54 protein-coding genes (2 of these 54 only partly in view) are annotated in these 56068 nt (G+C 63.7%); 26 read left to right on the top strand and 28 right to left on the bottom strand.

What is annotated here, in order from left to right; genetic code table 11:
- From ACP15I_RS00290 to ACP15I_RS00310, 5 genes are all read left to right on the top strand, one after another.
- Positions 1–137, top strand: partial view of a putative quinol monooxygenase gene (locus ACP15I_RS00290; RefSeq protein ID WP_424973397.1) — the end only. Its footprint begins 163 nt before the window's first position; 137 of the gene's 300 nt are visible here — the last part of the coding sequence; the start codon falls outside the window, past its left edge; its stop codon occupies positions 135–137.
- Between the two features lie 21 nt (positions 138–158).
- Positions 159–1172, top strand: a complete 1014-nt coding sequence (locus tag ACP15I_RS00295; protein ID WP_424973398.1) for a zinc-binding alcohol dehydrogenase family protein — start codon at positions 159–161, stop codon at positions 1170–1172.
- A 1-nt stretch (position 1173) separates the two neighbouring features.
- Positions 1174–1302: a VOC family protein gene (locus ACP15I_RS00300; RefSeq protein WP_424973399.1), complete on the top strand. Its 129-nt coding sequence runs from the start codon at positions 1174–1176 to the stop codon at positions 1300–1302.
- 268 nt (positions 1303–1570) lie between these two features.
- Complete coding sequence (locus ACP15I_RS00305; RefSeq protein ID WP_424973400.1) at positions 1571–3949, top strand: 1-deoxy-D-xylulose-5-phosphate synthase N-terminal domain-containing protein; 2379 nt, start codon at positions 1571–1573, stop codon at positions 3947–3949.
- A gap of 180 nt (positions 3950–4129) precedes the next feature.
- On the top strand, positions 4130–4363 hold the full coding sequence (locus ACP15I_RS00310) for a RidA family protein (RefSeq protein ID WP_424974098.1): 234 nt from the start codon (positions 4130–4132) through the stop codon (positions 4361–4363).
- Positions 4364–4847: 484 nt separating this feature from the next.
- On the opposite strand, the gene ACP15I_RS00315 is transcribed toward ACP15I_RS00310, so the two are convergent.
- The 7 genes from ACP15I_RS00315 to ACP15I_RS00345 all read right to left on the bottom strand — a co-directional run bounded on the left by ACP15I_RS00315 (position 4848) and on the right by ACP15I_RS00345 (position 11868).
- A complete protein-coding gene (locus ACP15I_RS00315) occupies positions 4848–5147 on the bottom strand; it encodes a hypothetical protein (RefSeq protein WP_424973401.1) in 300 nt (99 codons plus the stop codon).
- A 61-nt stretch (positions 5148–5208) separates the two neighbouring features.
- Entirely contained in the window at positions 5209–6135 is a 927-nt protein-coding gene (argF, locus tag ACP15I_RS00320) for an ornithine carbamoyltransferase (RefSeq protein WP_424973402.1), read from the bottom strand.
- A complete protein-coding gene (locus tag ACP15I_RS00325; RefSeq protein ID WP_424973403.1) occupies positions 6132–6665 on the bottom strand; it encodes a GNAT family N-acetyltransferase in 534 nt (177 codons plus the stop codon). The genes argF and ACP15I_RS00325 overlap by 4 nt, the downstream gene beginning before the upstream one ends.
- Positions 6655–7836: an aspartate aminotransferase family protein gene (locus ACP15I_RS00330; protein ID WP_424973404.1), complete on the bottom strand. Its 1182-nt coding sequence runs from the start codon at positions 7834–7836 to the stop codon at positions 6655–6657. Before ACP15I_RS00330 ends, ACP15I_RS00325 begins: the two co-directional genes overlap by 11 nt.
- 664 nt (positions 7837–8500) lie before the next feature.
- Positions 8501–9706, bottom strand: coding sequence for a hypothetical protein (locus ACP15I_RS00335; protein WP_424973405.1), 1206 nt, complete (start codon positions 9704–9706; stop codon positions 8501–8503).
- 64 nt (positions 9707–9770) lie between these two features.
- Complete coding sequence (locus ACP15I_RS00340) at positions 9771–10802, bottom strand: Hint domain-containing protein (protein WP_424973406.1); 1032 nt, start codon at positions 10800–10802, stop codon at positions 9771–9773.
- 319 nt (positions 10803–11121) lie between these two features.
- Entirely contained in the window at positions 11122–11868 is a 747-nt protein-coding gene (locus tag ACP15I_RS00345) for a MipA/OmpV family protein (RefSeq protein ID WP_424973407.1), read from the bottom strand.
- 396 nt (positions 11869–12264) lie between these two features.
- Here ACP15I_RS00345 and ACP15I_RS00350 point away from each other — a divergent pair, with 396 nt between their 5' ends.
- The 5 genes from ACP15I_RS00350 to ACP15I_RS00370 all read left to right on the top strand — a co-directional run bounded on the left by ACP15I_RS00350 (position 12265) and on the right by ACP15I_RS00370 (position 18040).
- Complete coding sequence (locus tag ACP15I_RS00350) at positions 12265–13620, top strand: hypothetical protein (protein ID WP_424973408.1); 1356 nt, start codon at positions 12265–12267, stop codon at positions 13618–13620.
- Positions 13621–13813: 193 nt separating this feature from the next.
- Positions 13814–15613, top strand: a complete 1800-nt coding sequence (gene lepA / locus ACP15I_RS00355; RefSeq protein WP_424973409.1) for a translation elongation factor 4 — start codon at positions 13814–13816, stop codon at positions 15611–15613.
- 133 nt (positions 15614–15746) lie between these two features.
- Entirely contained in the window at positions 15747–17102 is a 1356-nt protein-coding gene (locus ACP15I_RS00360) for an ATP-binding protein (RefSeq protein ID WP_424973410.1), read from the top strand.
- Positions 17103–17436: 334 nt separating this feature from the next.
- On the top strand, positions 17437–17754 hold the full coding sequence (locus ACP15I_RS00365) for a TraR/DksA family transcriptional regulator (protein WP_424973411.1): 318 nt from the start codon (positions 17437–17439) through the stop codon (positions 17752–17754).
- Between the two features lie 100 nt (positions 17755–17854).
- Positions 17855–18040: a CTP synthetase gene (locus tag ACP15I_RS00370; RefSeq protein WP_424964890.1), complete on the top strand. Its 186-nt coding sequence runs from the start codon at positions 17855–17857 to the stop codon at positions 18038–18040.
- A 125-nt stretch (positions 18041–18165) separates the two neighbouring features.
- Here ACP15I_RS00370 and ACP15I_RS00375 read toward each other — a convergent pair whose 3' ends face one another.
- Positions 18166–18582: a VOC family protein gene (locus ACP15I_RS00375; RefSeq protein WP_424964889.1), complete on the bottom strand. Its 417-nt coding sequence runs from the start codon at positions 18580–18582 to the stop codon at positions 18166–18168.
- A 105-nt stretch (positions 18583–18687) separates the two neighbouring features.
- Here ACP15I_RS00375 and ACP15I_RS00380 point away from each other — a divergent pair, with 105 nt between their 5' ends.
- From ACP15I_RS00380 to ACP15I_RS00390, 3 genes are read left to right on the top strand one after another with little or no spacing between them, the layout of a single operon-like run.
- Positions 18688–18927, top strand: coding sequence for a CTP synthetase (locus ACP15I_RS00380; protein ID WP_424973412.1), 240 nt, complete (start codon positions 18688–18690; stop codon positions 18925–18927).
- 2 nt (positions 18928–18929) lie between these two features.
- The gene (locus ACP15I_RS00385) at positions 18930–19112 is read left to right on the top strand and encodes a hypothetical protein (protein WP_424964887.1); all 183 of its coding nucleotides are present in this window, start codon (positions 18930–18932) and stop codon (positions 19110–19112) included.
- A gap of 35 nt (positions 19113–19147) precedes the next feature.
- Positions 19148–19444, top strand: coding sequence for a hypothetical protein (locus ACP15I_RS00390; RefSeq protein WP_424973413.1), 297 nt, complete (start codon positions 19148–19150; stop codon positions 19442–19444).
- A 367-nt stretch (positions 19445–19811) separates the two neighbouring features.
- Here ACP15I_RS00390 and ACP15I_RS00395 read toward each other — a convergent pair whose 3' ends face one another.
- Positions 19812–20576 carry an alpha/beta fold hydrolase gene (locus ACP15I_RS00395; RefSeq protein WP_424973414.1) on the bottom strand — a complete coding sequence of 255 codons (765 nt, stop codon included), beginning with the start codon at positions 20574–20576 and terminating at the stop codon, positions 19812–19814.
- A gap of 96 nt (positions 20577–20672) precedes the next feature.
- On the opposite strand from ACP15I_RS00395, the gene ACP15I_RS00400 reads away from it, so the two are divergent.
- On the top strand, positions 20673–21062 hold the full coding sequence (locus tag ACP15I_RS00400) for a hypothetical protein (protein ID WP_424973415.1): 390 nt from the start codon (positions 20673–20675) through the stop codon (positions 21060–21062).
- 22 nt (positions 21063–21084) lie between these two features.
- On the opposite strand, the gene glyA is transcribed toward ACP15I_RS00400, so the two are convergent.
- The gene (gene glyA / locus ACP15I_RS00405) at positions 21085–22380 is read right to left on the bottom strand and encodes a serine hydroxymethyltransferase (RefSeq protein WP_424973416.1); all 1296 of its coding nucleotides are present in this window, start codon (positions 22378–22380) and stop codon (positions 21085–21087) included.
- 195 nt (positions 22381–22575) lie between these two features.
- Here glyA and ACP15I_RS00410 point away from each other — a divergent pair, with 195 nt between their 5' ends.
- Positions 22576–23343: an NAD kinase gene (locus ACP15I_RS00410; protein WP_424973417.1), complete on the top strand. Its 768-nt coding sequence runs from the start codon at positions 22576–22578 to the stop codon at positions 23341–23343.
- Between the two features lie 50 nt (positions 23344–23393).
- Here the strand turns inward: ACP15I_RS00410 and ACP15I_RS00415 are convergent, their stop codons facing one another.
- The 4 genes from ACP15I_RS00415 to ACP15I_RS00430 form a co-directional block, all read right to left on the bottom strand.
- On the bottom strand, positions 23394–24788 hold the full coding sequence (locus tag ACP15I_RS00415) for a sigma-54-dependent transcriptional regulator (protein WP_424973418.1): 1395 nt from the start codon (positions 24786–24788) through the stop codon (positions 23394–23396).
- Positions 24785–26215 (bottom strand): response regulator, encoded by a 1431-nt coding sequence (locus ACP15I_RS00420; protein WP_424964880.1) that lies wholly within the window; start codon positions 26213–26215, stop codon positions 24785–24787. Before ACP15I_RS00420 ends, ACP15I_RS00415 begins: the two co-directional genes overlap by 4 nt.
- Before the next feature lie 240 nt (positions 26216–26455).
- Positions 26456–28348 (bottom strand): propionate-CoA ligase PrpE, encoded by a 1893-nt coding sequence (gene prpE, locus ACP15I_RS00425; RefSeq protein ID WP_424973419.1) that lies wholly within the window; start codon positions 28346–28348, stop codon positions 26456–26458.
- Between the two features lie 147 nt (positions 28349–28495).
- The gene (locus tag ACP15I_RS00430; protein WP_424973420.1) at positions 28496–30781 is read right to left on the bottom strand and encodes an NADP-dependent malic enzyme; all 2286 of its coding nucleotides are present in this window, start codon (positions 30779–30781) and stop codon (positions 28496–28498) included.
- Between the two features lie 186 nt (positions 30782–30967).
- Between ACP15I_RS00430 and ACP15I_RS00435 the strand changes: the two genes are divergently transcribed.
- Genes ACP15I_RS00435 through upp form a run of 5 tightly spaced genes read left to right on the top strand, consistent with a single transcriptional unit; the run spans position 30968 to position 35481 of the window.
- Positions 30968–31360 carry a cytidine deaminase gene (locus ACP15I_RS00435; RefSeq protein ID WP_424973421.1) on the top strand — a complete coding sequence of 131 codons (393 nt, stop codon included), beginning with the start codon at positions 30968–30970 and terminating at the stop codon, positions 31358–31360.
- On the top strand, positions 31357–32664 hold the full coding sequence (locus ACP15I_RS00440; RefSeq protein ID WP_424973422.1) for a thymidine phosphorylase: 1308 nt from the start codon (positions 31357–31359) through the stop codon (positions 32662–32664). The genes ACP15I_RS00435 and ACP15I_RS00440 overlap by 4 nt, the downstream gene beginning before the upstream one ends.
- On the top strand, positions 32661–33860 hold the full coding sequence (locus tag ACP15I_RS00445) for a phosphopentomutase (RefSeq protein ID WP_424973423.1): 1200 nt from the start codon (positions 32661–32663) through the stop codon (positions 33858–33860). Before ACP15I_RS00440 ends, ACP15I_RS00445 begins: the two co-directional genes overlap by 4 nt.
- Positions 33857–34852, top strand: coding sequence for an adenosine deaminase (locus ACP15I_RS00450; RefSeq protein ID WP_424973424.1), 996 nt, complete (start codon positions 33857–33859; stop codon positions 34850–34852). Before ACP15I_RS00445 ends, ACP15I_RS00450 begins: the two co-directional genes overlap by 4 nt.
- The gene (upp, locus tag ACP15I_RS00455) at positions 34849–35481 is read left to right on the top strand and encodes a uracil phosphoribosyltransferase (RefSeq protein ID WP_424964873.1); all 633 of its coding nucleotides are present in this window, start codon (positions 34849–34851) and stop codon (positions 35479–35481) included. The genes ACP15I_RS00450 and upp overlap by 4 nt, the downstream gene beginning before the upstream one ends.
- Positions 35482–35484: 3 nt before the next feature.
- On the opposite strand, the gene ACP15I_RS00460 is transcribed toward upp, so the two are convergent.
- Positions 35485–36501, bottom strand: coding sequence for a hypothetical protein (locus ACP15I_RS00460; RefSeq protein ID WP_424964872.1), 1017 nt, complete (start codon positions 36499–36501; stop codon positions 35485–35487).
- 106 nt (positions 36502–36607) lie between these two features.
- On the bottom strand, positions 36608–38233 hold the full coding sequence (locus ACP15I_RS00465) for an AMP-binding protein (protein WP_424973425.1): 1626 nt from the start codon (positions 38231–38233) through the stop codon (positions 36608–36610).
- An 80-nt stretch (positions 38234–38313) separates the two neighbouring features.
- Here ACP15I_RS00465 and ACP15I_RS00470 point away from each other — a divergent pair, with 80 nt between their 5' ends.
- Entirely contained in the window at positions 38314–39291 is a 978-nt protein-coding gene (locus ACP15I_RS00470) for a DMT family transporter (protein ID WP_424973426.1), read from the top strand.
- On the opposite strand, the gene ACP15I_RS00475 is transcribed toward ACP15I_RS00470, so the two are convergent.
- The 8 genes from ACP15I_RS00475 to ACP15I_RS00510 all read right to left on the bottom strand — a co-directional run bounded on the left by ACP15I_RS00475 (position 39200) and on the right by ACP15I_RS00510 (position 48577).
- Positions 39200–40177, bottom strand: coding sequence for an FUSC family protein (locus ACP15I_RS00475; protein ID WP_424973427.1), 978 nt, complete (start codon positions 40175–40177; stop codon positions 39200–39202). The two genes, ACP15I_RS00470 and ACP15I_RS00475, sit on opposite strands and share 92 nt — an antisense overlap.
- A 31-nt stretch (positions 40178–40208) precedes the next feature.
- On the bottom strand, positions 40209–42419 hold the full coding sequence (locus tag ACP15I_RS00480; protein WP_424973428.1) for a 3-hydroxyacyl-CoA dehydrogenase NAD-binding domain-containing protein: 2211 nt from the start codon (positions 42417–42419) through the stop codon (positions 40209–40211).
- Positions 42416–42934, bottom strand: a complete 519-nt coding sequence (locus tag ACP15I_RS00485; protein ID WP_424964867.1) for an NADAR family protein — start codon at positions 42932–42934, stop codon at positions 42416–42418. The genes ACP15I_RS00480 and ACP15I_RS00485 overlap by 4 nt, the downstream gene beginning before the upstream one ends.
- A 15-nt stretch (positions 42935–42949) precedes the next feature.
- Positions 42950–44161, bottom strand: a complete 1212-nt coding sequence (locus ACP15I_RS00490; protein ID WP_424973429.1) for an acetyl-CoA C-acetyltransferase — start codon at positions 44159–44161, stop codon at positions 42950–42952.
- Between the two features lie 11 nt (positions 44162–44172).
- Positions 44173–44808 carry a glutathione S-transferase family protein gene (locus tag ACP15I_RS00495; RefSeq protein ID WP_424973430.1) on the bottom strand — a complete coding sequence of 212 codons (636 nt, stop codon included), beginning with the start codon at positions 44806–44808 and terminating at the stop codon, positions 44173–44175.
- Between the two features lie 205 nt (positions 44809–45013).
- Complete coding sequence (locus ACP15I_RS00500) at positions 45014–46159, bottom strand: acyl-CoA dehydrogenase family protein (RefSeq protein WP_424964864.1); 1146 nt, start codon at positions 46157–46159, stop codon at positions 45014–45016.
- A gap of 209 nt (positions 46160–46368) precedes the next feature.
- The gene (locus ACP15I_RS00505; protein WP_424973431.1) at positions 46369–48147 is read right to left on the bottom strand and encodes an acyl-CoA dehydrogenase C-terminal domain-containing protein; all 1779 of its coding nucleotides are present in this window, start codon (positions 48145–48147) and stop codon (positions 46369–46371) included.
- Between the two features lie 28 nt (positions 48148–48175).
- Positions 48176–48577, bottom strand: a complete 402-nt coding sequence (locus ACP15I_RS00510; protein ID WP_424964862.1) for a MerR family transcriptional regulator — start codon at positions 48575–48577, stop codon at positions 48176–48178.
- A gap of 571 nt (positions 48578–49148) precedes the next feature.
- Here ACP15I_RS00510 and ACP15I_RS00515 point away from each other — a divergent pair.
- Positions 49149–50177, top strand: a complete 1029-nt coding sequence (locus tag ACP15I_RS00515; RefSeq protein ID WP_424973432.1) for an SGNH/GDSL hydrolase family protein — start codon at positions 49149–49151, stop codon at positions 50175–50177.
- Between the two features lie 15 nt (positions 50178–50192).
- Here the strand turns inward: ACP15I_RS00515 and ACP15I_RS00520 are convergent, their stop codons facing one another.
- Positions 50193–50561, bottom strand: coding sequence for a MerR family transcriptional regulator (locus tag ACP15I_RS00520; RefSeq protein WP_424964860.1), 369 nt, complete (start codon positions 50559–50561; stop codon positions 50193–50195).
- 103 nt (positions 50562–50664) lie between these two features.
- On the opposite strand from ACP15I_RS00520, the gene ACP15I_RS00525 reads away from it, so the two are divergent.
- The 3 genes from ACP15I_RS00525 to ACP15I_RS00535 are packed head-to-tail and all read left to right on the top strand — an operon-like array spanning position 50665 to position 52962.
- Positions 50665–51102 carry a PaaI family thioesterase gene (locus ACP15I_RS00525; RefSeq protein WP_424973433.1) on the top strand — a complete coding sequence of 146 codons (438 nt, stop codon included), beginning with the start codon at positions 50665–50667 and terminating at the stop codon, positions 51100–51102.
- Entirely contained in the window at positions 51099–51635 is a 537-nt protein-coding gene (locus tag ACP15I_RS00530; RefSeq protein WP_424973434.1) for a PaaI family thioesterase, read from the top strand. Before ACP15I_RS00525 ends, ACP15I_RS00530 begins: the two co-directional genes overlap by 4 nt.
- Complete coding sequence (locus ACP15I_RS00535) at positions 51628–52962, top strand: MATE family efflux transporter (protein WP_424973435.1); 1335 nt, start codon at positions 51628–51630, stop codon at positions 52960–52962. The genes ACP15I_RS00530 and ACP15I_RS00535 overlap by 8 nt, the downstream gene beginning before the upstream one ends.
- Here ACP15I_RS00535 and arsC read toward each other — a convergent pair.
- The 3 genes from arsC to ACP15I_RS00550 are packed head-to-tail and all read right to left on the bottom strand — an operon-like array spanning position 52959 to position 54696.
- On the bottom strand, positions 52959–53306 hold the full coding sequence (arsC, locus tag ACP15I_RS00540; RefSeq protein ID WP_424973436.1) for an arsenate reductase (glutaredoxin): 348 nt from the start codon (positions 53304–53306) through the stop codon (positions 52959–52961). The two genes, ACP15I_RS00535 and arsC, sit on opposite strands and share 4 nt — an antisense overlap.
- Complete coding sequence (locus tag ACP15I_RS00545) at positions 53303–54361, bottom strand: quinone-dependent dihydroorotate dehydrogenase (protein WP_424973437.1); 1059 nt, start codon at positions 54359–54361, stop codon at positions 53303–53305. The genes arsC and ACP15I_RS00545 overlap by 4 nt, the downstream gene beginning before the upstream one ends.
- The gene (locus ACP15I_RS00550; RefSeq protein WP_424973438.1) at positions 54358–54696 is read right to left on the bottom strand and encodes a DUF952 domain-containing protein; all 339 of its coding nucleotides are present in this window, start codon (positions 54694–54696) and stop codon (positions 54358–54360) included. Before ACP15I_RS00550 ends, ACP15I_RS00545 begins: the two co-directional genes overlap by 4 nt.
- Before the next feature lie 122 nt (positions 54697–54818).
- On the opposite strand from ACP15I_RS00550, the gene ACP15I_RS00555 reads away from it, so the two are divergent.
- A protein-coding gene (locus tag ACP15I_RS00555) for a bifunctional metallophosphatase/5'-nucleotidase (protein ID WP_424973439.1) crosses the window boundary here: on the top strand, positions 54819–56068 show its 5' portion. 337 nt of this gene lie beyond the right edge of the window; 1250 of the gene's 1587 nt are visible here — the first part of the coding sequence; the start codon lies at positions 54819–54821; its stop codon lies beyond the right edge, outside the window.

The raw sequence follows: 56068 nt of genomic DNA on the forward strand, positions 1-56068 counted from the left end.
TTCTGTTCTACGAAAACTGGGAGAGCCGCGCGTTGTGGCAGACGCATATGGGGGCACCGCATCTGGCTGCCTACATGGAAGCGACCGATGGCGCCGTCGAAGAGTTTACGTTGAACGAGATGAGCGTTGTCGGCTGATCAATGTCACAGGAGCACATCATGAAAGCCGTTGGATATACCGAGACGGGCCCGATCACGCGGGCCGATGCGTTGATTGACTTTGAGGCCGATATGCCCATTGCGACGGGCCGTGATCTGTTGGTGCGGGTCGACGCGATTTCGGTCAACCCGGTGGATACCAAAATCCGGCAGAGGCGTGCTCCCACCGGTGGGACACCTGATATCCTGGGGTGGGATGCCGCCGGAGAAGTTGTATCTATCGGTGAGGCTGTCACCAATTTCTCGGTTGGTGACAAGGTCTACTATGCGGGAGCGGTCAATCGGCCCGGCACCAATTCCGAGTTTCATCTTGTGGACGAACGGATCGTTGGCAAAGCGCCCAGCTCAATCCCAACGTCCGCAGCGGCGGCGATGCCTCTGACAGCACTCACCGCCTATGAAATGCTGTTTGACCGGTTGCGGATCGACAGCCCCGTCCCGGGTGGCCAGAACACGCTCTTGGTGATTGGCGGTGCGGGTGGCGTTGGGTCCATGACCATCGGGCTCGCCCGTGCCTTGTCCGACGTGACAATCATCGCGACAGCCTCCCGGCCTGAAACGAAAGCCTGGGTGAAAGACCTCGGGGCGCATCATGTCGTCAGCCATGCAGACCCGCTTGGCCCGCAGATCGAGGCGCTTGGCGTTGGCAGCATCGATTTCGTCTACTCGACGACCCATTCGAATGTGTACTCCGCAGAGGTCGCCGGGATCATGACGCCTCAGGGCCGCTACGGGCTGATCGATGACCCGGAGACATTCGACATCATGCCCTTCAAGCCCAAGGCCATCTCGGTCCATTGGGAGTTTATGTTTACGCGTCCGATGTTCGAAACTGCCGATATCGGCCGGCAGGGCGAGATCCTGAACGAGGTCGCTGCACTGACAGAGGCGGGCAGGCTCAAATCCACCGTCGCGGAGAGCTTTGGCACCATCAACGCCGCCAATCTGATCAAGGCCCATGCCCTGTTGGAGAGCGGCACGTCGAAGGGCAAGATCGTGCTGGAAGGCTTCTGAAATGCCGATCCGGCGTCTGGACCATGTGAATGTCATAACGGCCAACCTGGAAAAGATGGTAGCCTGGTATGGCGCCGTCCTTGGTCTGCGTTTGGGACCCCGACCTGATCTTTCAATTGGCGGAGCCTGACTCAACGCCGGGCAGGCCCTTGTGGTTCACCTGATAGAGGGGACTGGACAGGCACGGGCTGGGTCGGAACCCGCGTTGAAGCTGGACATTCTGCGATCTCGGCGGCGGACATCTCGACCTTCGAGGGGACCCTGTTGGACCAGGGGGCGCGGTTCAAAAGGATCGAGGTTGAGGGCGCTCGCCGCGTCCAGTTCCATATCTCCGACCCGGACGGGAACCACGTGCATGTTGACTTTGATCTGAACGCGTAAACCTGGGAGGCGGATAAGTGGTTGAGAATGTACAACACCTGAAGGTGATCGAGCAGCGGCTTTTGTGGCTCAGCCATTGGATGATCCACAACGCCAACCATCTTCGCCCCAAGGTGGATGGGATCAAAACCGGCGGGCACCAGGCCTCGTCAGCGTCGATGGTGTCCATCATGACGGCGCTCTACTTCTCGGCGCTCCGACCCGAGGACAGGGTGGCGGTCAAACCCCATGCCTCGCCGATCTACCACGCGATGCACTACCTGATGGGCACCCAAACCCGTGAGAAGATGGAGAACTTCCGGGGCTATGGCGGCGTGCAGAGTTACCCGAGCCGAACCAAGGACATCGATGACGTGGATTTCTCCACCGGGTCGGTGGGTCTTGGCGTCGGGATCACGGCCCTGGCCTCGTTGGTGCAGGATTTCATCGCGGCCAAGGACTGGGGACGTGACTTGCCCTTGGGCAGGATGGTCGCGCTCGTCGGCGATGCGGAGCTTGACGAGGGGAATGTCTACGAGGTCCTCCAGGAAGGTTGGAAGAACGACCTGCGCAACACGTGGTGGATCATCGACTACAACCGGCAGTCCCTCGACGGGATTGTACGCGAAGGCCTGTTTGAACGGGTTGAGAAGATCTTCGATGCCTTTGGATGGGATGTCGTTCGGGTCAAGCACGGTGCGCTTCAACGGGCCGCATTTGAAGAGCCGGGCGGCGAGACCCTGCGCGATTGGATCGACGCCTGCCCGAACCAGGACTACGCGGCGCTGACCTATATGGGCGGCGCGGTTTGGCGGCAACGGCTCATGGATGACCTTGGCGATCAGGGCGATGTATCTGCCCTGATTGACCGCAGAAGCGACGCCCAACTTGCCGTTCTGATGGAAAACCTTGGCGGCAACTGCGTGGAGACAATGGCCGAGACCTTCGCTGCCATTGATCATGACCGGCCCACCTGTTTTCTGGCCTACACCATCAAAGGCTGGGGCACACCCATTGCCGGGCACAAGGACAACCACGGCGGTCTGATGACCAAACCCCAAATGGCCGAGTGGCAAAGCCAGATGGGTGTTCCCGAGGGTCAGGAATGGGAGCCGTTCGCCACCGTCGAAAATGTGGACGCCTTGCAGGCCTTCCTCGCACAGGTTCCGTTCTTCAACACCGGCCCACGCCGGTTTTCGGATGAACGATTGCCGGTGCCGACGGTTGCAATCGACACGGCAAAAGACATCTCCACCCAAGCCGCTTTCGGCAAGATCCTGGATGAATTGTCCAAGGGAGACAGCGATCTCGCCGCACGGATCATGACGACCTCGCCCGATGTGACCGGCACCACAGGCCTTGGGGCCTGGGTGAACCGCCGCAGGCTGTTTGCCCGAGAGGCCAAGGCGGACGCGTTTATCGAGCATCGCATCCCGTCGACCGCCAAGTGGCGTTTCGATGGGGCGGGCCAGCATCTGGAACTGGGCATCGCAGAGATGAACCTGTTTCTGCTGCTTGGGGCGGCGGGCCTCTCACATTCCCTGTTCGGCAAGCGCCTGATCCCCATCGGGACCGTCTACGACCCCTTCGTCTGCCGAGGTCTGGATGCGCTGAACTACGCAACATATCAGGACGCGCGCTTCATGATCATCGGCACGCCTTCAGGGGTCACCTTGGCCCCAGAAGGCGGAGCGCATCAATCCATCGGCACCCCTCTCATTGGTATGTCCCAAGACGGGCTGGCGGCGTTTGAGCCCGCATTTGCGGACGAACTTTCACACATCATGCATTGGGCTTTCGACTACATGCAGCGTGACGGCGACGGGGACCCGGATGAGCGGACATGGCTGCGGGACGAAACCGGCGGGTCCGTCTATCTCAGATTGACGACCGCGCCCTTAGAGCAACCCGGGCCACGACCTGATCCGGATTGGCAGCAAGGGGCCGTCGATGGGGGCTATTGGCTGCGAAAGCCCGGTCCCAATTGTGACGTCGTCATCGCTTGCCAGGGCGCTGTGGCTCCAGAGGCTATCAAGGCGGCGGGCCATCTCGCCGGGTCACGCCGAGACGTGGGCGTGCTCGCCGTGACCTCGGCAGACCGTCTCAATGCCGGGTGGACAGCCGCTCAGCGCGCCCGCGCCCGGGGCAACACGGACGCCGTCTCCTGCGTCGAGCGGCTCATGAACGATCTGCCGCCCCATTGCACATTGATCACGGTGATCGACGGCCACCCGGCAACGCTCGCTTGGCTCGGAAGTGTTGCCGGGCACCGGACTGTGCCGCTCGGGGTCGAGCATTTTGGCCAAGCCGGGACCATCGGCGATCTCTACCGGCATTACGGCATCGACGCTCAGGGCATCCTTGAAAAGGTGTTGGTGCTCACGGCTGGGAGGCCGCTTGGCCAACAGATGTCATGAAACGCAGACCGCGCGAGAGGGAGGCATAAACATGAAGCTCAGAGAGGTCTCATCCGGCACCCCGGAAGAAAGACTGACGGAACTCGGACTTGCCTTGCCACCGGTGCCAGAGGCTGTCGCCGATTACGCGACCCACACGCAGATCGGGCCCATCATCTACACGTCAGGGATGCTCCCTGGATTGCCGGGGACCTGAAGTTCACGGGCAAGATGGGCGCTGATCTAACGGTCGAGCAAGGTCATGAAGCGTTCCAACTGTCGGCTTTGAACGGCCTGTCGCTGCTCCGCTCGATTAAGGGGGATCTTGGCAGGATCAAGCGTATCCATCGCCTCGAAGGCACCGGTGGGGCTACGCCTGATTTCGTCGATATGCCGCTGGCGCTTAACGGGGCCTCGCACCTGATCAACACATGAAGCGTCCGCGGATTTACCAGAAAGCCGAGCATCTCAGGGCGGGCCAGCTCCTTCTGGGGCGTACCGAGATGGTCAGCACTGTTCGATCCCCTGGCGTTGAACTTGAAGAGGCTGGGACCCTTGTCGACGCCATTGAGATTTCTCAACGTCGGGTCGCCGTCAAGGGCAGTCCATTTCTACCCTCGAACCCGCAATGCAGCCAATCAGGCCTGACGTCTACGTCGAGCCCAAATGATGCGCCGAGCGAAGGCACCAAACACGGGCTTTCTCGCCGTGTGCCCAAGAAATCCCAGCCCCCGGCAGCGCGCGCGGCACAGGGCGTGTCACGAGAGTCAGTGCCGCTGTCCGGACTTCCGCGTGACTTGCGACACGCAGCAAGACAAGCCAGGGCGCAGAGTAAGCTCGGATCGGACGCGCCCGCATTGCCGTTTGCCTTGTGGCTTTGGCGCCCCCTCGGGACCGTCAGCGTCGAGGGGGCGGGTTGTCAGATGTCCGGGCACTCACGCCGGGCGATGGTCTGGATCCGCTGTCTTTCCTGAATGCGCGGATTGCCGAGGCCGACATTGCCAGCCGAAACGCGCGGCCCCAAGCCGGGGCTGGCCGCGGCCTTGATCGCGGTCAGGGCCGAGAGGGACAGGCTTTGAACACAGGCCTCCGGGACATCCGCGTCGCGCATGGCCGGTGCCAGCTGCGCCCGCAGCTGTTCTGTCCCGGCATTGGCACCGCCGGGGCTCGTGGTCTCGCATCCGGCCAGAACCAGAACGGTCGAAAGGGTCGTGAACAAAGCTGTCGGTCTCAAGGGGCGTCTCCCGGGTTGGAGGTGTCTCAGCCGCTATCCTGCGCGCTCAGACCCCCAGACACCAGCGCAAGACGGCCTTCTGCGCGTGAAGCCGGTTCTCGGCCTCGTCGAAGATCACCGAGTTCGGGCCGTCCATGACCTCCGAGGTGACCTCCTCGCCGCGATGGGCGGGCAGGCAATGCATGAAGAGCGCATCCGGCTTGGCCTTGTCCATCAGCGCCCGGTCCACCTGATAGGGGCGAAGCTGGTTGTGGCGACGCTCCTTGGTGGTTTGGCTGTCATGCATCGAGATCCAGGTATCGGCGACCACCAGATCCGCGCCTTGCACGGCGACATCCGGGTCCCGCTCGATGGCGACCTGCACGCCCTTGGCGCGGGCACCGGCGACGAACTCATCCTCGGGATCGAGGGTCGAGGGACCGGTGAAGGTCAGATCGAAGCCAAACTGCCCGGCGGCATGGAGGAAAGAGGCGCAGACATTGTTGCCATCGCCGCACCACACCACCTTCTTGCCCGCGATGGGGCCGCGATGCTCTTCATAGGTCATGATATCAGCCATGATCTGGCAGGGATGGGTGCGGTTGGTCAGCCCGTTGATCACGGGCACCGTGGCATGATCCGCCATCTCCAGCAGGGTGGTTTCCTCAAACGTCCGGATCATGATCAGATCCACATAGCGGCTCAGGACGCGCGCCGTGTCCGCGATGGTCTCACCATGTCCGAGCTGCATATCCGTGCCCGAGAGCACCATGGTCTGCCCACCCATCTGGCGCACGCCGACATCGAAGGACACGCGGGTCCGGGTCGAGGGTTTCTCGAAGATCAGGGCGACCATATGCCCGGCCAACGGCTGGGTGTCGTCGGTCGCGCCCTTGGGGCGTCCGGCCCGGGCGTCCTTCATGCTCCGGCCCAGGTCGATCATCTTCCGGAGCTCCGCCGGATCGGTCGTGTGAATGTCGAGAAAATGCGTCATTTCAAGTCTTTCTTGTCATCTGTCCGGGCGGCATCCGCAGCGGGGGCCCACATATCCATTACCAGCACGGTCGCGCCATCCTCGCAGGGGCGCAGGCCAACGGGCGTGAAACCCGCCTTGCGATAGGTCGCGATCGCGGCGGTGTTCTCCGGGTCGGGATCCACCACGACAGCCGGGATCCCCGCCGCAAAGAGCGCCTCGGCCCGGGCGCGCAGGTAGCCCGCGCCATGGCCCTGACCGAGATAGGCCGGATCCCCGAGAAACGTGTCCATCCCGTGCGCGTCATCGGGCAGGTGCCCGTAATGCGGCGCGCCATAGGCCCGGACCGGATAGTTCTGCACGAAGGCGAAGGGCTTGTCGGCCCAGACCACCCGCATGTCGCAGGACCCGCCCTCGAGATCCTCTTCGATCAGGGCGATCTCGGCCTCCGGCGTGCCCCACCAGCCGCCCATATGGGGCTCGGCCAGCCACGCGCGCAGCATCGGGTAATCCGCCCGGGTCACGGGCACGAACCTGTAATCATGCGGCATTGGCCCGAACCGTTTCCGCAACTGCCCGCAGACGGTTGAGCGCTTCGCCGATCTCGTCCTCCGAGATGGTCAGCGCCGGCAGCAGCCGGATGACGTTCTCTGCCGCGGGCACCACAAGCACCCCGGCGTCATAGCCCGCCTGCACCACATCCGTATTCGGTGCCCTGCAGACAATCCCCAGCATCAGCCCGCTGCCGCGCACCTCGCCATAGACCTCGGGGAACTCGGCGACGAGCCCCTCAAGCCCCTGACGCAGCAGTCCGGACTTGCGTTGCACATCTGCGAGGAACCCGTCTTCGGTCACGCTCTCCAGCACGGCGCAGCCCACGGAGCAGCCCAGCGGGTTGCCGCCATAGGTCGAGCCGTGGCTGCCTGCGGTCATGCCAGAGGCGGCGTTCTCGGTGGCCAGCACCGCGCCGAGGGGGAAGCCGCCGCCGATCCCCTTGGCCACCATCATGATGTCCGGGGCGATCCCGGCCCATTCATGGGCAAAGAGCCGTCCGGTCCGGCCCACGCCGCATTGCACCTCGTCGAGGATCATTAGAACGCCATGGGCGTCGCACAGGTCGCGCAACCCCTTGAGGCAGGCATCGGGCAGGGGCTTGATCCCGCCTTCGCCCTGCACGGGTTCAACGATGACGGCGGCGGTGCGGTCGGTGATCGCGACCTGCAGCGCCTCGTGATTGCCGAAGGGCAGGTGGCGGAACCCGGGCAGGAGCGGGCCGAAGCCCTTGGTCATCTTCTCGGACCCTGCCGCCGCAATCCCCGCCGAGGAGCGGCCATGGAATGAGCCCTCGAAGGCGATGATCTCGACCCGCTCAGGCTGGCCCGCATCGTGGAAATACTTGCGCGCCATCTTGACGGCGAGCTCGCAGCTCTCAGTGCCGGAATTGGTGAAAAACACTGTATCCGCAAAGGTTTCGGCCACCAGCATCTCGGCCAGTTTCTGCTGGGCCGGGATCTCATAGAGGTTCGAGACATGCCAGAGCGCTCGGGCCTGCTCGGTCAGGGCGGCGACGAGCCGGGGATGGGCATGGCCGAGCGCGTTCACAGCGATCCCGGCGCCGAGATCCAGAAAGCGTCGCCCATCCGCCTCGATCAGCCAGGAGCCCTCGCCTTTGACAAAGCTCAAAGGCGCGCGGTTATAGGTCGGCAGGATCGCAGGGATCATCGGTCACATCCTCTCGGAACAGGCGAGCCCCATTGGTGCCAATGGCGTGGGGCGGTGTCAATTTGGAATGGTGGGGCGGGCATGGAGGCCCAAAGCAACGGGGCGCGCGGGTTACGCGCGGGTCAGGTCTCGTCGGATCTGTCGGAGGGTGAGGGCCATGGGGCCGTCTCCTGTGGTTGCTCTGGGGGCCGTGTAAACCGGCGCGGGGCGGTTTGGCAAGGGGCCAGATGCGGGCGTGGGGGGTGGTTCGGTGCCCGATTTTGCCCGTCGGCGGGGCGTCGGACATGTGTCGGGCAAGTGTCGGGCACATGTCGGGCAAAGTGCCCGACGGGGAAGTGCGGAGTGTTTCGCGCCCAAAGAGCCTGCCGGGGCGCGGCGGGGCGATGTCTGTGATTTGCCAAGTGTCTTGGAGTGACCCCGTAAGCTCCGCGCGGTGCGCCCGAACCGAGGGGAGGGCGAGAAGCGCCCGCCCCGTGGGGGCGGTTCGGGCGCTGCCAAATCGGAGATTTGGCAAAGTAGGGCGATACATCTGGTCCAGATCGGCAATTCAGTCCTGCATGCGCTCGACCTTCAGCCTGTTCCGCCCGGCGGCACGCCGGGCAGCCCCCGACTTCCCCCGGAAGGGGGCTTCACCCCCGCCCTCGGTCGGGGGCTGCGTTTTGTGTCAAGAGACGAGCGGAAGCAGTCTTTGGAGGGCATCCAAAAGCGCACCGATCAAAGACTGCTTAGCGGAGATCCAGCTAATCAACTCGGCACTTCCTGAGACCGCGGCGGTTCCGACTGCTTTCTGAGCGGCGTTGTCTGCGGTTTTGGCGAGGTAGGTTCGGCATTTTCGCAAGGCGTCTCTGAGAGAAGAGGCACTTTTTTCTAACTCTTCTTTGTCAGGAGCTTCCTTCTCAAGTTCCTCCGACAGAGTCGCCGTGGCTTCTGTGAGCGACTTAAAAATCGCACTCGGTACAGACGTGGAAACGCCTTCAAGTGGCTCTGGTGGAAAGTTGCCCCCGACTTCGAACCTGGACTGTGTTGCTTTGGCAAGCGCGGCTTGAAGGCGCTTGTTTGCCTTGGCAGCTTCGTAGCGCGCTTCAATGAATTCAATCTTTCCCGCAATTCTTTGAGGCGCGTTTTCGCCTTCCCAAACGGAAAACCTATCCTCATCGGTCGACCCAATTAGCGCAATCTGCTCTTGCAGGCTCCAGTCCATAGGGTCGCCGGTGCGCATCCCCTCCAACCAGCGCTTCCAGAAGCCCCAAGTATCAGGGTTGCCATCAAAGAATTCGGTGAGCTTGGCGTAGTGCTGGACTAAGCCCAACGGTTCGCCCGTTGGAAAGTCTCTGAACGCCTCGGACGGCCATAAAGGCCGATAGAAAATCGATTTTGAAGTTGGCTCGTCCTTGCGATTTGACGTGAGGTAGTCAGCGTCCCAATCACAAGCGGAGTATACGACCGATCTGTTCTCACGATATGTTTTTTGGTCGAAATATGACGCAACCGTGGAGTATTTGATTGCAGATGAAGCCGAAGATAAAGTGTTAGACCCGCTTGCTGTAAAAGCTGCGTGCGATGAGCATCTTGCGGCAGAATTGGCCTCTGAATAGGCTGACTCAGCAGCCTCCTTAGCGATTTCAGCAGCCTGCACGCTAGACGTTTTTAGGGTCTGCGCTGTTCTGCCTGGCAGTACGACAGCCGCGACGCTTGCTGTTATTACCGCTCGTAGGACGGGTAACGCTACCCATGCAAGAGCCTCGCCAAACTCTTCCCCAATCGCGGGCGTCGCGCGCAAGGCGGCGCGGGCAGCCAACGCGGTGCGAACCTGTTGGTCCGTTTGGGTCTCCAGCCACGCACGCGCGCTGTCTTCGTCCGTGATGGCCATGCCTGCTCCGCCGCTGCTCTTGCGCGCAGCCTATGGCTGGGACATCGCCCTGCCAAGCGGTCCTTCAGCCCGCACCCAGCAGGGCGGCGGCCTCGTGGGCGCGCAGGCAGGGCGCGGCGGTGGTGCCGGGGCCTTGGGCGAAGAGCTCGGGGAAAATCTGGCGCAGTTCGAGCTGGGCCATCCAGTCGAGCCCGTCCTGGGCGACCTCGCCGGGATAGAGGCTCTCGGAGAGGCAGCCCTCGGCCTCCACGATCGCGTGGCCGTCCACCAGCAGGTGGCAATAGGTGACCGAGGCTTGCGGGGCGCGGGTGACGCCGGGCAGGGCGGTCAGGTGCTTGGCGGCGACGAGCACTTCGGGCAGGCCGAAGAGCAGCTCCGCCTGCCATGTGCGCATCAGCATCCGGTGGGCGGGCGAGACGAAGAGGGTGCGGCTGTTGCCGAGCGCGCCGGGCGCGAAGCGGATCGGGGCGAGATCGCCGGTGCCGTCCACGCGGCGCGCGCCGACCCAGCGGATCACGGCCTCGGGGGTCGCGTCGGTCCAGATCCGGTCGCCCTTGCGCAAGGTCTCGATCGCGCGGGGGCCGTCCGGTGTGCGCAGCAGGGTTCCGGCGGTGAAACAGGGCACGAACTGGTCATAGCGGATGTCGCCATTGTTTGAGCCCGAGATCTTCACATAGGATTTGCCCGGGATCAGGGGCTGGGTCAGGCCCATGCCCCAGATATCCGAGGTCTGCCCGTCCTTGGAGAAGACATAGACGCTGATCAGGGGGCCGGTGGGCTGGCCCTGGTCGTTGAGGGCGCGCAGGTCGATCCGGCTCTCGGATTCCACGCGGGTGCCCTCATCCACCAACCCGCCGCCATCGACCACCCGGTGGCGGTTGGGCTGGTCGTCTTCGAGAATGTTGGGGTTGGAGCCCCGGCCCGGCCGGTCATCGATCACCACAGTGACCGGCGTGAAGCCGCCGACATATTCGAAGACCGTGCCGTTGGGCGTGTCGGAGTTGTTGATGATCGGGTTGCCGGGCGTGCCCGAGGGGCTGCCGGAGGCGATCAGCAGGGCCTCGTTGTCGATGGCGATGAGATCTCTGTCCGGCATCCGGTCTCAATTCTCTGGCGCGTTTGGCGGGCGCGTCTTGGGTTGTACAATCTCAGGTAGAAAGCGGGTGTGCAAGAGCAACTCAACATTTAGTGGTCGCGAGACGGGAATCCGCCGATCCTGCCCCGGGCGCGCCCGGATTTCAGGGGCGTGGCCAGCGCTATGCGGCGTTAACCCGTTGCTTTCGCGGGCAAGTGTTCTGTGCTTTGCGGGCAAGTCTCCGCGCAAGTCTGCGCGAGACGGTGCCGCCTGCTGTTCCCAATCCTCCCTCGGACCGGAGCATGACGCGGCCTGCGGGCAAATCAAGAGAAGCGTTGCGTCAGAAGCGGAATTCCACCCCGAGCCCGCCGGAGACCAGCGTGTCATCCTCGATGATCGGGCTGTCGGTGACCGCGTCCGGCAGGAAATCCGCGCGCAGGGTGCCGAGGATGGACCAGTTCTCGCCGATGGGCATCACGCCGCGCAGGCCGACAAAGGGGACGACCACATCGCCGGGGTCATAGGCGTCGCGCCCGACCCGGGCCTCGTCCGACCCCACGCCCCAGACATAGCGGCTCAGATCGCCGCTCTGCCAGGCCGCACCGGCGGACCAGTCGAGCCGCACCGGGCCGAGGGCCTGGCGCAGGCCGAAGCGAAAGCGCGCCTCTTGCCCGTCATGCTCGCCGGTGAATTCCTGACGAATATCCGCGCCCGCATAGAGCCGCCCGAGATCATAGCGCAGCTCGAGCGCCACATCGCCGGTCACCTCGCGGTCGATCCCGTTCAGCTCGGGACCATCGGTCGAGATCAGTCCGGAAAAGCGCGGCCGAGCCGCCACCGAGACGTCAAAGGCCCCGAGATCCAGAACATCATAGCTGAGCCCGTTCGTGCTGAGCTCGAACGGGCCATTGGCATAGCGGAACAGGGGCAGGGGGATCACGTCTGAGCCTTGCCCGATATAAGGATTGGTATCCGCCGCCACGAGCCCGCCCAGAGACCACCCGTCCGGCCGACCGCCAGCCTCCTGCGCAAGCGCTGGCTGAGCAAGAGCGGCCCCAAGGGCCAAGAGGGAGATCGTCCGGAACATGGAAACAGTCTATCCGATTCGAAAAGCCTTGTCCTGCAAGGAGATGGCCCGCGGAGTTCACATGTCGAGTGTTAGGTTCGGAGTGTTATGAGATGCCGTGCTAGGCTGAAGGCGAGGGACTGGTTTTTGAACAGTCTCCGGAAGAACTGCGAGCTATTCCGTGCCAGATTTTGCCGGAGCGGAGACTTCAAGGTTATCCGTGTTGCTGATAATGCCACTGATAGCGCTGGCTTTTGAGATGCTTCAACTTATTCACCAGCTAGAGTGCAGAAATGCGCTCAAACTCTGACCCCCGTATCTTTGCCAGTAGGCGACGAGGAGGCTTGGTGCGTTGCCAGATAAACTGTTATCAATACAGTGACTACGCTGAGTGCGAACCTTCAGATGGGAAGAATTATGAGCGAAATCCGGCCAAGCTATCTAGTTCAGGGCGAGCAGGCTCGCTTGTTTCCAGTGCTCTCCACGGTCTCTAAAGAAGGGCGTACTACATCAATTGTATTGTCTTGCATGGCAAGGGTTCACGAATTCGGAGCGTCTATCTTGGGCGAGATTGGAGTTAAAATTGGTGTCAGAGCAAGGCTGGATGCCTATACAGAAGTTGTTTTCGAGAGGCAGAATGAAAATATCAAGGATAGACCCGATGGTTTGGTCGTGGTCGCAACTGGAAAACGTGAGTGGCGCGCCTTGGTCGAAGCAAAGGTTGGGAATAACGGCTTAGACGCTAGCCAGATAGAGCGCTATCGGAGTTTGGCAAAAGAGAATGGAATCGATTGTGTTATCACGATCTCAAACCAGTTTGCGACATCACCCAGCAGTCATCCGATAGAGGATGTTAGGAAAAGTCGATCAAAGGTCCCTGTTTATCATTTCTCATGGATGACAATTCTGACCAAGGCGGATCTTCTGGTTAGTAAAAGTGCCGTAGAGGATCGAGATCAACTGCTTTTGCTCAATGAACTTCGACGTTTCTTGAGCCATGAGAGCGCGGGGGTCAAAGGATTTGACCGGATGCCTCGCGAATGGACCGAGCTAAACCGGCATGTTACGAGTGGCGGTACTATTCCGCTGAAGTCGCAGGAAGCTGAAGCGACGCTGTCAGCATGGCATCAGGAGACCAAAGATCTTGCTTTGATTTTGAGCCGGCTGACCGAGACGCCTGTTTCCGAGAAACTCCCACGGAAGCACGCTGGAGATCCTTCTGCGCGGCTTAAAGATGAAGCCAAACAGCTCAAAGAATGCCAAGAACTTCGAGTAAGCTTTTCAGTACCTGACGCGGCCGCTCCCCTCGAAGTAAAAGCGAACCTTGCAAGGCGCTCCATTGATGTTTCGATGGCCCTCCGTGCACCTGAGGATAAGAAATCTACGAAAGCTCGGCTCAACTGGCTGTTGAGGCAAATAAAAGTTGAAGACGAGACCGATATCTATATTCGATTGCTATGGCCCGGAAATAGCGAGCCTACTCAACACCCGCTCTCTGTGCTTAGGGAAAATCCTGATTGTTGTGATGAAGACAAAAAGCATCTAGTGGCTCACAGGTTCGAGGCAGTATTGTCTAGGCAACTGGGGGCGCGGTTTGCACAACAGGTAAATTTTATCTCTGAACTCGAAACCATCGTGCCTGATTTTTATGGAAGAGTGGGCTCAAACCTATCAGCATGGAGAAAGTCTGCACCAAAAATAAGGGATAAGAAATCTAGCGAAGACGTTAGTACAGAGGCGATTCATGACGATGCCGAAGACTTCGACGCCTAGTATTCGTTCGGCCTGCCTTTAATCGAAGAATCTATTTCCTGTTCGGAGGAGTGAACCGTAGTTAAAGCGATACGCAGTTTTGCGAAAACTACGGTAGCTGCACAAACTGAGACATGCCGCCTTCGAACTGCTGATCTGCGGATGGGAACGAGCCCACTTGCCAACCCCCTCAAACCGCCGCATATCCCTTCCCATGACCGATCTCGCGCATATCCGGAACTTCTCCATCGTGGCTCATATCGACCACGGCAAATCCACTCTGGCGGACCGTCTCATCCAGGAGACGAACACCGTGGCGGACCGGGATATGAAGGCCCAGCTGCTCGACAGTATGGATATCGAGCGCGAGCGGGGGATCACGATCAAGGCCAACACCGTGCGGATCGATTACACCGCCGAGGATGGGCAGGATTATGTCCTGAACCTGATCGACACCCCGGGCCATGTGGATTTCGCCTATGAGGTCAGCCGCTCCATGCGCGCGGTGGAGGGCTCGCTTCTGGTGGTGGACAGCACGCAAGGGGTCGAGGCGCAGACGCTGGCCAATGTCTATCAGGCCATCGAGGCGGATCACGAGATCGTTCCGGTGCTCAACAAGATCGACCTGCCGGCCTCCGATTGCGACCGGGTGGCCGAGCAGATCGAGGATGTGATCGGCATTGATGCCACTGGCGCGATCCAGGTCTCGGCCAAGACCGGCGTCGGGATCCGCGAGACGCTGGAGGCGATTGTCACGGAACTGCCTGCCCCCGCGGGCGATGTGGACGCGCCGCTCAAGGCGATGCTGGTGGACAGCTGGTATGACGCTTATCTCGGCGTGATCGTTCTGGTGCGGATCATCGACGGCACCCTCAAGAAGGGCGAGCGGATCAAGATGCTGTCGAACGGGTCGGTGCACCATGTGGACCGGGTCGGTGTCTTCCGCCCCGAGATGCAGCCCGTCGACGCGCTCGGCCCCGGCGAGATCGGGTTCCTGACCGCCTCGATCAAGCAGGTGCGAGACACCCGCGTCGGCGACACGATCACCCATGAAAAGAAGGGCACGACCGACCCGCTGCCGGGGTTCAAGCCGTCCCAGCCCGTGGTGTTCTGTGGCCTCTTCCCGGTGGACAATGCGGAGTTCGAGGACCTGCGCGACGCGATCGAGAAGCTCGCCCTGAACGACGCCTCCTTCAGCTACGAGATGGAGACTTCGGCCGCCCTCGGTTTCGGCTTCCGCTGCGGCTTCCTCGGGCTCCTGCATCTGGAGGTGATCCGCGACCGGATCGAGCGCGAGTACAATATCGAGCTCATCACCACAGCGCCCTCGGTCATCTACCATGTGTATATGCGTGACGGCTCCATGATCGAGCTGCACAACCCCGCCGACATGCCGGACCTGACCCATGTGGACCATCTGGAGGAGCCGCGGATCAAGGCGACGATCCTCGTGCCGGATGACTATCTCGGCGATGTGCTCAAGCTCTGCCAGGACCGGCGGGGGATCCAGCTGGACCTGACCTATGCGGGCAGCCGCGCGATGGTGGTCTATGACCTGCCGCTGAACGAGGTGGTATTCGACTTCTACGACCGGCTGAAATCCGTGACCAAGGGCTATGCGAGCTTCGACTACCAGATGCTCGACTACCGGCAGGACCATCTGGTGAAGATGTCAATCCTGGTGAATGACGAGCCGGTGGACGCGCTCTCGACCATGGTGCACCGGGACCGTGCGGAGATGCGCGGGCGGGCCATGTGCGAAAAGCTCAAGGACCTGATCCCGCGCCACATGTTCAAGATCCCGATCCAGGCGGCCATCGGCGGCAAAGTCATCGCGCGCGAGACGCTGGCCGCACTGCGCAAGGACGTGACCGCGAAATGCTATGGCGGCGACGTGACCCGGAAGAAGAAACTGCTGGAGAAGCAGAAGGCGGGCAAGAAGAAGATGCGCCAGTTCGGGAAGGTGGATATCCCGCAGGAAGCGTTTATAAGCGCATTGAAAATGGATGGCTAGGCTATCCACTTTAGGCCTATATGAAATGCGGTGGGTGGCATAGTTTAGAACACTAGGCGTTCCCCTATGGTTGACGGCACTAGGTATTTCCCTGCAGCTTAGCTCTGAGAGTTGGTTATGATGGGCGGGGACTATGTTTGAGGTTGTCGAGATTTCGGTCGATGAAGTTGGGCGCTTGCTCGTCCTTGACGAAGGGCAAAGGCTCGATTTTAAGTCGGCGAGGATAGCGCCCGCAAAGCTTTCACAAAGCCTCTCTTCTTTTGCTAATACTGATGGAGGGGAGATCTTCATTGGAATTGAAGATGATAAAACATGGTTCGGATTCGAAAATATTGAAGCGGCTAATCCGGTCGCGTCTCTAGTTTATGAAATGTTTCCGGTCGAGGACTACGTGAACTGTGTGTTCCTGCGTGGGGAAAACATACCGAACCTTGTCCTTAAAATTGAGATTTCGAGAACGCCTGATATAAAGTATGCCACAAGTGGTTCGCCATATCGGCGATTTGGTGCTCAAAATAGGAAGCTTGCAAGTAGTGAAGCGATAAGGAGGCTTGAATATTCGAAGGGAGTTCACTCCTATGAGGATGAGCGACTGAACCACTTGCTGGCTGACGTTCAGAACTCTACCGGCATCATTGAGTTTAGTCTGAATATTGTGCCGCACCCTGAACCAAACACATGGTTAAGAAAACAAAGGCTAGTGGTTGATGAAAAAGCAACGGTAGCGGCATGCATGCTTTTTTCCGAAGAACCGCAGATTGCTTTGCCAAAGTCTGGTGTGAAAATTTACCGCTATAAGACGGTCGAGGCTGAAGGAACGCGCGATACACTTGCCTTCGACCCAGTTACAGTCGAAGGCCCGGTAGTCAACCTAATCTCCAAGGCTGTTGAGACGGTCAAGGCAGTAGTTCAAGATATTCCGAAAGTTGGAACTTCAGGCCTTGAAGCAATTGTCTATCCCGAGGAGGCGATACATGAGGTCCTCACTAACGCTGTATTGCATAGAGATTATAGCATAAATGATGAAGTTCATATTCGAATATTTGATAATAGAGTGGAGGTTTTCAGTCCGGGAAAGCTACCGGGATATGTTACTCCTAAAAATATTCTTAAGGAAAGATTTGCTCGGAATCCAAAAATAGTGAGAATAACAAATAAGTTTTCAAATGCTCCAAACAAAGATATCGGTGAAGGTCTCAACACGACTTTTGAAAAAATGCGAGGTCTTAAACTCCGTGATCCTGTAATTTATGAAACGGAAGCAGGGGTTACTGTTGCGTTGTATCATGAGAAGCTAGCGTCGCCAGAGCAATTGATTCAAGATTACCTCGAGAAAAATGCTGAGATTAATAATTCAAAAGCACGTGATATTTGCCGTGAGGGAAGTGAGAATAAAATTAAAAGAGTATTCGAGCGTATGATGGATGCAGGCATAATTGAGCGTATCCCTGAAAGACGAGGCCGGGCTACTGCGTATCGATTAAAGTAAAATCGCCACGAGCAATAGCATTCTTTCGCCCGGCATCACGCCGGGCAGCGCCCGAACCGCCCCCACGGGGCGGGCGCTTCTCGCCCACCCCTCGGTTCGGGCGCGCCCTATGATCAGTCGATACCACCAGCAACACACACCCCCGGGGCTCCGCCCGTCCGAGCCTCGAAAGGTCCACTGAAGCTTTCGCCGGACTGGAGCCCGGACCGGCGCGGCCCCCCTCAGTTCGGGCGTCTTCTGATCTGAGGACAGTGCACTTCAAAGCCGATCTTGACCCAAATCATACCCCCTAACCTAGCCTTCCCGCACACTCCTCTCTGAGAGGAGAACTGCCATGGATATCACCGCCGCTGAAGAGACCCTCCGCGCCCGTCGGGCTGAGATTGTCGGGGACCTGAGCCGGATCGAAACGTCTTTGGACGCTGCCGCCCCGAAGGATTGGGAAGACCGCGCGTCGGAGCGGCAGGGGGATGAGGTTCTCGAAGCGTTGGGCCATGCGGAGCAGGCGGAGTTGTCACGGATTGATGCGGCGCTGCACCGGATTGCGGATGGGATTTATGGCACTTGCCTGAAATGCCGGGAGCCGATCCCGGAGGCGCGGTTGCTTGCGGTGCCGACCGCGCCGCTTTGCGCCGGTTGCATGCGCCGTTGAGCACCTAAACAGCCTGCAGTTGCGGCAGATCAAAGACGCATCGGGGACTCATCTCGTAAAATCAACATCGCAAATACACCTAAAGTGAAGGGGTTTTCCGATGATCCGTCTGGCCTTGATACTCTACGCCCTGATCGGCACCACGCTCGCAGGGTCGTTCATGGTCGCAGCGCTCACCGCAGGCTACACCACCGCGCAGCCGGTGATCCTGTCGGCGGCGCTGGGATTTGGCCTCGGCATCCCGGTCTCGGTTCTGGTGGCCCGCGCAATCACCACGCGCGCCTGACCCTTGGCCCCGGAACCTGAGGCGCGAGCCCTGCGGTTTACTGGATCCGCAGGTGCTCGCTGCTGAGTTGCAGCCCCGCGGCAGGGGGCGTCCGGAGAGGGCGCCGGGCCCGGCGCCATTGGCGGTCAGACGCGGCCATTGATCTCGATGAGATTGCCCTCCGGGTCCTCCACATAGACGTGGCGCAGGCCCGGGATGGCGAACTCGCCGGTGACCGAGAACGGGATCCCGGCGGCGGTCAAACGGTCGATCACGCCTTGCAGATCCTCCACATGGATCGCCACATGGCCGCCGACGCTGGGATTGTGGATCAGGTTGTTCTTCTCGGCAAACTCCGGGTCCGGCGCGATCAGGTGCAGGCCCGTATGCCCTTCGCGCCCGTCGCCCAGCAGGGCGAGCTTGTCCGGGTCGCCGGGCAGGTAGCCGCGGGTTTCGGGAAACACCCAGTCCTGTTCCGTCATGCCCAGCACATCGCGGTAAAACGCCGCCGTCCGGCGCACGTCCCTGGCCTGCAGATTGACGTGATGAATGGACCAGCCCATTGAACTCCCTCCTCTTTTCCGGTCAACCTAACACGGACGGGCTGCCCGTCCCAGCCTTGGTGTGCGCACCGCGACGGGCGGATCTGACATGGATCAAGGCGCGCCATGCTGCACCTGCATAACAACGCGACCATCGAGAGGATACTTATGCATCGCCTGCCCGTGACCATCTTCAGCCTGACCGCCCCGACCCTCGCCGGGGTCGGCGTCGTGCTGGCCTTGGTGAGCGGTGTGAGCAGCGGGGCAGGGCTCGGCCTTGCCGCCGGGCTGGGCGCGGTGATCGCAGCGCCCTTCAGTTGGTTTGCCGCGCGCAAGCTCGGCGGACCGGATCAGACAGAGGATTGACCATGTTGAAAGCATTTACCGTCATTTTTGTCGTGCTCGCGGCGACTTTGGGCCTTCTGTCCGGGGTACTGACCGTGGGGATTGGCGAGACATCGGCGCCCGTGGTGGCATTGGCCGTTGTCACGGGCATGTTCCTCGCCGCGCCGGTGGCCTGGCGTCTGCTGCAGGGGCGCAAGCTCGGTTAACCGAACCTTAAGGCGCATGGGCGCACCTTGCGCCCATGCGCGTGCCGTTGATCCTATGCTGTCTCGCTCTGGCCGGGTGTTCGAACCCGGGGCTGGACTATCGCGGGGTGCCTGCGATGCGGGTGACGCAGGCGGGCTATACCTTCGATCTCTACTATAACGGCCGTTCGGTGCGGGGCATCCGCATGAACCCGAGCCGGCCAGTGTCGCGGACCCATTTCCGCCGGGCCTTTTACGATGCGGTGGGGGCCACACTGGGCTGTTCGGTTCTTGGCAGTACCATGGACGGGGATCTCGTGATGCTGACAGTTGAGGTCTATTGCCCCTCGTAAAACGGCGAAATCGTGGCATTTCTTGCGCCATGTCAAAGTGGCATCAACATCTGTCAGTTAAACTGTACAGGAGACATGTTGAGCAGGGCTGAAAAGCTCGCCTTGGCGTCGATCTGGACAGGGAGTGATGGGGGTGCCCTTGCGGCACAAGTGTCCGATCCTGCCGATCTCAGCGTGTCTCATTTCTGTAAGCGTTCTCAGCTTGAACGCCGACAGCACAGAACTTGCGTGCGCTGGAGCGCCTCGGATCCTTATCTCATGATGGGGATCGAGGAGATTTAGGGTCTCGAGGCGTCTCGTTCCACAGCGGGCGCAAGTTCTGTCGCTCTCCTGGCGGAGAGATCCCCGATACCGATACTGATGACGGCTAGGCGTCGAGGAAGGCGGAGAGCCGGTCGATGAACGGGCCCGGCGCCTCGGCATGGAGCCAGTGCCCCACATCCGGGATCGCGTCGATCTCGGCAGTGGGGAAGAGCCGGTTAATCTCGCCCTGATGGGCGGGCAGCACATAGTCGGAGGCTCCGCCGCGCAGGAACAACATCGGGCCGGTATACTGGCCGGAGATCTCGGGAAAGCCCATGATCAGGGGCATCTCGGCCCGCAGCGTGGCAAGGTTGAGCCGCCAGCGCGGACCGCCCTCGGCCCGCGGATCCAGCGATTGGGTCAGGAAAGCGCGGGTGGGCAGGTCCGGAACAGAGGCCATGAGCGCCTTGTCGGCATCCGACCGCTTGCTCACGGTGGCGAGATCCACGCCTTCCATGGCATCGATGAAGCCGGACTGGGTCCGGTTATAGGTGACCGGCGCGATATCCGCGACGAGCAGGCTTTCCACCATTTCCGGTTGGGTCAGGGCCAGCACCATGGCCGCCTTGCCCCCCATGGAATGGCCCAGCACATGGGCGCGCCCGCCATGGGCATCGATCACCTCTGCCAGATCCGCGGCAAGGTCCGGATAGCTGTGGGTGGGGGTATGGGCGCTGTCACCGTGGTTGCGCAGATCGACGGCGATCACCGGATGCCTGGCGGCCATCCGTTTCGAGATCGCGCCCCAGTTCTTGGCAGAGCCAAAGAGGCCATGAACGATCAGGAGCGGGGTGCCGGGGGCGTCGCCATAGGTCAGGGTGTTCAGCATTGCCGTCTCCGAAATATCCTGTGATCCGTGCTATCGCGACAAGGCGACAAGAACCAGCCCGCTTGAAGCGCGCGGTTGCCGCAGATAGCCTTGGGCATGGCCCGCGCACGTCTCACCAGCGTCTACGACCTGCCCGATGCGAATCTCGCATTGGCCGAGGAGATCGGCCGCAAGTTCCGCGCGCGACCCAAGGACCTGCCGGAGGCGCTGCGCCGGGTGAAGGGCGTTATGCCGAAACCCATGCTGGTAGAGTTGCAGGCCGCGGTCGAGGCCGAAAGCTGGCTGAGCCATCCCCACTGGCATCGCCAGATCGATCTGGGACAGATGCAGGACGTGCACGCCCGGGCGCGCCGGTTTCTCGATGGATTGAACCCCAGGCGGGATCGGGAGCGCTACTGGCTGGGCATCGCCGCCTGCGTGGTGGTGAACCTCGCGATCCTCGCCGCGCTGTTCGTGTTCGTGGCCCATTGGCGCGGTCTCATCTGAGACCGCGCGGACCCTCTGCTGTTCAGAGGTTGGGATAGATCGGGAAGCGCCCGCAGAGCTCGAGCACCTCGGCGCGCACAGCCGCCTCGACCTCGCCATTGCCCTCTTCGCCATTGGCCGCAAGGCCATCCACGACCCGGACGATCCAGTCGGCGATCTGGCGGAATTCCGGCGTGCCGAAGCCCCGGGTGGTGCCCGCGGGCGAGCCCAGCCGGATGCCGGAGGTGATCATCGGCTTTTCGGTATCAAAGGGGATGCCGTTCTTGTTGCAGGTGATATGGGCACGGCCCAGAGCCTTCTCGGTGGCGTTGCCCTTCACACCCTTGGGGCGCAGGTCCACCAGCATCAGGTGCGTATCGGTCCCGCCGGTCACGATGTCGAGCCCGCCCTGCATCAGCTGATCGGCGAGCGCCTGAGCGTTCTCGATCACTTGCGCCTGATAGGTCTTGAACTCGGGGCGCAGCGCCTCGCCAAAGGCTACGGCCTTGCCGGCGATCACATGCATCAGCGGCCCGCCCTGGATGCCCGGGAAGATGGCGGAGTTGAACTTCTTCGCCAGCGCCTCGTCATCGGTCAGGATCATTCCGCCGCGCGGACCGCGCAGGGTCTTGTGGGTCGTGGTCGTCGCCACATGGGCATGGGGGAAGGGCGAGGGGTAGTGGCCCGAGGCCACAAGCCCGGCGAAATGCGCCATGTCCACCAGCAGGTACGCCCCCACCGTGTCGGCAATCTCGCGCATCTTGGCGAAATCGATGATGCGCGGGATGGCCGAGCCCCCGGCGATGATCATCTTGGGCTGATGCTCGGCGGCCAGGGCGGCGATCTGGTCGTAATCCACGTCCAGCGTGTCTTGGCGCACACCGTACTGGATCGCGTTGAACCACTTGCCCGACTGGTTCGGACGGGCGCCATGGGTCAGGTGCCCACCGGCATCGAGGCTCATGCCCAGAATGGTGTCGCCGGGCTGCAGCAGCGCGGTGAACACGCCCTGGTTGGCCTGGCTGCCCGAGTTCGGCTGCACATTGGCAAAGCCGCAGCCAAAGAGCTGCTTGGCGCGGTCGATGGCCAGATCCTCGGCGATGTCCACATACTGGCACCCGCCATAGTAGCGGCGCCCGGGATAGCCCTCGGCGTATTTATTGGTCATCACCGAGCCTTGCGCTTCCATCACGGCAGCGGAGGTGATGTTCTCGGACGCGATCAGTTCGATCTCGTCGCGCTGGCGGCCCAGCTCCTGGGTGATCGCGCCAAAAAGCTCGGCATCCCGAGTGGCAAGGGACTCGGTGAAGAAACCGGAATCGCGGTGCGGTGCATTCATCTGGACAGCTCCATTGGTCTAGGGCGGGGCACGACCGACGTGCCGTAGTGGAGGTCCATGTAGAGCAAACAGGGCCCGGGAGAAAGAGTATCCGGTGCGATTTGGCGCAGCACAGAGGGGAGCACGCCGCGTATAAGACCCTTGTGTTTCCGACACGCGCAGGCGAACACTTTTGGAAACGAAAGGCCCCACGCGATGCAAAGCCGCGAAAAGATTGCGTTTCTCGCCAGCCGCGCGCCCGTGGCTCAGGCTGCGCGCACGGCGCTCTCGGCGCTCCATGGCAATACGGCGCCCGAAGAGGCGGATGTGATCGTGGCCCTGGGCGGAGACGGGTTCATGCTGCAGACCCTGCACGCGACCGAGGGTCTGCGCGCGCCGGTCTATGGCATGAATTGCGGCACGATCGGCTTCATGATGAACGAATACTCCGAGGCGCGCCTGCCCGAGCGTCTGGCGGAGGCGGTCGAAGAGGTGATCAACCCGCTGCATATGCGGGCCATCGGCTCGGATGGGACGATTGTCGAGGCGCTGGCGATCAACGAGGTGGCCCTGCTGCGCGCGGGTTCACAGGCGGCCAAGCTGCGGATCTCGGTGGATGGCCGGGTGCGCATGGATGAGCTGGTCTGCGACGGGGCGCTGGTGGCGACGCCTGCGGGCTCCACCGCGTATAACTATTCGGCCCATGGTCCGATCCTGCCGATCGGCTCGGATGTGCTGGCCCTGACGGCCATGTCGGCCTTCCGGCCGCGGCGCTGGCGCGGGGCGCTTCTGCCGAAAACGGCCATGGTGCGGTTCGATGTGCTGGAGCCGGGCAAGCGCCCGGTCATGGCCGATGCTGACAGCCGCTCGAACCACGAGGTCGTCTCGGTCGAGATCCGGAGCGAGCCGAGCGTGCGGCACCGTCTGCTGTTCGATCCGGGCCATGGGCTCGAAGAGCGGCTGATCCGCGAACAGTTCGTCTAGGCGGGGGGCAGGGCGGAGCGCCGGGGCCTTGGCTATGCTCCGTCGCGGATCTACTCCGCCGCGTCCTTCATCCAGCTCTCGCGCTTGCGATAGATCGTCGAGGGTGACAGGTCGAGCACCCGCGCCGCCTTGGGGACGGACCCGCCATGGCGGGCGATGGTCTCTTCGATCACCATGCGCTCGATCTCGGCCATTGTCCGGCCCACCAGCCCGTCCAGCGAAACCACCGGTTTGTTCGGCGAGTTCGCCGCCAGGGGATCCTCGCCGCTGGTCATCGCCTCGTGATGGTGCAGGATCTCCAGCGGCAACATGGTCTGGGTGACCATCGGGCCATCATTCAGGACCACCACATTGCGCATCACATTGATGACCTGCCGGACATTCCCGGGCCAGGGCAGGGTGCGGAAGAGCTGCTCGACCTCGGGCGAGAGGCCCTTGAAGCTGCGCCCTTCCTCATTCGAGAAGCTCTGGACCGCGTGGCGTGCAATGGAAATCACGTCATCGCCGCGTTCGCGCAGGGGCGGCAGATGGATCGGAACCACCTGCAACCGGTAGTACAGGTCCTCGCGGAAGCGGCCCTTGCGCACCTCCTCCAGCGGGTTGCGGTTGGTGGCGCAGATGATGCGCGCATTGACTTTGCGGGCGCGGGTCGCGCCCACGGGCTGGATCGTCGAGGTTTGCAGAAAGCGCAGGAGCTTGGTCTGCAGGTTGAGATCCATCTCGCAAATCTCGTCGAGAAACAGCGTGCCGCCATCCGCGGCCGCTGCTGCGCCGATCTTGTCGGCAATCGCCCCGGTGAAGGAGCCGCGCAAATGGCCGAACACCTCGGATTCCAGCAGGTCCGACGGGATCGCTCCGCAATTCAGCGGCACGAAGGGCTTTTCTGCCCGGGTCGAGCTGTCATGGACGGCCTGAGCGCAGACCTCCTTGCCGGTTCCGCTCTCGCCGGTGATGAAGACCGTCGCCATGGAACGGCTGACGGACTGGATCCGGCGATAGACATCCTGCATCGCTTCCGAGCTGCCGATGAAGCCGCGGAAATCGCTGAGCACTTCGGGCGTCTCGCCGGTGGGGCGGGCCTGATCGCGCAGGGCGTTGTCGATGGCGGCGAGGAACCGGCCCTCGTCAAAGGGTTTGACGAGAAACTCATAGGCCCCGACCCGCATCGCCTCGACGGCGCGGTTGATCGAGCCGTTGGCGGTAATCACCACGAAGCGCGCCTCGGGCGCCAGTTCTAGGCATTCCCGCATCAGGTCGAGCCCGTCCCGATCCGGCAGCATCAGATCGAGCACCACCACGCGCGGCTTTTCGCGCTTGAAGGCGGCCAGGCCGTTATCGGCAGTGTCGGCACAGGTCACCTTGTGACCGGCGCCACGAATAATCGCGTCGTAAACAAGTTGCAGCGAGGGGGTGTCCTCGATCAGCAGGATAGGCGGCGCACTCATGAAGAGGTGGTCCTTTCAGCGGCTTCGCGGTCGATCACTGTCAACAATTCGTCGATCCGCGTTTTCGCCTCGCTCCCCAGCGTAACGATTTCGCATTCATCCATTCGGTGGGCCGCGGCGTTCAGCGTCGAGGCCAGAGTATGTAGCCGGTCCGCGCCGACCGCGCCCGCAAGCGAGATCAGCACATGGGTCTCGGCGCGCAGGGCCGATTGGTCCATGACCGGGATCGCCGCCCGCAGATTGCTGTCCACCCGACGCAAATCTGCAGCCAGCCGTGTGAGAAGCTCGGCAGCGCCCTCGGTTCCGGCGATTTCCAGCAGCCGTTCAAACCGGCTGCGATCGGCGAGCGGGGTGCCATCGCCCTGGCTCTGAGACAGGGGCGGCGGGCTCGCGCCGAGATATTGCCCGAGGGTTTCCGCAAAGCTTTCCAGCGACATGATCGGCTTGGCGATGATCGCATCCGTTCCGGCCTGATAGATCGCCTCGCGGTTCGAGCGCAGCACATAAGCCGTCAGCGCCACAAGCGGCATCTTGGCGATCTCGTCCTCGCGAGCCCGGATCGTGCGGATCACCTCGATCCCGTTGAGCCGGGGCATCTCGATATCCACCAGCGCCAGATCGTAGCGCCGCTCTTCCAGTGCCTCGAGCGCGGCGACCCCATCGGCGGCGATGTCACAGGTCGCGCCCATCGCTTCGAGCATCTGGGTCGTCAGGATCTGGTTCGTCTCGTTATCCTCGGCCACCAGAATGTGCTTGCCCGCAAAGGTGGGGACCACGCCTTGCTCAAGGGTCGCTTCGCCCGGGGTCCAGACAAATTCCGGCACGCTGAGCGATACCAGCGCACCGCCCTTGGCGCGGTTCGACACCAGAAGCCGGGCCCCCATGGAATCCGACAATTCCTTGGCGATGTGCAGGCCCAGCCCGGTGCCGGGCTTTTGTGCGTCGTCCGGCCGCCCGCGCAGCTGGAACAGAAGGGCCAGCGCGGAATCCGAAAAGCCCGGCCCGTCATCCAGCACCCGAAACTGCAGATCCCGCCCGGGCAGCAGGGCGACATCCAGACGGACGCTCCCGCGCTCGGTATATTTCATCGCATTGCTGATCAGGTTGCCCAGCACCCGTTCCAGCGTGACCCGATCGAGGGACACCACCGTGGGCACGTCATCGGCAATCGACATCTCGAAGGCGAGATCCGAGGCGATGGCCCGCCCGGACCAGCGCGAGTCCAGATCATGGAGAAACCGCCCGAGGCTCAACTTCTGTCCCGGGTTGCGCGGCGCGTCATGGCCCTCATTCGCCCAGGACAGGATGTCTTCGACCAGTCGGGCCAACACCTCGCCCGAGGATCGGACGCGGTCCAGCTGGGCACGGGTTTCGGGGTCAAGCGCGTCCAGATCCACCAAACGCAATCCTCCAATGACGTCAGACATTGCCCCGCGCACATCGTGGGACAGCATGGAGATTTGATCCGACGCGGCGACGGCCAGGCCGTCTCCGGTGCGAACGAATGTGGCATCCCCTGAGGTCACGTGTTTTGCGTCATCCAGCCGGTTGGTCGCGTTGAGCCCTGCTTATCATGTTCAGCGCAGGGTTGTATCGCAAAACCTAAGCCAGAAAGCCGGATTTACAAAACGAAAAACGTTCTTTCAAAAGCCAACGCTGCGGAAACTTTACCCTTTCGGATAGCCCATCTGCTGTAACGCTTCCGTGATCTCGTCGAGAATGGCGGGATCATCGATCGTCGCGGGCATCTTCCAGGCGGTCCCGTCCGCGATATTGACCATGGTCCCGCGCAGGATCTTGCCCGACCGGGTCTTGGGCAGGCGGTCCACGACCGTCGCCAGCTTGAAGGCCGCGACCGGCCCGATCTTCTCGCGCACGAGCTTGACGCATTCGCCGACGATCTCGTCATGGGGCCGGTTCACCCCGGCGCTGAGACACATGAACCCCATGGGCATCTGGCCCTTCAGGGCATCCGCCACGCCGATCACCGCGCATTCGGCCACATCCGGATGGCTGGCCAGAACCTCTTCCATGGCGCCGGTGGACAGGCGGTGCCCGGCCACGTTGATGACGTCATCCGTGCGGGCCATGATGTAGAGATAGCCGTCCTCGTCGATATAGCCCGCATCCCCGGTCTCGTAATAGCCCGGAAAGGTGGTGAGATAGCTTTTGACGAAGCGCGCCTCGGCCTTCCACAGGTTGGGCAGGGTGCCGGGGGCCAGGGGCAGCTTGATCGCGATGGCGCCCAGGGTGCCGGGCGCGACCGGGTGGCCGCCCTCATCCAGCACCTGCACGTCATAGCCGGGCATGGCGACCGAGGGGCTGCCGATCTTGACGGGCAGATGTTCGATCCCCATCGGGTTGGCGGCAATGGCCCAGCCTGTCTCGGTCTGCCACCAGTGGTCGATCACCGGCACACCCAGCTTGTCCATGGTCCATTCGATGGTGTCCGGATCCGCGCGCTCCCCTGCGAGGTAGATGCAGCGCAGATGCGACAGGTCGTATTTGCCGATGAACTCGCCCTTGGGATCCTCGCGCTTGACCGCGCGCAGGGCGGTGGGCGCGGTAAAGAACGAGGTCACCTTGTGCTCGGAGATCACGCGCCAGAAGGTGCCCGCATCGGGCGTGCCCACGGGCTTTCCTTCGAACACGATGGTGGTGTTGCCGTGGATCAGCGGCCCGTAGCAGATATAGGAATGGCCCACGACCCAGCCCACATCGGAGGCGGCCCAGAACACCTCGCCCGGCTCCACGTTGTAGATCGCCTTCATCGTCCAGTTCAGCGCCACCAGATGCCCGGCCGTGGGGCGCAGCACGCCCTTGGGCTGGCCGGTCGTGCCGGAGGTGTAAAGGATATAGGCCGGGTGATCGCCCGAGACCGGAACGCATTCCGCCGGCTCGACCCCGAACTGCGCTTCGTGCCAGTCGAAATCGCGCCCCTCTTCGAGATGGGCAACCTCCTGCTCGCGCTGAAAGATCAGGGTAAACTCGGGTTTGTGCTCGGCCAGATCAATCGCCCCGTCCAGCAGCGGCTTGTAATGCACCACGCGGCCCGGCTCGATCCCGCAGGAGGCCGCGATGATCGCCTTGGGCGTCGCATCGTCGATCCGAACGGCGAGCTCGTTGGCCGCGAAGCCGCCAAACACCACCGAGTGGATCGCTCCCAGCCGCGCACAGGCCAGCATAGCCTCCAGCGCCTGCGGCACCATCGGCATGTAGATCAGGACCCGGTCGCCCTTTTCCACGCCCTTGGCGCGCAGCGCGCCAGCCAGCATTGCGACCCGCTCCTGCAGCTCGGCAAAGGTGATCTCTTGCTTGGTATGGGTGACGGGGCTGTCATAGATGATCGCGACCCGGTCGCCATTGCCAGCCTCCACATGCCGGTCCACCGCATTGTAGCAAGTGTTCACCTCGGCATCGGTGAACCACTCATAGAGCGGCGCGTTTTCGTCGTTCAGGGCCTTGGTCGGCGGGGTCACCCAGTCAATGGCCTGCGCGGCGTCCATCCAGAACCCCTCAGGATCAGATTTCCAAGCGGCATAGGTATTTGCATAGGTCATGTGGGCCTCCTCTACGTCGCGGGCATTCTTGAGTGCGGGGCCCCGCGAGGGCAAGGCCCGGACCTGCGACTGATTGCGCAAACGCGACGGGGCAGGGGCGTGCCCGCGGGGCAGGGCAGCGCGGGAGGACCCGCGCCCGCCCAAAGCCTAGCCGTAATGGGCCACGGGCGTGCCCGCGACGGCGGACATGTTGAGAAGGCCGCGCGCGGTGATCGACGGGGTGACCACATGGGCGCGGTTGCCGAGCCCCATGAGGATCGGCCCGACCTCGAGACCGTTTGCCTTCATCTTCAGGATGTTGCGCACCCCCGAGGCCGCATCGCTATTGGCGAAGACCAGCACATTGGCCGCGCCCTGCATCCGCGAATGGGGGAAGATCCGGTCGCGCAGTTCAGGATCGAGCGCGCTGTCGGTATGCATTTCGCCTTCATAGCAGAAATCCACGTTCTGGCCGTCGAGGATCCGCATGGCCGCACGCATCCGGTGCCCGGAATCGATGTCCAGATTGCCGAATTGCGAATGCGAGCAGAGCGCGATGTTCGGCTCCAGTCCGAAGCGGCGCACATGGCGGGCCGCCCCGCAGACGGTCTCGGCAATCTGCTCGGGCGTCGGGGTGGCGTGCACATGGGTGTCGGCGATGAAAAGCGGCCCGTCCTCGAGGATCATCAGGCTGAGCGCGCCCACCGGGTGGCGCCCGCCCTGACCGTCATCGAGCGTTTCGCAGACATAGTTCAGGTGCCACAGATACTGGCCGAACGTGCCGCAGATCAGGCTGTCCGCATCACCGCGCCGCACCATGATCGCCGCGATGGCGGTGGTGTTGGTGCGCAGGACGGCCTTGGCGATGTCGGGGGTCACGCCCTTGCGCTCCATGATGCCGTGATAGGTCTCCCAGTATTCACGGTAGCGCGGGTCGTTTTCCGGGTTCACCAGTTCGAAATCCGTGCCCGGGCGGATGGGCAGGCCCGCGCGTTCGCAGCGGGCAATCACCACCTCGGGACGTCCGATCAGGATCGGCTTGTCCGTGGTCTGTTCGATCATCGCATTGGCCGCGCGGAGCACGCGCTCATCCTCGCCCTCGGCAAAGACGATGCTGCGCTCGGCTTGGGCCGCGGCATCGAAGACCGGGCGCATGATCATGGCGGATTTGAAAACCGACCCGTCCAGCGCCGCCTTGTAGGCCTCGAGATCCTCGATCGGGCGCTCGGCCACGCCGGAGGAGATCGCGGCCCGGGCCACGGCGGTGGCCACCACGCCCATCAAGCGCGGATCAAACGGTTTCGGGATCAGGTAATCGGGGCCAAAGGTCATCTGTTCGCCGCGATAGGCCGCCGCTGCCTCGGCGCTGGTCGTGGCGCGGGCGAGCTCGGCAATCCCCTCGATGCAGCTGAGCTGCATGGCGTCATTGATCTCGGTCGCGCCCACATCGAGCGCCCCGCGGAAGATGAAGGGAAAGCACAGGACGTTGTTGACCTGGTTGGGATAATCCGTCCGGCCCGTGGCGATGATCGCATCCGGGACGGTTTCCTTGACCAGCTCGGGCATGATCTCGGGCGTGGGGTTGGCCAGGGCAAAGATGATCGGCTTGTCGGCCATGCGGGCGACCATCTCGGGCGTGATGACGCCAGGGGCCGAGAGGCCGAGGAACATGTCCGCGCCGCCGATCACCTCATCGATGCTGCGCGCCTTGGTGTCCTGGGCAAAAGCCTCTTTCTGGGGCGTCATCTCTTCGGTGCGGCCCTTGTATACCACGCCCGCAATGTCGCAGAGCGTGACGTTCTCGCGCCGCACGCCGAGCTTGAGCAGCATGTTCAGACAGGCGATGCCCGCCGCGCCGCCGCCGGTCGAGACGATCTTGAGATCCTCGAACTTCCGGCCCGTGACGCGCAACGCGTTGGTGGCCGCCGCGCCGACCACGATGGCCGTGCCGTGCTGGTCATCGTGAAAGACCGGGATGTTCATCTTCTCGCGGCAGATCTTCTCGACGATGAAGCAGTCCGGGGCCTTGATATCCTCAAGATTGATCGCGCCAAAGGTCGGCTCCAGCGCGCAGACCAGTTCGGCCAGCTTCTCGGGATCCTTCTCGTTCAACTCGATATCGAAACAGTCGATATTGGCGAATTTCTTGAACAGGACCGCCTTGCCTTCCATCACCGGCTTGGAGGCAAGCCCGCCGATATTGCCCAGCCCCAGCACCGCAGTGCCGTTCGAGACCACGCCGACAAGGTTGCCGCGCCCGGTATACTTGGCGGCCGTGCTCGGATCTGCCTTGATCTCGAGACAGGCCTCGGCCACCCCCGGCGAATAGGCGCGCGCCAGATCGAGCTGGTTGGCCAGCGGCTTGGTGGCGCGGACCTCCAGCTTGCCGGGACGCGGATGTGAATGATAGTGAAGCGCCGCCTGGCGGGCGCTGTCGTCTTTGCTGGTGGACACGGGACCCCTCCCCATTCTCGAATTAGTTTAGACTTAAACCATCTCATTCCCCTAGGGAACGGAAATCCCTCTGCGCAGCTTGCGGCGGATCCACTCAGGGGGCTGAGCCGACCATAGGCTGCGGTTGCGGGCTTGCAAACCGCCGCGCCGCGCCGCACTCTTGCTCCGGATCAAGGAGGGTGTGGAATGGAGCTTCTGGACGCTGCTCGCGCGGTGCGTGAAAAGGCCTATGCGCCCTATTCAAATTTCAAGGTTGGCGCGGCGGTGCGCGGTGCCTCCGGCGCCGTTTATGCCGGGTGCAATGTGGAAAATGTTGCTTATCCCGAAGGGACTTGCGCCGAGGCGGGCGCAATCGCGGCCATGGTTGCCGCCGGTGAAACCGCGCTGGTCGAGGTCGCGGTGATCGCCGGCAGCCCGGATCCGGTGCCGCCCTGCGGCGGTTGCCGTCAGAAGCTCAAGGAGTTCGGCGCGGCGGAGGTGCCGGTGCTGATGGCCACGACCTCGGGGGCCGAGCTGTCGATGACCTTGGGCGAGCTTTTGCCAGGCGCGTTCGATCCCGGCCATCTGGAGGGATCTTGACCACCCGCACCGTGATTGAGGCCGTTCGCGATCGCACCCCGCTGCCGGCGGGGGCCTTGCGGAGCTTTGCAATGGGGCTTGCGGACGGGTCGGTTTCGGATGCGCAGGTCGGGGCCTTTGCTATGGCTGCCCTTCTGAACGGGCTGGGGCCGTCGGGCCGTGTGCGCCTGACCGAAGCCATGCGCGACAGCGGCGATGTCCTGAGTTGGGACTTGCCGGGGCCGGTTCTGGACAAGCATTCGACCGGCGGGATCGGGGACACGGTCTCGCTCTTGCTGGCGCCGGCGTTGGCGGCCTGCGGAGCCTATGTCCCGATGATCTCGGGACGGGGGCTCGGCCATACCGGGGGGACGCTGGACAAGCTCGAGGCGTTTGAGGGCTACCGCACCAATATCTCCGAGGCGCAGCTGCGCAAGGTTGTGACCGAGACCGGCTGTGCGATTGTCGGGGCGACAGGCCGGGTCGCCCCGGCGGATCGGCGGCTCTATGCGGTGCGCGATGTGACCGCCACGGTCGAGAGTATCGACCTGATCACCGCCTCGATCCTGTCCAAGAAACTGGCGGCGGGGCTCGGTGGGCTGGTGCTCGATGTCAAATGCGGCTCTGGGGCGTTTTTGCCGACGCCGGAAGCGGCACAGGCGCTGGCCGAGGCGCTGGTCGAGACGGCCAATGGGGCAGGCTGCCCGACGCGCGCCTTGCTGACGGATATGGATCAGTCGCTGGCGACGGCGGCGGGCAACGCGCTGGAGCTCGCCGAGGTGCTGCGCATCCTGCGCGGAGAGGCCACAAGCCCGCGCCTGCGAGCCGCCACGGTGTCGCTGGGCGGGGCGTTGCTGTCGCTGGGCGGTTTGGCCGATGACACGGCGGCCGGGGACGCCGCGATCGAGACAGCCCTGCGAGACGGGCGTGCCGCCGAGGTGTTCGAACGGATGGTCGCCGCGCTGGGCGGGCCGCGCGATGTGGTATCCCAAGGGCTCGCCGGACTGCCCGAAGCGCCGATCCTGCGCGAGGTGCCCGCGCCGCATGCAGGCGTACTCAACGGCTGCGATGCGCGGGCGCTGGGCTGGAGCGTTGTGTCCCTTGGCGGCGGGCGCCAGACCGAAGCGGACCGGGTGGATCCGGCGGTGGGCCTGTCCGAGATCCTGCCGCTCGGCACCGAGGTCGCCCGGGGTCAGCCCCTCGCACGGGTCCATGCGGCGCGCGAGGATGCCGCCGACCGGGCCGTGGCCGAGCTGCAAGCTGCGTTCACCATAGGTGCGGATTTCACGCCGCAACCGCTCATTCTTGGCGAGGTGGGACCATGACCCGGGCCTTTCTGATCGTGATGGACAGTGTCGGCTGCGGCGGGGCGCCGGACGCCGCCACCTTCGGAGATGCGGGTGCGAACACGCTCGGCCATATCGCGCAAGCCTGTGCCGAGGGCCGCGCCGAAGAGGGGCGCAGCGGTCCCTTGCGCATGCCCGTTCTGGATGGGCTTGGCCTTGGGGCGGCGATCACGCTGGCCTCGGGGATGGAGGCGCCAGGGCTCGGCGCCACGCCCCAGGGGCTCTGGGGGGCTGCGACCGAGATCTCGCCGGGCAAGGACACGCCCACGGGGCATTGGGAACTGGCGGGCGTGCCGGTGCCCTGGGACTGGACCGTCTTTCCCACGAGCGATCCGGTTTTCCCGGCTGATCTTCTGGCGCAGACCGCCGCGCTAGCAGGCACCGAGGGCACGCTTTGCAACGGCCATGCTTCGGGGACCGAGGTGATCTCTCTGCTCGGCGCGGAGCATATGCGCAGCGGTTGGCCGATCTGCTACACCTCCGCCGATAGCGTGTTCCAGATCGCCGCCCATGAAGAGGCGTTCGGGCTGGAGCGGCTGCTGAGCTTGTGCGAGATGCTCGCGCCGACGCTGCATGCGATGAAGGTCGGGCGGGTGATCGCGCGTCCATTCCTCGGCTCCGAGGCCGAGGGGTTCACCCGCACCCAGAACCGCCGCGACTACGCCATCGCGCCACCCGGGGCGACGCTCTGCGACCGGGCGCAAGAGGCCGGTCGCCGGGTCCATGCGATCGGCAAGATCAAGGATATCTTCTCGGGCCAGGGCATCGATACCGTGGTCAAGGGCACGGATGCGGCCCTGATGGAGGCGCTGATCGCTGCCGGGGAGGTGGCCGAAGAGGGTGCGCTGGTCTTTGCAAATTTCGTCGAGTTCGACAGCCTTTATGGCCATCGTCGCGACGTGTCGGGCTATGCCCGCGCGCTGGAATGGTTCGACGCCGCCTTGCCCCGGTTTCTGGCCACGCTGCGCCCCGGGGATCTGGCGATCTTTACCGCCGACCACGGCAATGACCCGACCTGGCAGGGCAGCGAGCACACGCGCGAGCGGGTCCCTGTGATCGGCTGGGGTGTAGGGGCCAAATCCATCGGTCATGTTGGATTTCAGGATGTCGGAGCCAGTGTGGCGGCGCATCTGGGGTTGGAAATGTTGGAAAAAGACAAGGTGTTTTTGCCGTGAAAGAGCTTCCGAAACTGGAATTGCACCTCCATCTGGAGGGCGCAGCCCCGCCGGAGGTCATCCGCGAGCTGGCCGCCGAGAAACACGTCAACCTGACCGGTATCTTCGATGAGACCGGGGCCTATCGCTACAAGGATTTCGTGGATTTCTTGCGGGTCTATGAGGCTGCCTGCACCGTCTTGCAGACGCCGCAGGATTTCTACCGCCTGACCCGGGCGGTGCTGGCGGCCTCGGCCGCAGAGGGTGTGATCTATACCGAGGCGTTCCTCAGCCCTGATTTCTGCGGGGGGCGGGATCTGGTCGCCTGGCGCGATTATCTGGCCGCGATCGAGGAGGCCGCCCGGGATGCTGAGGCTGCAGACGGGATCGTCCTGCGCGGGATCGTCACCTGCATCCGCCATTTCGGCCCGGACAAGGCGAAGGAAACCGCGCTCTGTGCCGCCGAGACGGCGGGCAATTTCATCACCGGGCTGGGGCTTGCGGGGGATGAGAATATGGGCGCGCCCAAGGATTTCGCCTATGCGTTCGACATGGCGCGCGAGGCCGAGCTTGCCCTGACCGCCCATGCGGGCGAGTGGGGCGGGCCGCAATCGGTGCGCGACGCGTGGCAGGATCTCGGGGTTTCTCGGATCGGGCACGGGGTCCACGCGATCCAGGATCCGGCCCTGATGGAAGCGTTGGCCAAGGCCGGTGTCGTGCTCGAGGTTTGTCCGGGCTCCAACATCGCGCTCAAGGTCTACGAGGCCTGGCGCGACCACCCGATCGATCGTCTGCGCCGGGCCGGCGTGCCCGTCACCGTCAGCACCGACGACCCGCCGTTTTTCCACACGACCATGTCCCGCGAATACGAGAACCTCGCCCATCATTTCGGCTGGGACCTGCCCGAGTTTGCCGCGATCAGCGACACCGCCCTCGACGCCGCCTTCTGCGACGCGAAGACCAAGACCACCCTGCGCGCCAAACTGGACGCCACTTTCGGAGACCTCTCATGACCGAGCATTGCACAATCGTCGATCACCCGCTTGTGCAGCACAAGCTGACCCTGATGCGGGACAAGGCGACCTCGACCTCCGAGTTCCGGCGCCTCCTGCAGGAGATTTCGCTGCTGCTGGCCTATGAGGTCACGCGCGACCTGCCGCTGAAGAGCGAGCAGATCGAGACGCCGATCCAGCCCATGGATGCGCCCAAGCTCGAGGGCAAGAAGCTCGCGCTGATCTCGATCCTGCGGGCGGGCAACGGTCTGCTTGACGGGGTGTTGCAACTGATCCCCTCGGCGCGGGTCGGCTTTGTCGGGCTCTACCGGGACGAGGAAACGCTTGAGCCGGTGCAGTATTACTTCAAGGTTCCCGACGCGTTGTCCGAACGCCGGGTGATCGCGGTGGACCCGATGCTGGCCACGGGCAATTCCTCGGCGGCGGCGATTGATCTGCTGAAAGAGGCTGGCGCGACGGATATCCGCTTTCTGTGCCTGCTGGCCGCGCCCGAAGGGGTGGCACGTATGAAAGAGGCCCATCCGGATGTGCCCGTGGTCACCGCCGCCGTGGACAGTCACCTGAACGAGAAGGGCTATATCGTGCCCGGTCTCGGGGATGCGGGCGACCGGCTCTTCGGCACCAAATAGGGGTCAGCCTTCGCAGAGGGCCTGCAGCACGATCCAGGAATTGTCGTCCAGCACGATAGGGCTCTCTGCGTCGCGATAGGGGTCCGCCTCGATCAGGGCGAGCGTGGTCTCGCCCGTCACATCCAGGGCGCGCGCATAGGGCGTTGTCGCCACCCGCGCCCGGGCAAAACGGTTGAGCAGGGCGGCATCCGACACGTCCGGTGCCGGCGCCGTCAGCAGGTGACGCGCATAGCGCGACAGGGCGATGTCCGGGAAATGTCCCGTGGTCAGAAAGCGCAAGGTGGTGAAGGTGCCAAGTTCCTCCAGCATGACGCGCAGGGGATCCGAGCTTTCGGCCTGGGCGAGCTTGGCGAGGATATGCCCGGCGGCCACATCCGCGGTCTCGTGATCCTCGATACTGCTGCGCCCCAGCACGATCAGCGGACCGGGCAGCAAGAGCGGCTGTTCGACCCCCGTGCGCACCACATGGACCCGGGGCGCGTCCGGTCGGGCGACGCGTTGCACCAGCTGGGTGAGCACGCGGCTGCCTTCGGGCGTGGTGCAGACCGGGCCGGTCATCGGCTCCAGCGCGCCGAGCACATTGACCCCGATGGCCGCGCGCTGGGCGATGGGGACGACCGAGGTCGCGTGGTCCTTGATCGCATCGGGCAGCCAGAGCGCCCCGAGCGTGGCCACCACCACCGCCGCGCTTACCGCGCTCAGCAGGCGCAGACGCCCGGGCTTGGGCTCGGCCTTGCGCACGGCCTGCTGCACCTTTTCGATGGCGTCGATCATGTCGGGATCGGCAATCTCGAGGGTCTCATCCGCATCCGGTCCGGGCGTGAACAGTGCGGGCCGCACGCCGGGGTTCTGCCGCTCGATGGCGGGTAGGGACCAGTGCGACAGGGGGGCCTCGGTCTTGTCGGCAATCACCAGCGAGGCCGTGCCCACGAAGACATAGACATCGCGGCGCTGGGCCTCTTCCCCCGCGCGCCAAAGGCCCGTGGATTCCAGCCGGATATAGTCCTTGAGGGCGGTCACTCTGCCGAAATTGCCTGTTGGATATGCGTTGCCCGGCACCCTAGCGGGTTGTCCGGGCAGCCTCAATCACAAGCAGCGACCTACGCGGGCAAAGCGCGCTGCGGGGTCAGATCGCAGCGGCCGTCTTGCGCAGGGCGAATTTCTGGATCTTCCCGGTCGAGGTCTTGGGAAGCTCCTGAAATACAACAACCTTTGGCGTCTTGAAGCCGGCCAGACGCTCGCGGGCGAAGGCGATGATCTCGGCCTCCTCGGCCTGCGCGCCATCCTTCAGCTCGACAAAGGCGCAAGGCACCTCACCCCATTTGGGGTCCGGTTTCGCTACCACTGCGCAGAGCAGCACCGCCGGGTGGTGCATGAGCACCCCCTCGACCTCGACCGACGAGATGTTCTCGCCGCCCGAGATGATGATGTCCTTGGCCCGGTCCGCGATCTGGATATAGCCGTTGGGATGTTGCAGGGCGATGTCGCCGGAATGGAAATACCCCCCGGCAAAGGCCTCTTCGGTGGCCGACGGGTTCTTGAAATAACCCTTCATCACCGAGTTGCCGCGCATCATGATCTCACCGGTGGTGCTGGCATCCATGGGGATCTGGTTCATCTCGGGGTCCATGACGGTGATATGATCCATCTGGGGCAGGGCCACGCCCTGTCGCGCCTTGATGGCCGCGCGCTCATTCTGGGGCAGCGCATCCCAGGCCGGGTCCCAGACGCATTCCGTGACATGGCCATAGGTCTCGGTCAGCCCATAGACCTGGATCACGTTGAAGCCGAGCTCCTCGATGGCGGCGAGGGTGGCGGCGGCGGGGGGCGCGCCCGCGGTCATCACTTCGACGGTGTGCTCGAATGGGCGGCGGGCGGTCTCGGGCGCGTTGACGATCATGTTCAGCACGATGGGCGCACCGCCAAAATGGGTCACGCCATGATCGGCAATCGCCCCATAGATCGCGTCCGCCGTGACATCGCGGCAGCAGACGACCGTGCCGCCCAGCATCGGCATCATCCAGCTGTGGTTCCAGCCATTGCAATGAAAGAGCGGGACGATGGCCATCCAGCGCGGATAGAGCACCATGCGCCAGGACACCACGGTCCCCATCGTCATCAGATACGCCCCCCGGTGGTGATAGACCACGCCCTTGGGCCGCCCGGTCGTCCCGGATGTGTAGTTGAGCGCGAGGCTTTCCCATTCATCCTCGGGCATGTGCCAGGCATGGTCCGGATCGCCGCCCTCGAGAAACGCCTCGTATTCCGGATAGGTGCCCGTCGCATGGACCCCGGCGGCGTCATCGGCCACCTCGATCAGCATCGGGGCCGGGCCGTCCATCTGTTCGCAGGCCGCGACAGCAAGCGGCAGGAATTGCGGATCCACCAGCACCAGTTTCGCCCCGCCATGGGAGAAGATGTAAGAGACCGTGTCCACATCGAGCCGGATATTGATCGTATTGAGCACCGCGCCGCAGGCGGGCACCCCGAAATGCGCCTCGACCATGGCGGGCACATTGGGCAGGAGCGTGGCGACCACGTCCCCCGGCACGATCCCGGCCTGCGTCAGCGCCGAGGCCAGCCGACTGACCCGGGTGTGGTACTCGCCATAGGTGCTGCGCCGCGCGCCATAGACCCAGGCGTCGTGACCCGCAAAGACATGCGCAGCCCGTTGCAAATGGCTCAGGGGTGTCAGGGGCACATGATTTGCCGCACATTTCCCCAGCCCGGTTTCGTCAGCCAGCCATCCCATCATGTCCTCCCAGAGCTTTTTTCCGAATAGACGTGGAGAGCGGCCCATGGTCAACTCCGCGCGAGACGAAAGGGCCTGTCATGGATCATTCAGCGAACCGCGTTCCGGCGGCGGCCGGGCTCATATTGGCGGCCATGCTGATCATCGGGTTCATCGACAACTTCGTCCGGGTCATCGCCGAGGATGCGGGGCTCTGGCAGTTTCACGCGGTGCGCAGCGCGATGGTACTGCCTGTGCTAGGCGGACTGGCGCTGATCTTTGGCTGGCCGCTCAGGGCGCGACGGCTCTGGGCGGTGCTGATCCGCTCAGCCCTGATGGCGACCTCGCTCCTGCTCTATTTCGGGGCGGTGGCGGTCCTGCCGATCTCGACCGCGGGGGCGGGGCTCTTTACCTCGCCGATCTTCGTGTTGGTGTTCAGTATCGGGCTCTTCGGGGCGCGGATCGGACCATGGCGGGCCGGTGCGGTGGCCGTCGGGTTCGCCGGCGTGCTTCTGGTGCTGCAGCCGGGGGGCGACGCGTTCACACCGGTGGCGATCGTCCCGGTGCTGGCGGGCGCGCTCTATGCCGCCGGATCCCTGGCGACGCGGCAACTCTGCGCCGAGGAAAGCCCCTATTGTCTCACATGGTGGTTCTTTGCCCTGCTCTTGGTCTACGGCGTGGCGGGGGCGGGCGTGCTGGCCGCAACCGGCTGGGGCGGCGCGCCCGGCACGGCGAGCTTCTTTGGCACCGGGTGGCAGCCTCTTACCGAACAATTCCTCACCCTCACCGTGGTGCAGGCGGCGGGTTCGCTGGTTGCGGTGGGGTTTCTCGTCCGGGCCTATCAGATCGCGGATCCGAGCTACGCCTCGGTCTTTGAATACAGCTTCCTGCTGTTTGCGGGGATTTGGGGCTATGTGCTCTGGGCGGAGCTTCCCGGTGCGCTGGCCTTCGGGGGGATCTGCTGCATTCTCGTGGCGGGCATGGTGATCATTCTGCGCGGTCGTCAGGTGCCCGGGCCGGGCGGAAGGGCGGGGCGAGGCCCGGATTGCTCCGACCGATCAGACGCCAGCCGAGACTGATCGCGCTCACCAGGGCCAGGGCGATGACCAGCGCCAGAAGCACCGCCTCGACCCGCAGCAAGACCCCCTCCGAGCCCAGGGCGTTGATCAGCAACACCGCCGAGGTGAAGGCCGCCGTGGACCACGGGGCCGGGTGGGGCAGGTACCGCAGACCGAGGGCGACGAGGATCAGCGCCAATGGCAGGGTGATCGCCGCGACCGGCGCGAACCAGGTGACGAGCAGCGCGCAGCCCGAGCCGAGCACCGCGCCCAGCCCATAGCTCACCGCGCTCTGCCGGCTCTGATGGGGCGGGGAGAGCGCGCGCAGGATGAAGAGCAGGACAACCCAATAGCCATAGCTTTGATCGATCCAGGCCGTGACCTGCGCCGACAGGAAGATCCCAACCCCCAGAAACACCGCAAAGGACAGTGCGACCTGCCCGGGCATGGGCGGTTGCGCGGCCTGGCCCGCGAATTTCAAGAGGGCCGTGATCAGCGCGCCCCAGCCAAGCCCGGCCGCGACGAAGGGCAGGGCCTCGACCGGCGGGGGCATGGTCGGGGCAAGGACCAGCGCGCTCCAGCCATAGAGCGCGAGGACGAAGGCGCGGCCTCCGGGTCTCCATGCTTCGCGCGCGCAGCCCGCGATCAAGACCAATGTGCAGATCCAGATCGTCAGAAGGCCGGGCAGCACGGCCAGGACCCCAATCGCCAGCAGCAACGCGGCCGAGGCCAGATAGGCCATGCGGCGTTGGCCCAGCACATGCCCGCCAAACGCCGGGATCAGCCCCACAACCAAAGTGACCCCGCCAGAGGCGGGGCCATAAAGCGCGATGATCGGCGCCAAGAGCAGGGCCCAGGCCCCGAGGATCGCCAAGAGGATCCGCCAGGGCAGTACGGCGCCGCGCAATCGCGGGGCGGAGGCTGGCTCCGCCACCGGGTCAGGCAGCCGCAGCGGCGGGGCGCGTCCCGAAGCGGCCATAGAAGGTCTCGCCCTTCTCAGCGATCTCCCGCAGGAGCGCGGGGGTCGTGAAACGCGCGCCATGGGTCTCGGTCAGCGCGTCGCAGATCTCGACCGCGCGGGCGGCCCCGATCATGTCGAGCCAGCTCAGCGGGCCACCGGACCAGGGCGCGAAACCCCAGCCGAGGATGGCCCCCACATCGCCCTCGCGGATATCCATCAGGACCCCGTCCTCCAGCGCGCGCACGGCTTCCAGCACCTGCGCCATCAAAAGGCGATGCTGGACATTGGTGAGCTCCGGCTGATCCGCGGTCTCCGCGAACTTGTCGCCCAGACCCTCCCAGAGCAGGCCGCGCTTGCCCTTGTCGTCATAGCTGTAGAAGCCCGCATTGGACTTGCGCCCGAGACGTCCTTCATCGGCCATCCAGAACAGAACCTCGTCCACGGCCTCGTCCGGATAGGCATCGCCCATGGCGGCCTTGGTCGCCTTGGCAATCTTCACACCCAGATCGATGGAGGTCTCGTCCACCAGCTGCAGCGGCCCCAGCGGCATGCCCACGAGTTTCGCAGCATTCTCCACCAGCGCCGGGGTCACGCCCTCGGCGACCATGCGGATGCCCTCGTTGATGTACGGGATGATGCAGCGATTGGCGTAGAAGAAGCGCGCGTCATTAACCACGATCGGCGTCTTGCGGATCTGGCGCACGAAGTCGAGCGCCTTGGCCACGGCCACATCGCCGGTCTCTTTGCCCTTGATGATCTCGACCAGCAGCATCTTGTCCACGGGCGAGAAGAAGTGGATGCCGATGAACTGCTCGGGCCGGGTGCTCGCCTTGGCCAGATCGGAGATCGGCAGGGTGGAGGTGTTGGTGGCAAAGATCGCGTCCGACGGGATCACGGCTTCGGCCTTGGCGGTCACCTCGGCCTTCACCCCGGGATCCTCGAACACCGCCTCGACCACCAGGTCGCAGCCTTCAAGCGCGGCGTAATCCGTGGTGGCCGTGATGCGGTCCAGGACCTGCGCTTTCTTCTCGGGCGTGACCTTCTTGCGCGAGATCCCCTTGTCGAGGATGCTCTCGGCATGGGCCTTGCCGCGATCCGCGCTGTCTTGGGCGGCGTCGATCAGCACGACCTCGATCCCGGCATTGGCCGAGACATAGGCAATGCCCGCCCCCATCATGCCTGCACCGAGAATGCCGACCTTCTTGACCTTCTGATCGGCCACATCCGCGGGGCGGACGGCCCCTTTTTCCAGTGCTTCCTTGTTGATGAAAAGCGACCGGATCATCGCCGAGGAGGACGGGTTCATCAGCACGTTGGTGAACCAGCGCGCCTCGATCTTCAGCGCTGTGTCAAACGGCACCATGGCGCCCTCATAGACCGCACTCAGCAGCGCCTTGGCCGCCGGGTAGACGCCCATGGTCCTGGAATGGATCATGGCGCTCGCGCCGACAAAGGTCATGAAGCCCGCCGGGTGATAGGGCGCGCCACCGGGGAACTTATACCCCTTCTGATCCCAGGGTTTGACGATATCGGCATCCTTGGCCGACAGGACCCAGGCCTTGGCGGCGGCTTGCAGCTCGTCTGCGGGCACAACCTCATCCACGATGCCCGCCAGCTTGGCTTTCTTCGGCTCGTTCAGCTTGCCCTCGAGTAGGATAGGAGCCGCCTGCATCGCGCCCAGCTTGCGCGAGACACGCATGGTGCCGCCCGCGCCGGGGAAGATGCCGACCATGATCTCCGGCAGGCCGATCTTGGCCTTGGGATTGTCTGCGGCAAAGATCCGGTGGCAGGCCAGCGGGATCTCGAGCCCGATGCCAAGTGCTGTGCCGGGCAGGGAGGCGGCGATGGGCTTGCCGCCCTTGTTGGTCTTGGGGTCCATGCCTGCACGCTCGATCTTGCGCAGGATGCCATGCATGGCCATCACGCCCTCGAAGAGCCCGCGCGCCGGATCGTCGCCCGCGTCCTCTTTCATCTTGGCAATGACGTTAAGGTCCATGCCGCCGGCAAAGCTGTCCTTGCCAGAGGTGATGATGATCCCCTTCACGGCCTCATCGGCCAGCGCCTGATCCACCAGCGCGTCGAGATCCTCGAACCCCTGCTGGTTCATGACGTTCATGGACTTGCCCTGTACATCCCAGGTGATGGTGGCGACGCCGTCGGCGTCTGTGCTCATGGTAAAATCGGTCATGGTGTGTCTCCTTGCGGTGCGCCAGCGCAGGCTTGGGCTTCTGCGGGGTGGCGCCGTATCAATGTGTCTCGAACCTTCGTAAGCGCTCGGCCGAGCAAGTTCTGACCTGGCCAAAGGTCAGGGTGTGTCGTGGTAGCCTGAGAGCTGTCGAGGCCGATGCCCCAGACCGTGTCCAACGGGCTCGCTTCGGCCAGATCACTCGGCAGCGTTTGGAAGAGTTTTCTTCGCAAACCTTTGTTCTGTTCGAACTTCGCGAGGTTGATAGCGAACACGAGCGCCTCCTTTTCGGCGTCCCAGATGTCGTCATCGAAACCCCGCACCGTCCTTCCGAGTGCCTTTTGCTTTCCTGGCTCGTTGGCCTGAACGATCTGTTCTGCGGTTTCGGTGTCTCCGAAGAGTTGGGCCTTGCCAAACATCATTGCCTGTTCAGCACAGTTGAACGTCCTGTCCCAGATTTGTATCCGGCAAGGATGCCACTGGCTGAGCGGGCCCTTCCAAAAGAAGTGATAAGGCAATGCCCAAGCCTCCTATCAGATCCGCTCGATGATGGTGGCGGCACCCATGCCGGAGGCGACGCAGAGGGTCGCCAGGCCGGTGCCCTTGCCCGTGCGCTCCAGCTCGTCGAGCAGGGTGCCGAGGATCATCGCGCCGGTTGCGCCCAGCGGGTGGCCCATGGCGATGGAGCCGCCATTCACGTTCACCTTGGCATGGTCCACGTCGAAGGCCTGCATGAAGCGCAGCACGACCGACGAGAAGGCCTCGTTAACCTCGAATAAATCAATATCCGAAATGCTCATTCCGGAATCGGCCAGGATTTTTTCAGTGGCGGGAACAGGCCCGGTCAGCATGATCGTGGGATCCGTGCCGATCTTGCAGGTCGCCTTGATCCGGGCGCGGGGCTTGAGGCCATGGGCCTCGCCAAATTCCTTGTTGCCGATCAGAAGCGCTGCGGCCCCGTCCACGATGCCCGAGGAATTCCCGGCGTGGTGGATATGCTCGATCTTCTCGAGATGGGGGTATTTCATCAGGGCGATCTTGTCGAAGCCCGGCATCTGCTCGCCCATATCCTTGAAGGCAGGCTTCAGGCCGCCGAGGGACTGCATATCCGTCTGCGGGCGCATGTACTCGTCATGGTCGAGAATGCTCAAACCGTTCTGGTCGCGCACGGTGAAGATCGACTTCTCGAACCGCTTGTCGTCCCAGGCGGCTTGCGCGCGCTGCTGGCTGGCAACCGCGAGCGCATCGGCATCATCGCGCGAGAACCCGTATTCGGTGGCGATGATATCCGCAGAGATCCCTTGCGGGACGAAATAGGTCTTCATCGCGACACTCGGGTCAGCGGCGATTGCCGCGCCATCGGATCCCATGGGCACACGGCCCATCATCTCGACCCCGCCCGCGATATAGGCGTGCCCGCCGCCACCGCGTACCTGGTTCGCGGCGAGGTTCACGGCTTCGAGCCCCGAGGCGCAGAAGCGGTTGATGGCCAGACCCGGGATCCGCTCGTCCAGATCCGAGGCCAGCACGGCGGTCCGCGCGAGGCAGCCGCCCTGTTCCATCACCTGGGTGACATTGCCCCAGATCACGTCCTCGACCGCGTGGCCGTCGAGCCCGTTGCGGTCCTTCAGGGCGTTGAGCGTCTGCGCCGAGAGGCTGACCGCGGTCACCTCGTGCAGGCTGCCATCCTTGCGGCCCTTGCCCCGGGGGCTGCGGATCGCGTCGTAAATATAGGCTTCGGTCATGGGTCCTCCGTTCATGCCGCCACGCCATAGGCGCGGGGCATCAGATCATAGGGGTGTTTCCAACCGGGCAGGGCGGCGATGCCGTCGAGCCAGCGGTCGATATTCGGGAAAGCCGCGCGGTCAAAGCCGAACGGTTCATCATAATAGAGGTAAGAGCAGCAGGAGAGGTCGGCAGCTGTGACGCTGTCGCCCACCAGCCAGTCGCGTCCGGCAAGAGCGGCATCGAGGGTCTTGTAGGCCCCGGCACACCGGCCCTGGGCCCAGCCGATCACCTCGGCGGGCCGTTTGGCCTCGGGCACGAAATTCATCAGGAACCGCGTGATGCCGACCATCGAGGACATCTTGTGATTGTCCCACAGCACCCAGCGCAGCACATCGCGCCGGATTGCAGGGTCATGCAGGCCGAAACGTCCGGTTTTTTCCGACAGGTGATCGAGGATGACACCGGATTGCGTCAGGGTTGTCGCGGCATCCTCCAGAACCGGGCATTCGCCCATTTCGTTCAGGGCCAGATGTTCAGGCGCGCGGGTGCCGCCCTTGAAGAAATCCACATAGACCGGGGTCCAGTCGAGCTCTGCGAGGTTCAGGGCAAGCGCGACCTTGTAGGAATGGCCGGATTCGCCGAAGCAATGCAGTCTGAGGGTCATGGGGCCACTCCTGTCAGGGCCGCGCCGGGCGCTGCGAAATAAATGAGAGTCTGGGACATGGCTTTACCTCTCTTTAAGGCGACCATGGGTACACCAGAGACATGGACCAGGTTCAGATGCCCCTGACCGGGTTCTTGCAAGGCCCTTCGGTTGTCCGCTCCCCCGTATGCCAACCGAAGGGCCGCTCCCATCCGGTTCAACCGGGTCACAGGGCTCTCCCGATCAGCTCTTTCATGATCTCATTCGTGCCGCCATAGATCCGCTGGACGCGGGCATCGGTCCACATCTGGGCGATGTCGTATTCGGCCATGTAGCCATAGCCGCCATGGAGCTGCACGCAGTCGTCGATCACTTCGCCTTGCGTGTCGGTGATCCAGTATTTCGCCATCGCGGCTTTCTCGACGCTCAACTTGCCCTCGAGATGCTCGGCGATGCATTCATTCAGGAAAGCGCGGGCCACGGTGGTCTTGGTCTGGCACTCGGCCAGCTTGAACCGGGTGTTCTGGAATTTGAGGATCGGACCGCCGAAGGCCTGCCGTTCCTTTGCGTAGGCGATGGTGCGTTCCACCGCGCCCTCCATGGCCCCCACGGCACCGGCGGCGATGATCAGACGCTCCTGTGGGAGCTGGGTCATCATCTGGTAAAAGCCGCGGCCTTCCTCGCCGCCCAGCAGGTTCTCTGGCGGGATCTCGACATTGTCGAAGAAGAGCTCCGAGGTGTCCGAAGCATGCAGCCCGACCTTGTGCAGGTTGCGCCCGCGCGAAAAGCCCTCCGCCCCGTCGGTTTCCAGCACGACGAGCGAGACGCCCTTGGCCCCGGCCGAGGGATCGGTCTTGGCGGCCACCACGACCAGGTTCGCGTGCTGACCATTGGTGATGAAGATCTTGGATCCGCTGAGCCGGTACGCGTTGCCGTCCTTCACCGCCTTGGTCTTGATCCCCTGCAGGTCCGAGCCTGCGCCGGGTTCGGTCATGGCCAGCGCCCCGACCATCTCGCCTGAGACCATCTTGGGCAGCCACTTTTTCTTCTGCTCTTCAGAGCCATAGGCGAGGATGTAATGGGCGACGATCCCCGAATGGATCCCGTGTCCGGCGCCCCAGGATGACAGGTTCGCCCGGGCAATCTCGGTCAGGATCGCCGCCTCATGGCCGAAATCCCCACCCGGTCCACCATATTCCTCGGGCACCGAGGGGCAGAGCAGACCGAGCTCGCCGGCCTCTTGCCAGATCTCGCGATCCATCTCGCCCTGCGCGCGCCAGCGTTCGAATTTCGGGGCCCACTCGGTGGTGATGAAGCTGTTGGTCATCTCGGCGAGCATCTTGTGCTCGTCGGTCATCCAGGTGGTGGTCATCGCGGCTCTCCCCTTTATGTGCGGACCGCCTCGGTCCGGCCCGCCGTGTTGTTGTGCTGTCCGGAGTATGGTCGTTGCCACCCCCGTTTGAGTATCTCAAAGATCGGGAAAGCCCGGGCTGTGACGCTGCGTTTTTCGCCGCGACAGGCCTTGGCTTTCCCGCTCCCCTCCCTGTGTGTCGCCCCGCAGCTGCGCGGGGCGATCCGATCTCAGAAGTTGGCGGCGTCCAGCGCCATCACCGGTTCGGCCCCGGTGGTGATCCGCGCCAGATGGGTGCCGGTCATGGGCAGTTGGCGGGACATGTAGTAGCGGCCCGTGGCGATCTTGGTCTCGTGGAACTGGGTGTCCGTGTCGCCCGCCTCCAGCGCGGCCATGGACGCCTTGGCCATCTTCGCCCACATCAGTCCGAGGCAGACATGCCCGAAGAGATGCATGAAGTCATAGCTGCCCGAGAGCGCGTTGTTGGGGTTCTTCATGCCGTTCTGCATGAAATACATCCCTGCCGCCTGCAGGTCCTTGGACGCGGTCTTGAGCGGGTCGAGGAAGCCCTCTTTCAGGGCGGCATTGTCCTCGTTTTCCTTGAGGAAGCTCTTGATCATGTCGAAAAAGGCCATGACGGTCTTGCCGCCATTCAGGCCCAGCTTGCGCCCCACGAGGTCGAGCGATTGGATGCCGTTCGTGCCCTCGTAGATCATGGCGATCCGGGCATCGCGGACGAACTGCTCGAGGCCCCATTCCTTGGTAAAGCCAGACCCGCCGAGGGTCTGCTGGGCCAGAACCGTGGTCTCGAACCCCTTGTCGGTCAGGAAGCCCTTCATCACCGGGATCAGCAGCGAGATCATCGCGTCCGCCTCGGCATCCTTGGACCGGTGCGCCTGATCGATCAGGGTCGCGCCCCAGAAGACCAGCGCGCGCGCCGCCTCGACGAAGGATTTCTGGTCCATCAGGTTCCGACGCACATCCGGGTGGACGATGATCGGATCGGCGGGCTTCTCGGGCGCCTGCACGCCGGTTACGTCGCGACCCTGCAGCCGGTCGCGGGCAAAGCCGAGCGCGTTCTGATAGGCGATATCGCCCTGGGCATAGCCCTGCAGCGCCACCGAAAGGCGGGCCTCGTTCATCATGGTGAACATGGCGCGCAGGCCCTTGTGCATCTCACCCACGAGGAAGCCCGTGGCCTCGTCGTAGTTCATCACGCAGGTTGCGTTGCCGTGGATACCCATCTTGTGCTCGAGCCCGCCGCAGGTGACCGCGTTGCGATCGCCGAGGCTGCCATCCTCGTTCACCATGTATTTCGGCACGATGAACAGAGATATGCCCTTCACGCCCTCCGGGCCGCCCGGGATCTTGGCCAGCACCAGATGGATGATGTTCTCGGACATGTCGTGCTCGCCCGCCGAGATCCAGATCTTCTGGCCAGATATCTTGTAGCTGCCATCCTCCTGCGGTTCCGCCTTGGTGCGGATCAGCCCGAGATCCGTGCCGCATTGCGGTTCGGTCAGGTTCATGGTGCCGGTCCAGGTGCCGGCGATCATGTTGGGCAGATAGGTCGCCTTCTGCTGATCCGAGGCATGCTCGGACAGGGCGGACATCGCGCCATGGGTCAGACCGTTATACATCTGGAAGGCCATGTTGGCGGCCGAGAACATCTCGCCCGTGGCCGTCTGCAGAATATAGGGCATGCCCTGACCGCCATAGTCGGGGTCCATGTCGAGGCCGGTCCAGCCGCCATCGCACATCAGCTTGTAGGCGTCCTTGAACCCCTCCGGCGTGCGCACGACCCCGTTTTCCAGCTTGCACCCCTGGGCGTCGCCCACGGTGTTCAGCGGATGCAGGACCTCGGTCGCCAGCTTGCCCGCCTCGTCGAGGACGGCGCCGGTGAATTCGGCATCAAGCTCGTCATAGCCGGGAATGCCGGTCTGCGAGACGTTGAGCACGTCGTGCAGCAGGAACTGCATGTCCTTGGTGGGGGCGGTATAGCTGGGCATGGGCCTCTCCGTTGATCGTCGCGCGCGCTCAGGCGGCGGCTTCTTTTTCCTTCAGGGAGTCGATCATCTTCGCCCCCCAATCGAGTTGCTCCTTGAGATCGTCGATGGCCTCGTCCAGCTCTTCGCGCTGACGCTCCATATCCGCGAGCCGTTGCTGCGCGATCTCATAGGTCTTTGACAATTGCGTGAGCTGACGGTCGCCCCGGTCATAGAGATCGAGCAGCTGCCGGATCTCTTCGAGGCTGAAACCAAAGCGCTTTCCGCGCAGGATCAGCTTCAGGCGTGCCCGGTCCCGACGTGTAAAGAGGCGCTTCTGGCCTTCACGGACGGGAAAGAGCAGTTCCTTGGACTCGTAAAACCGCAACGTGCGCGGTGTCACGTCGTAGATATCGCACATGTCGCGGATGGTGGTGTAGTCAGTCTGGGTCATGTTACATCTCACTTGTCAGGTACATGCTGGATGTGACCCGACTGAGATTAGGTTACAAGAACAGTTGACGTTTACGTAACAGGGACGTCACGTCATTTCGCAGACGACCCGGCGTTAAGTCATTTTCTTAAGGTAAACGCGAGAATCGGCACGTTTCTGACGCTCCGTCATGACCCTTTTTGAGCGGCTTTTTGCCAAGTGCCCGCGACCCTGCCCCAAGGGCAGGTCGGTGGGCCGACGCAACAGGGGCGGGCGTGGTTGCGTGGCCGGAGTTCGGGGCGGCGCCGGGTGCGTCCGAGCCTGAACACGCTCCCGGCGCGCCGGAGGCAGGGCCATCTAGACTGGCGCAGCGCGATCCGGTGAGCAAGTGGGGCAGAGGCATGGGGCAACCGTGACCCAAGTCCGCTGCAGAGCGTCGCGCCCGAGGAATGCCAAAGCGGTTTGGCGCGGATCTTCGCTCAGAGTGATGCAGACGAATATCTGTCTTAACGTTTCTGAAAATCTGACCTAGTTACGTGTGCGGCCCGCCCATGTTGTGTACTGCGGGTGAAGAGTGTGAAGGCTAGGTTTGATGACGATTTATATTGTGGGCAGTTCCTCTACCGTGATGCATGGCGGTTGGGCTGACCAGTTCGCCCTGAAAATGGTGCGACGTTACGCGGTGCGGAATTCCGCGATCAGTGCGGCCAGCACGCTGATGTCCCTCATTCGCATGAAGCAGGAAGCGCCTTACGAGCCCGGCGATATCGTGCTGTGGTCGGGATGCGTCGCGGATGCGACGGCGCTTACGGCGGGCGGGTTCCAGGATGGCAGCCTTCTGGCCTATCTCGAAGAGATGATCCGCCATGTGGCCGAGTGCGGGGCCACGTTCCTGCCGATCCTGATCGACACCTGGAATGCGGATATGAACAAGGATCAGCGCCCCTACAAGGATGCGTTGCTCGAGCTGTTCAACCATTACGGCCTCGCCTGGGTCGACATTACCGAGGAGTATGAACGCGACACGGGCCTGCCCGAGATCCCGCGCCATTTTTTCAACGCCACCGGGCATATGCATGCGAATTCGGACATGAGCCGCTATATCGGCGATCTGGCGGCCGAAGCTGTGGATGCCGGGCTGGCAAGACTGCCGGAAGGGGATCCTGTTTATGTGGACCCCGAGCGCAAACTGATGGTCGTCAATCGGTTCGATCCCGATAGCGCGGCGGAGCTGTTCAAGAACCGTGTGGTCGAGACCACCTTGTGGCAGCCGGGCGTGAGCCTGCCGCCCGAGGGGCGTCCCGCCGGGGATCTGGAGCTGGAGGCCGTGGTCTTCATGGCCGTGCCCGAAGGCGGAGCCGTGGATCTGAGTGTCGGGGAGGAAACCGTCACCCTCTCGGCGCGCTGCACGGTGGGCGCGGGCAACTGGCAGATGATGCTGGCGGCCTATCTGCCCAACATGATCGGCGCGCCGCTCTCGGTGCCCGAGGGCAGCACGATCACCACCGCCTGGACGTCCGAGGCGAAGACGGTGGAGCCTGATCTGATGTTTCATCCCGAGCCCGGCGCGGGCCCGTCCCGGGCGCGGCTGGCGGCGATGGCGTTCCGGCCCTCCGCCTGACCCTGTCTGGCGGGCTCAGGGCAGGGTCTTGGCGACCTTGTCCCGCAACTCCGTCAGCTCGTCGATCGCGGCATCGAGATCCGCGCGCTCCTTGTGGAGCGCGTCGAGCCTTTCGGTCGCGCCTTCGACCCAGACCCGGTTCTGGGCCTCGGTCCCCTCGTTCTCATAGATCAGCAGCCATTGCCGGATCTCCTCGAGCGAGAAGCCAAAGCGCCGCCCGCGCATAATCAGCTTCATCCGCGCCACGTCGCGCGGCGCATAGAACCGGCTGCGGCCCTCGCGGATCGGAGAGAGGAGCTCGATATACTCGTAATAGCGAAGCGTCCGCGGCGTGACGTCAAAGGCCGCGCACATCTCCTTGAAGCTCAGAGTGTCCTCCGCCATGCTCCCTCCCCAAGGCTGCGGTGTTGTCCGAGTTCTTTTGTGCCCGCCCGGCGGCGTCTGTGCAAGGGGCCGGACTGGCCACGGCAAGCAAGTGAAGGGCCCCATGACCTCAGACCCCCAGACCGACAAGGCGCAGATCGCGCAGCAATTCATCGAGATGATTCCCCATGGTCGTGCCCTGAGCATGACCGTGGAAGAGATCGGTGATGGCATCGCCGTGATCTCGATGCCCTATGACCCGAAGCTCGTGGGCGACATCCAGACCGGCGTCATCCATGGCGGCGCGGTCTCGGCCCTGATGGATACCTGCGGCGGGGCGGCGGTGATGTGCCATCCGAGCGCGCCGGGCGGGACGGCGACCATCGATCTGCGCATCGACTACATGCGCGCGGCCAAGCCCGGTGACCGGATTACCGCCCGGGCCGAATGTCATCATATCACCCGCAACGTGGCCTTTGTCCGGGCCGTGGCCATGGATGGCGACCCCGAGCACCCCGTGGCCATGGCCACCGGCGCCTTCACCGTGGAGCAGGCCCGATGAGCCGCGCGCGTCCCGAACCCATGCAGGTGGTCAAGCAACGGCGCGATGCGGCCCTGCGCGCGCTGGTCGAAGGGGTGCCCTATATCCAGTTCCTCGGTGTCTCGGTGGACCGGCGCGGGGATGAGCTGACGGCGCTGCTGCCCTTTGACGACAAGCTGATCGGCAACCCGATGCTCCCGGCAATCCATGGTGGGGTGACGGCAGCATTTCTGGAGGTCACCGCCCAGATCGAGGTGAGCTGGGCCATGCTCTGGGATGATCTGGAGCGCGGCGCGATCGACCCCGACACCCTCAGCCCGTCCTCGCTGCCGCGGATGCCGAAAACGATTGACCTGACCGTGGACTACCTGCGTTCGGGCCTGCCGCGCGATGCCTATGCCCGCGCGCGGGTGACGCGGTCCGGGCGGCGCTACGCGACGGTCTTTGTCGAGGCTTGGCAGGACAATCGGGAACGTCCCATCGCGCAGGCCACGGTGCATTTCCTCATGCCGCGCCGTGAGGCTCCGGAGACCACGTCCCGGACCGATGGCTGAGCCTGCCCCTGCCGCGCCCGAGCGGCCCCTGACCCATCGCCGGGTGCTGCATATCGCGGTGCCCATCGTGCTGTCCAACGCGACGGTGCCGATCCTCGGGGCGGTGGATACCGGTGTGGTCGGACAGATGGGCGAGGCGGCTCCGATCGGGGCCGTGGGCATCGGCGCGATCATTCTGACGGCGATCTACTGGATCTTCGGATTTCTGCGCATGGGCACCAGCGGGCTCGTCGCGCAGGCGCTGGGCGCCGGGCAGAAGGACGAGGTCTCGGCGCTGCTCACCCGCGCGCTGCTCATCGGGTTTGGCGCGGGGCTCGCGCTGATCGCGCTGCAAGCCGCGTTGTTCTGGGGCGCGTTTCAGGTCTCGCCTGCCAGTCCGGAGGTCGAGAGCCTCGCCCGCGACTATATGGAGATCCGGATCTGGTCTGCCCCGGCGGCCATCGCGATCTATGGCCTGACCGGCTGGCTGATCGCGGCGGAGCGGACCAAGGGCGTTCTGGTCCTGCAGCTCTGGATGAACGGTCTGAACATCGCGCTCGACCTGTGGTTCGTGCTCGGGCTTGGCTGGGGTGTCTCCGGCGTGGCCTTCGCGACCTTTCTGGCGGAGTGGACGGGGCTGGCGCTGGGCCTGTGGCTCTGCCGGGATGCGTTCGCGCGGCCCGCCTGGCGACAGAAAGACCTGGTTTTCGCCCGGGACCGGCTGGTGCAGATGGCGGCGGTGAATGGTGACATCCTGATCCGCTCGGTCCTGTTGCAGGCGGCCTTCGTCTCTTTCCTGTTTCTGGGCGCGGATCTGGGGGATGTCACGCTGGCGGCCAATCAGGTGCTGCTGCAATTCCTGCATGTGACCGCCTATGCGCTGGATGGGTTTGCCTTTGCCGCCGAGGCGCTGGTGGGGCAGGCTTACGGCGCCGGGGCGGTGGCGCGGCTGCGGCGCGCCGCCTGGATGACGAGCCTCTGGGGCGGGGGGACCGCACTGGCCCTGGCGCTGGCCTTTGCCCTGCTGGGGCCGATGGTAATCGACGTGATGACCACGGCCCCCGACGTGCGCGAGACCGCGCGAAGCTTCCTGCCCTGGATGGTCGCGGCCCCTGTGCTGGGCGTGGCGGCCTGGATGCTGGACGGGATCTTCATCGGCGCAACCCGCACCCGGGACATGCGCAACATGATGGCGCTGTCCTTCGGGATCTATTGCATCACGGTCGCGCTCCTCCTGCCGCCCTTCGGCAATCATGGGCTCTGGGCGGCGATGACGGTGATGTTCGTGATCCGCGCGATCACGCTGGGCGCGAAATACCCTGCGCTGGAACGCGCGGCGGGCGGTTAGACGATTTCGAGCACCAGTTCCGGCGGACGCCCGATCACCGCCTTGCCCCCGGCAAAGGCGATGGGCCGCTCGATCAGCTTGGGATTGGCGGCCATGGCGGCAAAGAGCTCGGCGTCGCTGCTCTCGGCGTCGAGCCCGGCCTCGCCATAGGCTGTCTCCTTGGTCCGCATCATCTCGCGCACCGGACCCCCGAGGCGGGCATGGACCGCGCGCAACTCCGTCTCGTCCGGCTCTTCGCCGAGATAAAGGCGCAGCGTCACGTCATGTCCGGCCTCTTCGAGCAGTTTGAGCGCCTCACGCGATTTCGAGCAGCGTGGGTTATGCCACAGCAGAACATCCGTCATAGCCAATCCTCTCGTCCTGTGCCCACGGCCTCGGCCACGGTGGAAAACCCGTCGCGGGCGAGCAGCGTGTCGAGTCCTTGGGCGATCTCGCTGGCGAGGCTGATGCCGCCATAGACCAGCGCGGTGTAGAGCTGGACCGCCGACGCCCCGGCCCGGATCTTGGCGTAAGCTGCTTCGGCACTGTCAACGCCGCCCACGCCGATCAGGGGGATCGCGCCCGCGGTCAGTTGCGAGAGCTGCGCGAGCACCCGCGTAGAGCGCTCAAAGAGCGGCGCGCCCGAGAGCCCACCCGCCTCGTCCCGATGGGCGGAGGCGAGGCCGTCCCGGCTCAGGGTCGTGTTGGTGGCGATGATCGCATGGATCCCGCTGGACTTGGCGACGGCCGCGATATCCGCGAGCCCGGCCGCATCCATATCCGGCGCGATCTTGAGAAAGACCGGGATAGGCGTGGCCAGCGCCGCGCGCGCGTCCATCACACCGGCAAGCAGCGCCTCAAGCGCGGCGGCCCCCTGAAGGTCGCGAAGCTTCTCGGTGTTGGGCGACGAGACATTCACCGTCGCGAAATCCACATGAGCGCCGCAGGTCGCCAGCACCCGGGCGAAATCGCCCGCGCGGTCCTCGCTGGTCTTGTTCGCCCCGAGGTTCAGACCGATCACTGTCCCCTTGGGACGCGCCGCGAGGCGGGCGGCGATGGCCTCGGCCCCGTCATTGTTGAAGCCGAACCGGTTGATCGCCGCGCGGTCTTCGGTCAGCCGAAAGAGGCGCGGGCGTGGATTGCCCGGCTGGGGCAGGGGGGTGGCGGCGCCGACTTCGAGAAATCCGAACCCTGTCTTGGCCAGTGGGGCGAGCGCCTCGGCATTCTTGTCGAACCCGGCGGCCAGACCCACGGGATTGGGCAGGCGCAGCCCGGCGATCTGCGTGCTGAGCCGGGGTGTCGAGACCGGCCCGTCCGAGGGCCCGAGCCCCGTGCGCAGGGCGCGCAGGGCCAGACCATGGGCGGTTTCCGGATCAAACCGGGTCAGGGCCGCGAGCCCCAAACGCTCCAGCGCGCTCATGGCAGGGCCTCGGGAAAGACATGGCCCCGGTCGCCCATGGGCAGGGCGGAGGTCCAGAGCACATCATCCGGTGTCATCCTGCGATAGAGATGCGGAAAGAGCGCCCCGCCACGCGAGGGCTCCCATTTCAGGGCCTCGCCGAGGGCGTCCGCCTCCAGCGCCAGAAGCACCAGATCGGTCTCGCCCGCGAAATGCTTGGCCGCGGTTTCGCGGACCTGCGCGGCAGTGGAAAAGTGGATGAAGCCATCGGCCAGATCCACCGGCGCCCCAGCCGTCTCACCTGCGGCAAGAAACGCCTCATGTTCGGGCGTTCTGAAGATTTTATAGATCACCATGGCCCTTCTCTCGCGTGTCCGGCCCCCATGGTCAAGATCCGCCCGAACCTGTCGTAAGGATCGCTTTGACACCCCCTGCGGAGTGGTTAACCTGCCCTCAGTCATAACAGGGGGTAGACACAATGATGTCTCGGATTCTTACCTCGGCGGCGGCGCTTGCGCTGACCACCGGGATGGCGGCGGCGGAGTATACGCTGCATGTCATCCACATCAACGACCTGCACAGCCGGATCGAGTCGATCAACCGGTTCGACAGCACCTGCAACGCCGAGGGCGAGGCCGAGGGCAAGTGCTTTGGCGGCGTGGCGCGCGTGGCCACCAAGATCAACGAGCTGCGGGACCAGATCACCGCCGAGGGCGGCAATGTGATCGTGCTCGACGCGGGCGACCAGTTCCAGGGCTCGCTGATGTACACGACCTACAAGGGCGCGGTCGAGGCCGAGTTCATGGAGGCGATCGGTTTCGACGCCATGGCCGTGGGCAATCACGAGTTCGACGATGGCCCGATCAAGCTGTCGGAGTTCATCGACAAGGTGAGCTTCCCGGTGATCTCGGGCAATCTGGACCTGACCTCCGAGGATCTGCTGAAAGACAAGGTCGCCAACCACGTGGTGCTTGAAGTCGGTGGCGAGAAGATCGGCATCGTCTCGGCCCTGGCCACGGACACGGTCGAAACCTCTTCGCCCGGTCCCAACGTGGTCTTCCAGAACGAGATCGACGCCCTGAGCCAGGATGTCGCCACGCTCGAGGCGGACGGGGTCACCAAGATCATCGCGCTGACCCATGTGGGCCTGCCCAAGGATCTGGCGATTGCCGAGGCGGTCGAGGGGCTGGACGCGGTTGTGGGCGGGCATTCCCACACCCTGCTGAGCAACACCGCCGAGCGGGCCTCGGGGCCGTACCCGACCATGGTGGGCGACACGCCCGTGGTGCAGGCCTATGCCTATTCGAAATATGTCGGCCATCTGGTGCTGACCTTTGACGATGCGGGCAATGTCACCTCGGCGACCGGCGATACCATCGTGCTCGACGCATCGGTGACGCCGGATGAGGCGATCATCGCCCGTGTGTCCGAACTGGCCGGCCCCATCGAAGAGCTCAAGGCGCGTCCGGTCTCTGACGCCGCCGAGGCGATCGAGGGCGACCGCTCGGTCTGCCGGGCCATGGAATGCCCGATGGGCAACCTGGTGGCGGATGCCATGCTCGACCGCGTGGCGGATCAGGGCGTGACCATCGCCTTCCAGAACGGCGGCGGTCTGCGTGCCTCCATCGATGCGGGTGAGATCACCATGGGCGAGGTGCTGACCGTGCTGCCCTTCCAGAACACGCTGTCGACCTTCGAGGCGACCGGCCAGATGCTGGTCGATGCGCT

The sequence above is a fragment of the Dinoroseobacter sp. S124A genome (genome assembly GCF_049801015.1).
Classification (GTDB): Bacteria; Pseudomonadota; Alphaproteobacteria; order Rhodobacterales; family Rhodobacteraceae; genus Dinoroseobacter.

Excerpts from the sequence above, each read along its gene's own strand:
- ACP15I_RS00295 (WP_424973398.1), top strand. The coding sequence starts at position 159 with ATGAAAGCCGTTGGATATACCGAGACGGGCCCGATCACGCGGGCCGAT.
- ACP15I_RS00300 (WP_424973399.1), top strand. The coding sequence starts at position 1,174 with ATGCCGATCCGGCGTCTGGACCATGTGAATGTCATAACGGCCAACCTG.
- argF (WP_424973402.1), bottom strand. The coding sequence starts at position 6,135 with ATGACGCATTTTCTCGACATTCACACGACCGATCCGGCGGAGCTCCGG.
- ACP15I_RS00325 (WP_424973403.1), bottom strand. The coding sequence starts at position 6,665 with ATGCCGCATGATTACAGGTTCGTGCCCGTGACCCGGGCGGATTACCCG.
- ACP15I_RS00330 (WP_424973404.1), bottom strand. The coding sequence starts at position 7,836 with ATGATCCCTGCGATCCTGCCGACCTATAACCGCGCGCCTTTGAGCTTT.
- ACP15I_RS00335 (WP_424973405.1), bottom strand. The coding sequence starts at position 9,706 with ATGGCCATCACGGACGAAGACAGCGCGCGTGCGTGGCTGGAGACCCAA.
- ACP15I_RS00340 (WP_424973406.1), bottom strand. The coding sequence starts at position 10,802 with ATGCCGGACAGAGATCTCATCGCCATCGACAACGAGGCCCTGCTGATC.
- ACP15I_RS00345 (WP_424973407.1), bottom strand. The coding sequence starts at position 11,868 with ATGTTCCGGACGATCTCCCTCTTGGCCCTTGGGGCCGCTCTTGCTCAG.
- ACP15I_RS00350 (WP_424973408.1), top strand. The coding sequence starts at position 12,265 with ATGAGCGAAATCCGGCCAAGCTATCTAGTTCAGGGCGAGCAGGCTCGC.
- lepA (WP_424973409.1), top strand. The coding sequence starts at position 13,814 with ATGACCGATCTCGCGCATATCCGGAACTTCTCCATCGTGGCTCATATC.
- ACP15I_RS00360 (WP_424973410.1), top strand. The coding sequence starts at position 15,747 with ATGTTTGAGGTTGTCGAGATTTCGGTCGATGAAGTTGGGCGCTTGCTC.
- ACP15I_RS00365 (WP_424973411.1), top strand. The coding sequence starts at position 17,437 with ATGGATATCACCGCCGCTGAAGAGACCCTCCGCGCCCGTCGGGCTGAG.
- ACP15I_RS00370 (WP_424964890.1), top strand. The coding sequence starts at position 17,855 with ATGATCCGTCTGGCCTTGATACTCTACGCCCTGATCGGCACCACGCTC.
- ACP15I_RS00375 (WP_424964889.1), bottom strand. The coding sequence starts at position 18,582 with ATGGGCTGGTCCATTCATCACGTCAATCTGCAGGCCAGGGACGTGCGC.
- ACP15I_RS00380 (WP_424973412.1), top strand. The coding sequence starts at position 18,688 with ATGCTGCACCTGCATAACAACGCGACCATCGAGAGGATACTTATGCAT.
- ACP15I_RS00385 (WP_424964887.1), top strand. The coding sequence starts at position 18,930 with ATGTTGAAAGCATTTACCGTCATTTTTGTCGTGCTCGCGGCGACTTTG.
- ACP15I_RS00390 (WP_424973413.1), top strand. The coding sequence starts at position 19,148 with ATGCGCGTGCCGTTGATCCTATGCTGTCTCGCTCTGGCCGGGTGTTCG.
- ACP15I_RS00395 (WP_424973414.1), bottom strand. The coding sequence starts at position 20,576 with ATGCTGAACACCCTGACCTATGGCGACGCCCCCGGCACCCCGCTCCTG.
- ACP15I_RS00400 (WP_424973415.1), top strand. The coding sequence starts at position 20,673 with ATGGCCCGCGCACGTCTCACCAGCGTCTACGACCTGCCCGATGCGAAT.
- glyA (WP_424973416.1), bottom strand. The coding sequence starts at position 22,380 with ATGAATGCACCGCACCGCGATTCCGGTTTCTTCACCGAGTCCCTTGCC.
- ACP15I_RS00410 (WP_424973417.1), top strand. The coding sequence starts at position 22,576 with ATGCAAAGCCGCGAAAAGATTGCGTTTCTCGCCAGCCGCGCGCCCGTG.
- ACP15I_RS00415 (WP_424973418.1), bottom strand. The coding sequence starts at position 24,788 with ATGAGTGCGCCGCCTATCCTGCTGATCGAGGACACCCCCTCGCTGCAA.
- ACP15I_RS00420 (WP_424964880.1), bottom strand. The coding sequence starts at position 26,215 with ATGTCTGACGTCATTGGAGGATTGCGTTTGGTGGATCTGGACGCGCTT.
- prpE (WP_424973419.1), bottom strand. The coding sequence starts at position 28,348 with ATGACCTATGCAAATACCTATGCCGCTTGGAAATCTGATCCTGAGGGG.
- ACP15I_RS00435 (WP_424973421.1), top strand. The coding sequence starts at position 30,968 with ATGGAGCTTCTGGACGCTGCTCGCGCGGTGCGTGAAAAGGCCTATGCG.
- ACP15I_RS00445 (WP_424973423.1), top strand. The coding sequence starts at position 32,661 with ATGACCCGGGCCTTTCTGATCGTGATGGACAGTGTCGGCTGCGGCGGG.
- upp (WP_424964873.1), top strand. The coding sequence starts at position 34,849 with ATGACCGAGCATTGCACAATCGTCGATCACCCGCTTGTGCAGCACAAG.
- ACP15I_RS00465 (WP_424973425.1), bottom strand. The coding sequence starts at position 38,233 with ATGGGATGGCTGGCTGACGAAACCGGGCTGGGGAAATGTGCGGCAAAT.
- ACP15I_RS00470 (WP_424973426.1), top strand. The coding sequence starts at position 38,314 with ATGGATCATTCAGCGAACCGCGTTCCGGCGGCGGCCGGGCTCATATTG.
- ACP15I_RS00480 (WP_424973428.1), bottom strand. The coding sequence starts at position 42,419 with ATGACCGATTTTACCATGAGCACAGACGCCGACGGCGTCGCCACCATC.
- ACP15I_RS00490 (WP_424973429.1), bottom strand. The coding sequence starts at position 44,161 with ATGACCGAAGCCTATATTTACGACGCGATCCGCAGCCCCCGGGGCAAG.
- ACP15I_RS00495 (WP_424973430.1), bottom strand. The coding sequence starts at position 44,808 with ATGACCCTCAGACTGCATTGCTTCGGCGAATCCGGCCATTCCTACAAG.
- ACP15I_RS00500 (WP_424964864.1), bottom strand. The coding sequence starts at position 46,159 with ATGACCACCACCTGGATGACCGACGAGCACAAGATGCTCGCCGAGATG.
- ACP15I_RS00505 (WP_424973431.1), bottom strand. The coding sequence starts at position 48,147 with ATGCCCAGCTATACCGCCCCCACCAAGGACATGCAGTTCCTGCTGCAC.
- ACP15I_RS00510 (WP_424964862.1), bottom strand. The coding sequence starts at position 48,577 with ATGACCCAGACTGACTACACCACCATCCGCGACATGTGCGATATCTAC.
- ACP15I_RS00515 (WP_424973432.1), top strand. The coding sequence starts at position 49,149 with ATGACGATTTATATTGTGGGCAGTTCCTCTACCGTGATGCATGGCGGT.
- ACP15I_RS00520 (WP_424964860.1), bottom strand. The coding sequence starts at position 50,561 with ATGGCGGAGGACACTCTGAGCTTCAAGGAGATGTGCGCGGCCTTTGAC.
- ACP15I_RS00525 (WP_424973433.1), top strand. The coding sequence starts at position 50,665 with ATGACCTCAGACCCCCAGACCGACAAGGCGCAGATCGCGCAGCAATTC.
- ACP15I_RS00530 (WP_424973434.1), top strand. The coding sequence starts at position 51,099 with ATGAGCCGCGCGCGTCCCGAACCCATGCAGGTGGTCAAGCAACGGCGC.
- ACP15I_RS00535 (WP_424973435.1), top strand. The coding sequence starts at position 51,628 with ATGGCTGAGCCTGCCCCTGCCGCGCCCGAGCGGCCCCTGACCCATCGC.
- arsC (WP_424973436.1), bottom strand. The coding sequence starts at position 53,306 with ATGACGGATGTTCTGCTGTGGCATAACCCACGCTGCTCGAAATCGCGT.
- ACP15I_RS00545 (WP_424973437.1), bottom strand. The coding sequence starts at position 54,361 with ATGAGCGCGCTGGAGCGTTTGGGGCTCGCGGCCCTGACCCGGTTTGAT.
- ACP15I_RS00550 (WP_424973438.1), bottom strand. The coding sequence starts at position 54,696 with ATGGTGATCTATAAAATCTTCAGAACGCCCGAACATGAGGCGTTTCTT.